The sequence below is a fragment of the Actinacidiphila cocklensis genome, from assembly GCF_907177275.1.
GTDB classification, from domain to species: domain Bacteria; phylum Actinomycetota; class Actinomycetes; order Streptomycetales; family Streptomycetaceae; genus Actinacidiphila; species Actinacidiphila cocklensis.
This window is the reverse complement of the sequence record NZ_CAJSLV010000077.1, coordinates 1-52,320: the sequence shown is the minus strand read 5'-3', so window position 1 is coordinate 52,320 and position 52,320 is coordinate 1. Positions and strand designations below refer to the sequence as shown.

The following is a 52,320-nucleotide window of genomic DNA, read 5'->3' as shown; positions in this document are numbered from 1 at the left end:
TCCGAACCCGGAAGCTAAGCCTTTCAGCGCCGATGGTACTGCAGGGGGGACCCTGTGGGAGAGTAGGACGCCGCCGAACAATTATTAGAAGAAGCCCCGCCCCGAGATTTTCTCGGGGCGGGGCTTCTTTGCGTTTCCGTTCCGGACCCGGACTCTCAGAGCTCGTCACACGATCTTGTAACAGCGTCCTTCAAGGTTGGAGGGCGCCTTTGCGGGAGAGGACGGGGGGTCCTGGCGGTTGGGGTTGCTGTCGTATCCCTTGTCGCCAAGCAGGGTGTCGGGGCGTCTGAGCGGTCTTCCTGCGCGGCCGGCTGCGGGTGAGATGCCGTTGCCATCGCAGATCAGGTGGTGTTTGCTGCCCCGTTTTGCCTCGATCGATCGGCGACCGGCCAGTCGCTTCGCCCCTTTTTTCGCCTTCACGTGGGAGGCGTCCATACAGGCACGAGTCCAGTCGATGCGTCTAGCCGCGTTCAACTTGGCCAGCAGCATCCGATGCGCGATTCGAAACACCGGCTTCGTGCCACCGGCCGAGCCGTCGCCAGCAGGTCTGCCCCGAGCCGAAGCGCAGCTCCAGCGGAAGTTGCTGCCAGGTGATGCCGGTGCAGAGCACGAACAGGATGTCCTGCAGACACAGCCGATCGTCCACAGGCCGCGGTCCCGGCGACCTCTCCGGCCACTGCGGCAGCAGCGGCTCGACCAACGCCCACAACGCATCGTCCACGATCCACGGCCTGTTGCTCACGCACATACAAACGGCGAATGATCACACCGGGTGCACCCACCAGCCAGGATTCACAAGATCGTGTTACGGGCTCTCAGCGCTCGGCGCCCACCGTGGCGGGAGCCTCGTATCCGGGGACCTTTGCCGCGCGGCCGAGGTCGACGTCGAGGGCCTCGCGGCGGATGCGCTGGTCGACGTACAGGAGAGAGACCGCGCCCGCGCTGATCGGCAGGGTCAGAGTCGAGCTGATCACGCCGCCGATGGCGAGGATGATGATCGTGGTCCAGCTGCTGTCGGTGCTCGCGGAGAAGAGGCTGCTCCCGCTGTCACCGCCGACCGCGTCGGCGATCAGCGCGAAAGGCACCTGGATGACGAGCGACGCGACAGCCGCGATGAGCAGCATGAGCAGCTGCACGCCCAGGACGCGCCACCACGAGCCGTTGACGAGCTTCATCGAGCGCTTCAGCGCTGCCTGAAGGCCCTGCTTTTCGAGCATGAGGGCCGGGGCGGTGAGGCTCCACAGATTCCACTGCCAGATCGAGACGACGACTCCGCAGATCAGGCCGAGTGAGGCGAGTGACGCGCCACCGCTCTCACCGCCTGCCAGCGCGATCAGCAGACCGGGGGCTGCGGGCACCGCGATGATCGCGCACAGCCCGAGCGGCAGCAGCAGCGCGAGGCCGATGAGCTGTCCCAGCCGGGGGCGGACGTCCTGCCAGACGGACCGGACGGTGGTGGGCCGGCCGAGGACGGCACGGCTGATGACGACGGTCAGCAGGCCGGCCGTGAGGATCACGCCGATCATGCTCGTGAGGATGACCAGGACCGACGCCCCGACCGAGCCGCTGAGCGCGTGCAGGATGTCGTGGACGCTCGGGTCGGATTCGCGGTTCAGGTCATCAATTCGTGTGTCATCAATGAGGAGGCCGCTGATCAGCGCGTTGACGCTCTCGGTCAGCAGGCCGACGACGAAGGCCAGCAGCATCGCGGCCCGCCAGTGCAGCCGAAGGGTGGACACGGCGCCCTGGAGGATCTCTCCCGCGTCCAGCGGACGCAGCGGGATCACGCCGGGCTGCGGCGCGGCCGGCTTGGTGGCGTACGGCGGCTGTGCGGCCCCGTAACCGGCCGCCGTCGGACCCCAGCGCGGGCCGCCGTGCTGCGGCGACGCGGGGGGTGCCGGCGGAGCCCACTGCTGCCCCCAGCCGCCGCTGTGTCCCGTGGCCGGGGGCGTCGGCGCGGGTGCCTCGGTCGGCACGGTCCCGGCGGACGGAGAGCGGTCGTCGGACGGGGCGGGAGCGGGCGGCGTGGGCGCGTCGTCGCCCTCGGGGGCCGGGGCGGGCGCGTCAGAGGGCTCGGAGGGCCTTGCGGCGGCCTGCGGACCGACGCCCGACGGAGTGTGCTGCCACGGGCCGGGCGGGGGCTGGCGCTGCGACCAGACGCCGCTCACCGGCGGGACCGGCGGAGCGTCGTCCTGCGCGGCAGGCGCACTGTGCCCGCTGTCTGTGGCGCCGTCCTCGTCCGCGGGGGCCGTGGAGGCGTTTGAGGGGGTGTCTTGGGGGCTGTCGCCGCCGTCCGGCTCCTGCGAGTCGGAGGATCCGGGCGAGGCCCAGCCCGGAGTGTTGGTCATCGGAGGCTGCCCTTTCGTATGTCCTGTCGGTACTGGTCGCCATCGTGCCACGGGCTGCCGCAGGTCGGGCCTGGCAGGGCAGACTGGACGGATGGGTGATCACCTCGCGAAATCCGGTAATGGAACGGTTCCTGCGCTGCGCTGGGAGGAGCCGCCGGACGGTCCCGTCCTGGTGCTGCTCGACCAGACGCGGCTGCCGCAGGAGGAGGTGGAGCTGGTCTGCACCGACGTACCGGTGCTCGTCCAGGCGATACGTTCCCTGGCCGTCCGCGGTGCGCCCCTGCTCGGACTGGCCGGGGCGTACGGGATCGCGCTGGCGGCGGCTCGGGGTTACGACGTGGAAGACGCGGCGGGTGTGCTGGCGCACGCTCGGCCGACGGCGGTGAACCTCGAGTACGGCGTAGGGCGGGCTCTGGCGGCGTTCCGCGCGGCAGGTCCCGGTCAGGGGGCGGCGGCCGCGCTTGCCGAGGCGCGGCGGCTGCACGCCGAGGACGCCGCGGCCAGTACGGCGATGGCGGCGCACGGCATGCAGCTGCTGGCGGAGCTGGCGCCCGGCGGCGGGTATCGGATGCTGACGCACTGCAACACCGGTGCGCTGGTGTCGGGCGGTGAGGGGACCGCGCTGGGTGTGGCCATGGCCGCGCACCGGGCCGGGGAGCTGCGGCGGCTGTGGGTGGACGAGACCCGCCCGCTACTGCAGGGCGCGCGGTTGACGGCGTGGGAAGCCGCACGGGCGGGGATGCCGTACACGCTGCTCGCCGACAACGCCGCCGGGTCGCTGTTCACCGCGGGCGAGGTGGACGCGGTGCTGATCGGGGCGGACCGGATCGCGGCCGACGGGTCGACGGCGAACAAGGTGGGCAGCTATCCGCTGGCGGTGCTCGCCCGCTACCACCGGGTGCCGTTCATCGTTGTCGCGCCGACGACGACGGTCGATCTGGCCACGGTGAACGGCGCGGCGATCGAGGTGGAGCAGCGGCCGGGGAGCGAGGTGACGGATCTGGCGCCGTCACCGCTCGGCACGCAGGCCTATAATCCGGCATTCGATGTCACACCGCCGGAGCTGATCACTGCGATCGTCACGGAGAACGGTGTGGTGTCACCCGTGACTGCCGAGAGCCTTGCGGCGGTGTGTGCACAGCAGGACACTCGGTGACGCTCCGTGGAGCGCCGGGTGCGGACTGGTCCACAAGTTATCCACAGGCTGCAACTGGGGGGCAGCGCAACCGCGTACAACCAGGGACAATAGTCGCATAACGTGACCTTGATCACGAAAGGTCACCGGTATCGATATGCAAATGGGATGATGGTCGGTATGAAGGGACGTGTCCTGGTCGTCGACGACGACAACGCGCTGTCAGAGATGCTTGGCATCGTGCTGCGCGGAGAAGGTTTCGAGCCGTCGTTCTGCGCCGACGGTGACAAGGCGCTTGCCGCTTTTCGGGAGGCGAAGCCGGACCTGGTACTGCTCGATCTGATGCTGCCCGGGCGGGACGGTATCGACGTCTGCCGGCAGATCAGGGCGGAATCAGGCGTGCCGATCGTGATGCTCACAGCCAAGAGCGACACCGTGGACGTGGTCGTCGGCCTGGAGTCGGGCGCGGACGATTACGTCATCAAGCCGTTCAAGCCCAAGGAACTGGTGGCGCGGGTGCGGGCGCGGCTGCGCCGGGCCGAGGAGCCCACGCCGGAGCAGCTGACCATAGGCGATCTGGTGATCGACGTGGCCGGCCACTCGGTGAAGCGCGACGGTCAGCCGATCGCGCTCACGCCGCTGGAGTTCGACCTGCTGGTCGCGCTCGCCCGTAAGCCGTGGCAGGTCTTCACCCGTGAGGTGCTGCTGGAGCAGGTGTGGGGCTACCGGCACGCCGCGGACACCCGGCTGGTGAACGTGCATGTGCAGCGCCTGCGCTCCAAGGTCGAGCAGGACCCCGAGCGCCCGGAGATCGTCGTGACCGTCCGCGGTGTCGGTTACAAGGCGGGACCGGGCTGAGATGAGCGCGTCGTACGAGCGTGAGCGGCTGGAGAGCCGGCTTGCGGACCCGATGCGCGGTCTGCTGCCGGTGATCCGCTCGTGCGTGCGCTGGGCACGGCGTCCGCTGCAGCCGGCATCCCGGCTGTGGCGGCGCAATCTCCAGCTGCGAGTGGTGGCCTTCACCCTGCTGATGTCCGCCGGTGTGGTGCTGCTGCTCGGTTTCGTCGTCATCGGGCAGGTGAAGAACGGCCTGCTCGACGCGAAGGAGAAGGCCGCGGAGAACCAGGCCACCGGCGGCTTCTCCATCGCGTCGAGCATGGCGACCCAGGGCAGCCAGGCTCAGGACGGCCCGGCTTCCGGTTCCGCGCCCGCGCCGGTGGACTCGGGGGCCTGGCTCAACGACCTGGCGGCCCAGTTCCAGAGCGGCGGCAAGGGCGTGTACTACATCGCCACGCTCAGCCCGGGCGCGGACGCCGGCGCGGGTCCCGGCGAGGGCAGCACCAACGCCCGGGGAGCGCGCGGTACGAACCACGTGGACCCTAGCGCCACCATTCCCAAGTCGCTCAGTGACGCCGTCGAGACGCACGTAGGCGCGCTCAAGCAGTACACAGTGCTCAGGTTGACCGACGGCAGCCCCCCGCGGCCCGCCCTCGCGGTCGGCAAACGCCTCACCGACCCCAATGGCAACGCTTACCAGCTGTACTACCTGTTCCCCTTCGACCAGGAGGAGAAGACCCTCGGCCTGGTCAAGGGGACCTTGGCGACAGCCGGCATCTTCGTGGTGGTGCTGCTCGGCGCCATCGCGTGGCTGGTGACTCGCCAGGTGGTAACGCCGGTGCGGATGGCCGCCGGGATCGCCGAACGGCTCGCGGCGGGCCGGCTGCAGGAACGTATGCAGGTCACCGGTGAGGACGACATCGCACGGCTCGGTGAGTCCTTCAACAAGATGGCGCAGAATCTGCAGGTCAAGATCCAGCAGATGGAGGACCTGTCGAGGATGCAGCGCCGCTTCGTCTCCGACGTGTCGCACGAGCTGCGGACCCCGCTGACGACGGTGCGGATGGCCGCGGACGTCATCCATGACGGACGCGGTGACTTCGATCCGGTGACGGCGCGTTCCGCGGAACTGCTGCAGAACCAGCTGGACCGCTTCGAGTCGCTGCTCTCCGACCTGCTGGAGATCAGCAGGTTCGACGCGGGCGCGGCCGAGCTGTCGGCGGAGCCGATAGACCTGCGCGACGTCGTACGGCACGTGGTCGACGCCGCGGAGCCGCTGGCCGAGCGCAAGGGCAGCCGGGTGGTGATACGCGGCGACGCCCTGCCGGTCATCGCCGAGGCCGACCCGCGCAGGGTCGAGCGGGTGCTGCGCAACCTGGTGGTCAACGCGATCGAGCACGGTGAGGGCCGGGACGTGGTCGTGCGGCTGGCGACGGCCGACGGCGCCGTCGCGGTCGCGGTCCGGGACTACGGTGTCGGGCTCAAGCCGGGTGAGGCGACCCGGGTGTTCAATAGGTTCTGGCGGGCAGATCCGGCCCGGGCGCGCACCACGGGCGGTACAGGCCTCGGGCTGTCGATCGCGGTGGAGGACGCGCGGCTGCACGGCGGCTGGCTCCAGGCATGGGGCGAGCCCGGTGGCGGTTCCCAGTTCCGCATGACACTGCCGCGCACCGCTGGTGACAGCCTGCGCGGGTCGCCGATCGCGCTGGAGCCCGACGACTCCCGCCGCAACCGCGCTCTGCTCACCTCGGGACGTCCGGCCGCGACGGCACCGACCGTGCCCGTACCGCGGGCCGGGGCGGCGAGCGACGCCGTCACCACGATGGGCAACGGGCACGGGCAGGACGGCGGGCGGCCGCCCCGTATACCGCCGATGCCCAGCGTCGCCCCGGCACGCTGGGCGAAGGCCGATCCGGCGGCGCTGCCGGGCAACGGGGCGCGAGTGGTGGAGCGCAGGGAAGCGGCTCGGGAGGACGACGTCTGATGCGGGTGATGGGGGGCCGGGCGCTGCGGGTGCTCAGGGGCGGTGCGCTTCCGCTGGGGGCTGTGCTGGTGCTGGCCGGATGCGCGTCCATGCCGAGCAGCGGCGAGGTCCGCAAGGTCGACAAGGGGCAGCTGGCGGACGCCGACGCGCAGGTGCGGGTGTTCGGTATCCCGCCGCACGTCGGCGAGACACCCGCCGAGATCGTCAGCGGCTTCCTCGAGGCCACCACCAGTGGCGAACCCGACTTCGCGACCGCCAAGAAGTACCTGACCAAATCCCTCCAGGAGCAGTGGGACCCCCTGGCCGGGATCACCGTGCTGAACAACGGCCCGCAGAGCCCCGACAGCACGGACGTCGGCACCGGGTCCAAGGCGGTTGCCACGATCGCGGTGTCGGGGGCCAAGGCCGCGCTGGTGGACGCCAAGCACGCCTACCAGCCCGACGACGGCCCGTTCCGCACCACCGTCCACCTGGTCAAGGAGGGCAAGGAGTGGCGGATCAGCAAGCTGGACGACGGCCTGATCCTCTCCAAGTCGGACTTCCAGCGGATCTACTACCCCGTGAACATGTACTACTTCGCCGAACTGGGCTCTGACGCGCAGCGGTCAGGCACTCGGCAGCAGGCACTGGTCGCCGATCCGGTGTGGCTGCGCAAGCAGCAGCCCGATCCGCTGGCCGCCACGGTGTCCGCGCTGCTCGGCGGTCCCACGGACTGGCTTGCCCCTGCCGTGGCCCCGGCGGCACCCGCCGGTGTCCGGACGTACGGCAAGGGGCCGGGCCAGGGCGTCACGTGGGACGACCCCCAGCACCTCAAGGTGCGGCTGAACAGGGCGGCCGACGGGTTGGGGCACGACCAGTGCGTGCGGCTGGCGTCGCAGCTCTTCGCCACCGTGCAGGACCAGCTGACGGGGAAACTGGCGTCCGTGGAGGTGCAGCGCGACGACGGCGCCACGATCTGCACGCTGCCCAGCAGCCAGGTGTTCGCTCCGACTGCTCTGATCGGGTCCGCGACCGGGCGGTACTTCATCGGGTCCGAGCAGCACCAGCTGTACGAGCTGTCGGGGGACGGCACCGCGGCTCCGGTGCCCGGGCCGTTCGGCGCGGCGAAGGCGGACCTGGCGTCGGTCGCGGTGCGGCGCGACGGGGCGATGGCTGCCGGGGTCAAGACCGACGGGCGCCACCTGGTGGTCGGCTCGCTGGCGGACGGCGCGACCCTCCAGCCGTCGCAGCTGACCAGTTCCGCGCAGAACCCGAAGAACGGGCTGAGCGCGCCGAGCTGGGACGGCTTCGGCGACTTGTGGGTGGCCGACCGCAACCCGGCGGCCTCCCGGCTGTACGTGCTGCGGAACGGCATCGGGGCGGCTGCCCAGGTGGACGTGCCGGAGCTGGACGGGCGGGTCGAGTCACTGCGGGTCGCCTCCGACGGGGTGCGGATCGCCCTGGTGGTGGACGAGGACGGAGTCAAGACGCTGAAGCTCGGCCGGATCGAGCGAGGTGGCTCGTTCGAGAAGCCGCAGTTCAGCGTGGCGGACCTGCGCGACCTCACGCCGGCGGGGGAGACCGTCGGCTCGGTGTCCTGGGCGGGCGGCAGCAAGCTGGTGTTGCTGGGCAGCGAGGTCGGCGGTGGCGGGCAGCAGATCCAGTACGTGAGCACCGACGGTTCCCCCGCGGCGCTCGCGTTGGAGAGCATCGGCGAGGCGGTGGCGGTGGCGGCCTCTGAGGACATGAGCAGGCCGCTGCTGGCTTCCTACAACGGCAGCGTCTACTGGCTGCCCGACGACTCGAACTGGAAGCAGGTCCGCCCGAAGGGCGGCAGCCCGGTCTACCCCGGCTGACCGCGGGGCGGCCGGGCGGCCGGGTGGCCGGGCTGATGACCGCCCGGTCACCGGGTTGGCGGGCCGCTGACCAGCGGGTCCGGCGGGCTTGTCAGGTGCCTGATCCGAGTTGTCCACAGCCCCCGAACGAGTGACTGGCAGCCGGTGGACCGCAGCGGTCACAGTGGAGGAATGCAGGGCTGGTGGCGGGAGATCGCCGGGCTGGTGCTGCCGGTGGACTGCGCGGGCTGCGGGCGTCCGCGTACGGAGTTGTGCGAGCGGTGCCGAGGGCTGCTGGGCGGGGCGTCCTCGGTGCGGAGGGTGCGTCCGGCAGCGGAGCCGGCGGGGCTGCCACCGGTCTACGCGGCGGGGCGGTACGGCGACGAGGTGCGGGCCGTGCTCTTGGCGCACAAGGAAAGGGGTGCGCTGGGCCTGGCCCGGCCGCTGGGAAGCGCCCTTGCCGCGGCTGTACGGCCGCTGGGCGTCGCGGGGACGGTGCTGCTGGTACCAGTGCCCTCCGCACGGCGGGCAGTGGCGAGACGGGGCCATGACGCGACGGCACGGATGGCCCGTGCCGCGGCAGCGGTACTGCGCCGGCAGGGGACACCGGCCAGGGCGGTGACTTTACTGCGGCAGCGGCGGGTGGTCGCCGACCAGGCCGGGCTGGACGCGGCCGGGCGGCTGGAGAACCTGTCCGGTGCGGTCGAGGCGGTCGGCGGCTCCGCGGCGCTGCTGGCGGCGGCACCGGTCGTCCTGGTGGACGATCTGATGACGACCGGGACATCACTGAGCGTGGCGGCGCGAGCCGTCACCGTAGCAGGAGGGAGGGTGGTAGGAGCGGCGGTGGTGGCTGGGCCGGATGGCCCCGAAACCCACTCCGGTGCCTATCGCCGCAGGTGACAACGGACGGGATTCATCCGAACGGAGGTCGCGCGGCGCTGGGGATGCCGACTTCCGCACTCCGGGACTATGTTCGGGGGAGAGGGAAGCGAACACCGTGGGGTGTTGATCTTCCCAGTGGGGCAGGAGGAGGTGAAAGCCGCGGCTTCGCGGTTCCCGGTGAGCCCGGGGGGCGGAGCGGCAGCCAACGCAGCGCCGGACGGGACTGGCACCCGGGCCGGCCTCAGCAAAAGGGATCGCGGCGGTCACCCGGCGCGATCCGGGAACGGAGTTCTGCGTGGACATCGTCGTCAAGGGCCGCAAGACCGAGGTGCCTGAGCGGTTCCGGAAGCACGTGGCCGAGAAGCTGGACAAGATCCAGAAGCTCGACGGCAAGGTGATCAGCCTCGACGTCGAGGTGTCCAAGGAGCTCAACCCGCGGCAGGCGGAGCGTTCCGACCGGGTGGAGATCACGCTCAACACCCGTGGTCCGGTGGTCCGGGCAGAAGCGGCGGCCGCCGACCCGTATGCCGCGCTGGACGTCGCGGTGACCAAGCTGGAGGCGCGGCTGCGCAAGGCCGCGAGCAAGCGGCACACCCGCCGGGGGAATGGCCGGATCCCGGCTGCGGACGTCGCCTCCGCGGTGCCGGACGCGGCCTACATGAACGCCGAGGGAGAGCCGGTCGGCGGTGACCCGACGGCCGACGGCGTGCCGACCAAGCGGATCGGCACGATGGAGGTACGCGGCGACGGCCCGCTGGTCGTCAGGGAGAAGACGCACGCGGCGGCACCGATGGCACTCGACCAGGCGCTCTACGAGATGGAGCTGGTCGGGCACGACTTCTATCTGTTCGTCGATGTCGACACCAAGCAGCCGAGCGTGGTCTACCGGCGGCACGGCTACGACTACGGCGTGATCCATCTCAACGCGGACGAGGCGGGATCGGAGGCCCCGGCCGGAGCCGGTGGGGCGCTGCACCGCTGAACGGGGTCGCTGCACGGTAGGGCGGGCGCCGCGGTGCCCCGGGTTCGTCCTGGGGCACCACCGTGCCGGGACGTGAAATGCTGGACCGGAAGTGGTGAACTCTGGTCTGAGGGGGAGGGTTTGATGCCGGACTTCGCGCACCGGGCTGCCGGCGGGAGCGGACCTGGCCCTGACGAAGGACCGGATGATCCGGCCGGGCCGACGCCGGCCGAGCCGATCCGGGTGCTGGTGGTCGACGACCACGCGCTGTTCCGGCGGGGCCTGGAGATCGTGCTCGCGCAGGAGGAGGACATCCAGGTCGTCGGCGAGGCGGGGGACGGCGCCGAGGCGGTGGACAAGGCGGCCGACCTGCTGCCGGACATCGTGCTGATGGATGTGCGGATGCCGCGCCGCGGCGGTATCGAGGCCTGCACCTCCATCAAGGAGGTGGCACCCAGCGCCAAGATCATCATGTTGACCATAAGCGATGAGGAAGCCGACCTCTACGAGGCGATCAAGGCCGGGGCGACCGGTTACCTGCTCAAGGAGATCTCCACCGACGAGGTGGCCACCGCGATCCGCGCGGTCGCGGACGGGCAGTCGCAGATCAGCCCGTCGATGGCGTCCAAGCTGCTGACCGAGTTCAAGTCGATGATCCAGCGCACCGACGAGCGGCGGCTGCTGCCCGCGCCCAAGCTCACCGACCGGGAGCTTGAGGTCCTCAAGCTGGTGGCCACCGGGCTCAACAACCGGGACATAGCCAAACAGCTCTTCATCAGCGAGAACACGGTGAAGAACCACGTCCGCAACATCCTGGAGAAGCTGCAGCTGCACTCCAGGATGGAGGCCGTGGTCTACGCGATGCGGGAGAAGATCCTGGAGATCCGCTGAGGCCCGCCCCGCGGCAGGTCCTAGCGGCGGTCGTGGCTGCGCTTGACCGCGGTGACCAGCGGCTCGCGCAGGGTCTCCGGGAGCACCCGCTCCACCCGGGCCTCCACGCAGCCGACCCAGCCGGCGGCCTCCGCGATGGCGTCCGCGGCGGGCTGCACCGCCTTGTGGTCGTCCAGCGTCACCTGCCGGGCGACCAGTGTCGTGCCCTCACGTGCCGGGTCGACGCGGCCGACGAGCCGGCCGCCGGCCAGCAGCGGCATCGCGAAGTAGCCGTGGACCCGCTTGGGCTTGGGCGTGTACGCCTCCAGGCGGTGGGTGAAGCCGAAGATCCGCTCGGTGCGCGGCCGGTCCCAGACCAGCGAGTCGAAGGGCGACAGCAGCGTCGTACGGTGCCGGCCGCGCGGCTCGCTCGCCAGCGCCGCCGGGTCGGCCCACGCCGGCTTGCCCCAGCCCTCGACCTCGACCGGGACCAGGCCCGTGTCGGCGACCACGGCACTGACCTGCTCGCCCTTGAGCCGGTGGTAGTCCGCCAGGTCGGCGCGGGTGGCGACGCCCATGGCCGCGCCGGCCTGGGCGACCAGCCGCCGCATGCACTCGGCGTCGTCGATGTCGTCGTGCAGCAGCGCAACGGGGACGGCGCGCTCCGCCAGGTCGTAGACCCGCTTCCAGCCGCGCCGCCGGGTGCAGACCACGTCACCGGTGTCCAGCAGCCACTCGACGGCGATCTTCGTCTCGGACCAGTCCCACCACGGTCCGCCCTTCTTAGCGCCGCCCAGCTCGGTGGACGTCAGCGGCCCGCCGGTCCGCAGCCGGTCGAGCACGGCGGCGCAGGACCGCTCGGCGTCGGCCAGCACGTGCCAGCGGTGGCCGCGTGCCCGCCGTGCCCGGCGGCGGAAGGCGAAGTGCGGCCACTCCTCGATGGGCAGGATGCAGGCGGCGTGCGACCAGTACTCGAAGGCGTGGTCACCCGACCAGTACGCCTGCTCCACCGCTTCCCTGCCCACCGCGCCCAGCCGGGCGTAGGGGATCAGCTCGTGCGAGCGGGCCAGCACCGAGATCGTGTCCAGCTGCACCGCGCCCAGCGAGCGCAGTACTCCCCGGGTGCCGCCCCGCCGGTCGGGGGCGCCGAGGAAGCCCTGGGCGCGCAGGGCGATCCTGCGGGCCTGGTCGGCGGACAGGGAGAGCTGGGGCGGCGGCAGCGCTGTCATGGCCGCAAGCGTAGGACGCCCCTCTGACAATCGGTGCTGGCCTGCGAAGACCGCCGTTCGGGCGGGATCACGTCGACGGCTTCCCCGGGTCGTGGGGCAGATACGCGGTCGCCGAATCCCGGCCCCAGTCCGAGGGCAGCAGGGCCGCGCTCCAGGTGTCGCGCCGGGTCCCGCGCTGCACGGTCTTCGACCGCAGGGTGCCCTCCATCACGAAGCCGATACGGAGCGCCACCGCCCGTGAGGCGACGTTGCCGGCCTCCGCGAACCATTCCAGGCGCTCCACGCCCAGCGCGGAGAAGGCCCAGTCGCACACCGCCCGGCCCGCCTCCGCCGTGTAGCCCTGGCCGCGCTGCTCCTTCACCGTCCAGTAGCCCAGCTCGGCCTGCCGGCCGGGCGCGGGCAGCTGCGCCAGCCTCACCAGCCCCATGGAGCTGACCAGGGCGCCGCTCTCCCGGGTGAAGACGCCGAAGTTGTAGAGGGTGTCGTCGCGCCAGCCCTCCGGCGATATCCGCTCGACGAAATCCACCGCGTGTTCGTGCGTGTACGGCGAGGGGACGGTCGTCCAGCGCGGGATCTCCGGGTCCTGGCACGCGGCCAGCACCGCGTCGACGTCGGAGGGCTCCAGCGGGCGCAAGGTCAGGCGCGAGGTGGTCAAAGTGACGGGTTCCATGGCTCGGCACACCTTCCGCAAGGGGGAACACAAGGGGAACAGCGGGGGCGAAGCCCCCCGGGGGCCGAGTATTGCGGAGCTCCCATACCCGCGGAAAACCGTTTTGCCGCCGCCGGGCCTCCCGGCCCATAGGTCTCCTCGCTTACGATGGCCGTTGCAGCAGGGCCGAGGCAGACAGAAAACCCCGCTGTGCCCCGCGCGGCAACCGCGCCAGGCCCGACCGGCAAGGAGCCAGCCTACGTGTCCGTCATCAACAAGCTCATGCGTGCAGGCGAAGGCAAGATCCTGCGCAAGCTGCACCGCATCGCGGACCAGGTCAATTCCATCGAAGAGGACTTCGAGAGCCTTTCCGATGCCGAGCTGCGGGCGCTCACCGACGAGTACAAAGAGCGGTACGAGAACGGTGAGACCCTCGACGACCTGCTGCCCGAGGCGTTCGCGACGGTCCGGGAGGGGGCCAGGCGCGTCCTGGGGCAGCGGCACTACGACGTCCAGTTGATGGGCGGCGCCGCCCTGCACCTGGGATATGTCGCCGAGATGCGCACCGGTGAGGGCAAGACGCTCGTCGGCACGCTGCCCGCGTACCTGAACGCGCTGTCCGGCAAGGGCGTGCACCTGATCACGGTCAACGACTACCTCGCCGAGCGCGACTCGGAGTGGATGGGCCGGGTGCACAAATTCCTCGGCCTCGAAGTCGGCTGCATCCTGGCCAACATGTCGCCGGCCGAGCGCCGGGTGCAGTACGCGTGCGACATCACGTACGGCACCAACAACGAGTTCGGCTTCGACTACCTGCGCGACAACATGGCGTGGTCCAAGGACGAGTTGGTCCAGCGCGGCCACAACTTCGCGATCGTCGACGAGGTCGACTCGATCCTGGTGGACGAGGCGCGTACGCCGCTGATCATCTCCGGTCCCGCCGACCAGGCCACGAAGTGGTACAGCGACTTCGCACGGCTGGTGCGCCGGCTCAACCGCGGTGAGGCGGGCGGTCTCGGTAAGGAGGAGACCGGCGACTACGACGTGGACGAGAAGAAGCGCACGGTCGCGATCCACGAGTCCGGCGTCAGCAAGGTCGAGGACTGGCTGGGCATCGACAACCTCTACGAGTCGGTCAACACCCCGCTCGTCGGTTATCTGAACAACGCCATCAAGGCCAAGGAGCTGTACAAGAACGACAAGGACTACGTCGTCATGGACGGCGAAGTCATGATCGTCGACGAGCACACCGGCCGTATCCTCGCCGGCCGCCGCTACAACGAGGGCATGCACCAGGCGATCGAGGCGAAGGAAGGGGTGGACATCAAGGACGAGAACCAGACCCTTGCCACGATCACCCTGCAGAACTTCTTCCGCCTGTACGACAAGCTCTCCGGCATGACCGGTACGGCCATGACCGAGGCCGCGGAGTTCCACCAGATCTACAAGCTCGGCGTCGTCCCGATCCCGACCAACCGGCCGCTGGCCCGTATGGACAAGCCGGACCTGATCTACCGCACGGAAGAGGCGAAGTTCGCGGCCGTGGTCGAGGACATCGTCGAGAAGCACGAGAAGGGCCAGCCGGTGCTGGTCGGCACCGTGTCGGTGGAGAAGTCCGAGTACCTGTCGGCGCAGCTGTCCAAGCGCGGTGTGCCGCACGAGGTGCTGAACGCCAAGCAGCACGACCGTGAGGCGTCGATCGTCGCGCAGGCCGGGCGCAAGGGCGCGGTCACCGTGGCGACGAACATGGCGGGCCGCGGTACGGACATCAAGCTGGGCGGGAATCCCGACGACCTCGCCGAGGCGGAACTGCGGCAGCGCGGTCTGGACCCGCTGGAGCACGTCGAGGAGTGGGCCGCGGCCCTTCCCGCGGCTCTGGAGCGTGCCGAGGAGGCGGTCAAGGCCGAGCACGAGGAGGTCGTGGACCTCGGCGGCCTGTACGTGCTGGGCACCGAGCGGCACGAGTCCCGCCGGATCGACAACCAGCTGCGCGGCCGTTCCGGCCGGCAGGGCGACCCGGGCGAGTCCCGCTTCTACCTGTCCCTGGGCGACGACCTGATGCGGCTGTTCAAGGCGCAGATGGTCGAGCGCGTGATGTCGATGGCCAACGTGCCCGACGACGTGCCGATCGAGAACAAGATGGTCACCCGCGCCATCGCCTCGGCCCAGTCGCAGGTCGAGCAGCAGAACTTCGAGATCCGCAAGAACGTCCTGAAGTACGACGAGGTGCTCAACCGGCAGCGCGAGGTCATCTACGGCGAGCGCCGCCGCGTCCTGGAGGGCGAGGACCTGCACGAGCAGGTGCAGCACTTCATGGACGACACCATCGATGCGTACATCGACGCGGAGACCCGCGAGGGCTTCGCCGAGGACTGGGACCTGGACCGGCTGTGGGGCGCGTTCAAGCAGCTCTACCCGGCCAAGGCGACCATTGAGGAGCTGGAGGACGAGGCGGGCGACCGCGCCGGAATCACCGCCGAGTTCATCGCGGAGACCGTCAAGGACGACATCCACGAGCAGTACGCGGAGCGCGAGAAGCAGCTCACCGAGGACATCATGCGCGAGCTGGAGCGGCGCGTGGTGCTGTCGGTGCTGGACCGCAAGTGGCGTGAGCACCTCTACGAGATGGACTACCTCCAGGAGGGCATCGGGCTGCGGGCGATGGCGCAGCGCGACCCGCTGGTCGAGTACCAGCGCGAGGGCTTCGACATGTTCACGGCCATGATGGACGGCATCAAGGAGGAGTCCGTCGGCTACCTGTTCAACCTGGAGGTCCAGGTCGAGCAGCAGGTCGAGGAGGTGCCGGTGGCGGCCGACGCCGACGTCGAGGACGCGGTGCCGTCGCTGGTCAAGGACCGCCCCGAGATCCGCGCCAAGGGCCTGGACGCTCCCAAGCGGGCCGACCGGCTGCACTTCTCCGCGCCGTCGGTGGACGGCGAGGGCGGCGTCGTCGAGGGTGACTTCGCCGGTGCGCCGGTGGACTCCGCCGTCGAGGACGAAGAGGTCGGCCAGACCCGCGCCGAGCGCCGCAAGGCCGCCAAGGGCGGCCGCCGCCGCAAGAAGTAGCGACGCCGCCGCCCGCGTCAGGGCGGCATGAACACCGGCCGGGGGCCGGACCGGAAGCGGTCCGGCCCCCGGCCGCGTCATGCCGCGGTGCGCGAATCCCGCCGCATATTGCCGCGGGTTCCGCAGCCGCACGGCCTGGGGTCACCTGGCGGCGACCGCGGTGCAGTGCCAGCGTTCGGGGCCGTACCCGGAGGTCGCCCGCGCGCCGCCGGACTCCAGGCGGAAGGCCAGCGCACGGAAGACGTCCCGGTCCAGGCACACCACAGCGCACACTTCGAGCGCTCCGCGGTAGGTCCGGTAGGCGTGGCAGCGGTACACGAAAGGGGTACGCCCGCGGCTGCCGCGCGGGCGCCAGTCGGCCCGCTGCGCGTGCAGCTCCCACAGCTGCTGGTACGCCTCGTCCCTGACCTTGCCGGCCAGCATCGTCAGCGGCTGCCGGCCGGTCAGCACGTCGAGCAGCCGGCCGGCGAACCAGTCGTGCGCCGACATCGGCAGGCCGGGACGGGCCGGCGGACGGGCACCCTGCGGCCGCCCCGCGGGACGGCGGGTGTCCCGGCGTCCGGACGGCGCCGACCCCGCGCCGCCGGACCTGCGCGGCGGCACGGGCGCGGACGGCGGTACGCGCCCGGGAACGCGCTTGCGCCGCGGGTCGGGGGTGGCGCCCGAGGGGGCTGCGGCGGGTGGCTGCGGTGGCTGCACGAGTGGCTCCCCAAGATTGTTACTGGCTGGTAGTCCGGTTCTAGGGGTCGCCGTGTCCGGCAGGCAAACCTGCGGGGCGCTGTTCGAAGGCGCCGTGGAATTCACCTATCCGGATGGTTGCGCACGTATGCTTCACGCTATGCGCGTCTATATTCCGACGACCCTGGCGGGACTGGCCGAGGCGTACAAGGCGGGCGAGGTGGGTCCTGTACCGCTCGACGCCTTCGCGGTCACGCCGAGCCTGCGCGAGTGGTATGTCTCCGACGACATAGAGGAACTCGAGTACGCGGCGCTGAACCGGGCCGCTCAGGCGTCGCTCCGGCTGCTCGCGGTTCACCCGGATGTGGCACGCCGCCGCACGGTCATCGCGGTGGACGTGCCCGACGCCGAGGTCCGCTTCGACCCCGACCGCGCGCTCGACCCCGCCGCGCTCGGCGAGGTCCGGCTGACGCGGCAGGTGCTGCTGGCCGACGCCGCCGCGGTCCACCTGGACGCCGACGACGCCGAGCGGGACGTCGCGGCCGCGGCGGCCGCGCTGGGCGCGGCGGACGCCGGCGACGACGACGCGCAGTTCACGGTGGACGGCGCCGAGGACCACGAACTGCTCTGGTTCGCCACCCAGGAGATCCCCAATCTGATCGGCTGATCGAACGCCCGGCCGATCAGCGTACGGTCACACCGGGACCCGAGTTATCCACAGGCCGCAGAACGTCTTGACCCCCCGCCCGAGTACGGTTCTTTCCATGAGCACGCATCTCGTATGGGACTGGAACGGCACCCTTTTCCACGACATCGACGCAGTGATCGAGGCGACGAACGCCTCCTTCGCCGAACTCGGCCTGCCCCCGATCACCCTCGACCGCTACCGCGAGCTGTACTGCGTGCCCGTGCCCAGGTTCTACGAGCGGCTGATCGGCCGGCTGCCCTCGGACGCCGAGTGGGAGGTCATGGATGCGACCTTCCACCGCTACTACTGGGCGCTCGCGGACAACTGCCGGCTGGCCGAGGGTGCCGCCGACCTGCTGGCCACCCGCCGGGCCGCCGGGCTGACCCAGTCGCTGTGCTCGCTCGCCCCGCACGAGCAGCTGGTGCCGATCGTGGCATCGCACGGCATCACCGAGCACTTCGTGCGGGTCGACGGCCGCACCGGGAACTCGGCCGCGGGCAAGGCCGCCCAGATGGTCCGCCACCTGGAGTCGCTCGGCCCCCTCGACCCGCGTGAGGTCGTGGTGATCGGCGACGCCCTGGACGACGCGGCCGCCGCCGCGCACGTGGGTGCGCATGCCGTGCTCTACACCGGGGGATCGCACAGCAGGGCCGCCCTGGAGTCCGCCGGGGTGCCGGTGGTGGACAGTCTCGCCGAGGCCGTCGAGCAGGCCGAGCGAATAGTTTCCTGACGGATCGCCGCCGCGTTCCGCACGCGTTCCCGGCCGGTTTCTGTCCATTCGGGCCAAAGGTGTCTGGCGCATTTGTACGAAGACGTCTCCTGACAGCCACCCCGGACGGAGCGATAGCCTGGACGCCGTGATCAACGTTGATCCGTTCTCCCGGGGCAGGTTCGTGCCGACGGGTACGGCGAACCCCTTTTCCGGCATAACGTCGTCCTGCAGCGGAAACCCCGCGTCGCGGTACGTCGTGCCACCCACCGACGTCACGCAATGGCGCGCGACAGGAGTCAGAGGACATGCAGACCAAGCTGGACGAAACCAAGGCCGAGCGGCTGGAACAGGCAGCGCGGGTCGGTGAGAACAGCCAGAAGGGGAAACTGCCGGGGCAGGGCCTCGACGCAGCGGCGATGACCGCGTTTCTCCAGCGGTACTACCTGCACAGCGCGCCGGAAGACGTGGTCGACCGTGATCCGGACGACATCTTCGGTGCCGCGCTGTCCCACTACCGGCTCGCCGAGGTACGCCCGCAGGGCACCGCGAATGTACGGGTGCACACCCCGACCGTCGAGGAGAACGGCTGGCAGTGCAGCCACACCGTCGTCGAGGTGGTCACCGACGACATGCCCTTCCTCGTGGACTCGGTGACCAACGCGCTGACCCAGGCCAACCGGGCGATCCACGTGGTGGTCCACCCGCAGTTCACGGTCCGCCGCGACGTCACGGGCAAGCTGCTGGAGGTCATGGCCACCGTCCCCGAGGACGCGGACGGCACCCTCCCGCACGACATGCTGGTCGAGTCCTGGATCCACGTCGAGATCGACCGGGAGACCGACCGGGCCGACCTCGGGGAGATCACCGCCGACCTGCGCCGGGTCCTGTCCGACGTGCGGGAGTCCGTCGAGGACTGGGCGAAGATGCGGCAGGCCGCTCAGTCCATCGCCGACGAGCTGGCCGCCGCCCCGCCGCCGCTGCCCGAGCAGGAGACCGGCGAGGCCCTGGAGCTGCTGCGCTGGCTCGACGGCGACCACTTCACCTACCTCGGCTACCGCGAGTACGAGCTGACCACCGACACCGCGGAGAACGGCGGCTCGGAGGACGTGCTGGTCGCCGTGCCGGGCACCGGGCTGGGCATCCTGCGCTCCGACCCGCAGCACCCGCACGCCGACAGCACCCACCCGGGGCACCCCAACTCCGCGTCGTTCAGCCGGCTGCCCGCCGACGCCCGTGCCAAGGCCAGGGAGCACAAGCTGCTGATCCTGACCAAGGCCAACAGCCGCTCCACCGTCCACCGGCCGTCGTATCTGGACTACGTCGGGGTGAAGAAGTTCGACGCCGACGGCAACGTGATCGGGGAGCGGCGCTTCCTCGGGCTCTTCTCCTCGGCCGCGTACACCGAGTCGGTCCGCCGGGTGCCGGTGGTCCGCCGCAAGGTCGAGGAGGTGCTGGAGGGCGCCGGCTTCTCCGCCGACAGCCACGACGGCCGCGACCTGCTGCAGATCCTGGAGACCTACCCGCGCGACGAGCTGTTCCAGACCCCGGCTGACGAGCTGCGGTCCATCGCCACCAGCGTGCTCTACCTCCAGGAGCGGCGCAAACTGCGGCTGTTCCTGCGCCAGGACGAGTACGGCCGCTACTTCTCCGCCCTGGTGTACCTCCCGCGGGACCGCTACACCACTGCGGTGCGGCTGCGGCTGACCACCATCCTGCAGGACGAACTGGGCGGCCACAGCGTCGACTTCACCGCGTGGAACACCGAGTCGGTGCTGTCCAGGCTGCACTTCGTGATCCGCATCGACCCGGGCGGCTCGCTGCGGGAGCTGGACGACGCCGACGTCGAGCGCATCGAGGCGCGGCTGTCGGACGCCACGCGCTCCTGGGCCGACGGCTTCGCCGAGGCGCTCACCGCGGAATGCGGCGAGGAGCGCTCCGCCGAGCTGGTCCGCCGCTACGGGCAGGCCTTCCCCGACGGCTACCGGGCCGACTTCCCGCCGCGGGTGGCGGTCGCCGACCTCCAGCACTTCGAGGAGCTGGGCGCGGACGACTTCACCCTCAGCCTCTACGAGCCGGTCGGGGCCGCGCCCGAGGAGCGGCGGTTCAAGATCTACCGCACCGGGGCGCCGGTCTCGCTGTCCGCGGTGCTGCCGGTGCTGCAGCGGCTCGGCGTCGAGGTGGTGGACGAACGGCCCTACGAGCTGCACCGCGCCGACCAGTCCAGGGTCTGGGTCTACGACTTCGGGCTGCGGCTCGACCCGGCGCTCGGCGACCTCGGTGACGACGCGCGGGAGCGGTTCCAGGAGGCCTTCTCCGCCACCTGGACCGACCGGGCGGAGAACGACGGCTTCAACTCCCTGGTGCTGCGGGCCGGTCTGGACTGGCGGCAGGCGATGGTGCTGCGGGCGTACGCCAAATACCTGCGGCAGGCCGGGTCGACCTTCAGCCAGGACTACATGGAGGACACCCTCAGGACGAACGTCCACACCACCCGGCTGCTGGTCAACCTCTTCCAGGCGCGGTTCTCGCCCGACCACCAGCGGGCCGGCAGCGAGCTGACCGACGGCATCCTGGAGGAGCTGGACGGGGCGCTCGACCAGGTCGCGAGCCTGGACGAGGACCGCATCCTGCGGTCCTTCCTCAGCCTGATCAAGGCCACCCTGCGCACCAACTACTTCCAGCGCGCGGAGGACGGGCAGCCGCACCGCTACCTGTCGGTGAAGTTCGACCCGCAGGCCATCCCCGAACTGCCCGCGCCCCGGCCGGCCTACGAGATCTGGGTGTACTCGCCGCGGGTCGAGGGCGTGCACCTGCGGTTCGGCAAGGTCGCCCGCGGCGGGCTGCGCTGGTCCGACCGCAGGGAGGACTTCCGCACCGAGGTGCTCGGCCTGGTCAAGGCCCAGATGGTGAAGAACACGGTGATCGTGCCGGTCGGCGCGAAGGGCGGCTTCGTCGGCAAGCGGCTGCCCGACCCCGCGGCCGACCGCGACGCCTGGCTCGCCGAGGGCATCGCCTGCTACAAGACCTTCATCTCCGGGCTGCTCGACATCACCGACAACCTGGTGGCCGGCGAGGTCGTCCCGCCGCGCGACGTGGTCAGGCACGACGGGGACGACACGTACCTGGTGGTCGCCGCGGACAAGGGCACCGCGTCCTTCTCCGACATCGCCAACGAGGTGGCCGTCTCCTACGGCTTCTGGCTCGGCGACGCGTTCGCCTCGGGCGGCTCGGTCGGCTATGACCACAAGAAGATGGCCATCACCTCCTCCGGCGCCTGGGAGTCGGTGAAACGGCACTTCCGCGAGATGGGCCACAACACCCAGGAAGAGGACTTCACCGTCGTCGGCATCGGCGACATGTCCGGTGACGTCTTCGGCAACGGGATGCTGCTGTCGGAGCACATCCGGCTGGTGGCCGCCTTCGACCACCGGCACATCTTCCTCGACCCGAAGCCGGACGCGGCGACCTCCTACGCCGAGCGGCGGCGGCTGTTCGAGCTGCCGCGCAGCAGCTGGGCCGACTACGACACCTCGGTGATCTCCCCCGGCGGCGGGATCTACCCCAGGACCGCCAAGTCGATCCCGGTCAACGCGCACGTGCGGGCGGCCCTCGGCATCGCACCGGGCGCGGCCAAGATCACCCCGGCCGAGCTGATGAAGGCCATCCTTCAGGCGCAGGTCGACCTGCTGTGGAACGGCGGCATCGGCACCTACGTCAAGGCGTCGACCGAGTCGAACGTGGACGTCGGCGACAAGGCCAACGACGCGATCCGCATCGACGGCTCCGAGCTGCGGGTCAAGGTGGTGGGTGAGGGCGGCAACCTGGGCTTCACCCAGCTGGGCCGGATCGAGTTCGCCCGGTCGGGCGGCCCGGAGGGCGAAGGCGGCAGGATCAACACCGACGCCATCGACAACAGCGCGGGGGTGGACGCCTCCGACCACGAGGTCAACATCAAGATCCTGCTCAACAGCGTTGTGGCCGAGGGCGATCTGACGGTCAAGCAGCGCAACACGCTGCTGGCCGAGATGACCCATGAGGTCGGCAATCTGGTGCTGCGGAACAACTACGCCCAGAACGTCGCGCTCGGCAACAGCATGGCGCAGGCCAACAGCCTGCTGCACGCCCACCAGCGGTTCATCCGCCGGCTGGTGCGCGACGGGCACCTGGACCGGGCACTGGAGTTCCTGCCCACCGACCGGCAGATCCGCGAACGGCTGAACGCAGGACAGGGCCTCAGCCAGCCGGAGATGGCCGTGATCCTCGCCTACGCCAAGATCACCACGGCCGAGGAGCTGATCCACACCGGGCTGCCCGACGACCCCTACCTGCTCGGGCTGCTGCACGCGTACTTCCCCGTGCCGCTGCGGGAACGCTTCGCCCCGCAGATCAACACCCACGCGCTGCACCGCGAGATCGTCACGACCGTACTGGTCAACGACACGATCAACACCGGCGGCAGCACCTTCCTGCACCGCTTCAGGGAGGAGATCGGCGCGACGACCGAGGAGATCGTCAGGGCGCACACCGCGGCGCGCGCGATCTTCGGCCTCGGCCCGATCTGGGACGAGGTCGAGTCGCTGGACAACACCGTCGACGCCGCCGTGCAGACCCGCATCCGGCTGCACTCGCGGCGGCTGGTCGAGCGCGCCACCCGCTGGCTGCTCAACAACCGCATGCAGCCGCTGCAGATCGCCGAGACCATCGACGACTTCGCCGCGGGTGTCGCCGCGGTCTGGTCGCAGCTGCCGAAGCTGCTGCGGGGCGCGGACGCGGAGTGGTACGAGACGCTGCACGACGAGCTGATCGGCGGCGGGGTGCCGGAGGAGCTGGCCATCCGGGTCGCCGGATTCTCCTCGGCCTTCCCGGCGCTCGACATCGTGGAGGTCGCCCACCGCAGCGGGAAGGAGCCGCTCGACGTCGCCGCGATCTACTTCGACCTCGCCGACCGGCTGCAGATCACCCAGCTGCTCGACCGGATCATCCTGCTGCCGCGGGCCGACCGGTGGCAGTCGATGGCCAGGGCCGCGATCCGCGAGGACCTCTTCGCGGCGCACGCGGCACTGACGGCGGACGTGCTGGCGGCCGGCGACGACCTGGCCACACCGGAGCAGCGCTACCAGGCGTGGGAGGAGCAGAACTCCGGGCTGATCGGCCGGGCGCGGACGACGCTGGAGGAGATCCAGGGAGCGGAGGAGTTCGACCTGGCGAGCCTGTCGGTGGCGATGCGGACGTTCAGGACGCTGCTGCGCACCCACCGCTGAGCCCGCCGGCCGGCGGTACCGCGGTACGCTGCGGTGCCGCCGGCCCGGGGAGGTTCAGGAAGTGCTGCCCGGAATCTTCCAGAGCGTCAGTGTTCCGATGAAGACCGGGGTCTTGTAGAAGTTCTGGGAGGGCTCGGTCTGGGTGATCGTCCACATGGCGAGGTTGCCGGAGGTGGTCACCGTGCACAGCCGGTCGCCCACCTTGAGCTCGGCGTTGGTGCCGACCAGGTCCTTGGCGTCGACCTGGGTCGGCAGCGGGGTGGACTCTGCCGAGGCCTTGCAGTCGGCGGGGTCGGCGGTGGGGGACTTGCCTGCCGGGGTGTCGAAGCTCAGGTAGTCGTCGCTGTAGCTGAACTCGACCTCCCCGCCTTCGAGGCTGTGCTGCGGGTCGACCTTCGGCTGGTCCAGGTCCACGTCGGGGCCGGAGTCCAGGCTGTTCGGCGGCCGGACGGTGAGCGGGTGGTCCTGGAAGATCACCTGGTAGTCGCCCGAGGCGGCGCCGCCCGTGTCCGAGCTCGGAGTGCCGCTGCCCGAGGGGTCGGTGGCGGTGGGCTGCTGGGGTGTCGGGGTCGGCGAGACGGGGGTCGTGGGGTTGCTGGAGGCGGGGTTCTTCGCGGCGGCGTCGTCCCCGCCGCTGTTCCGGGTGAAGGTGTAGGTCAGCGTCACCGCGAGGACCAGCACGAGGACGCCGCCGCCTATGAGCAGGACCTTCCGCATCCGCCCGCCCGGCCGTCCGGCGCTGGGGGCAGGCGCGGGCTGCTGCGGGCCGCCGGGCGGCTGCCAGGAGGTGGGCGGTCCTGCCGGGTAGGCGGACGTCAGAGGCGTGGTGGCCTGAGGGCCGGGAGTCTGAGGGCCGGCCTGTTGCGGGGCGGGCGCCCCGAAGGCCCCGGTAGGCGCGACCTCGGGCATTGTCACCGGTACGCTCCCGGCGGCAGGAGCAGGCGGCACCACCGGCCGGGGCGGCATCGCGGGCGGCATCGCGGGCGGCGCCGCGGGCGGCACCGCCGACGGCGCCGACTCCGGCTCGGGCGGCAGCTTGGCCGCCGCCTCGCGCCGTACGATCTCGGCGGCCACCGGCTCCGGAAGCCAGCCCGCGACGTCCCGCAGCGCGCGGCCGGCCGCCGCGGCACAGGACTCGGCCAGCTCCTGCGGCGAGGGCCGGGCGTCGGGGTCCGCGGTCAGGCAGCGCTCCAGCAGCCCGCGCAACGGCTCGGGATACGGGCTCAGGTCCGGCGGCCTGATCGCGGTGTTGGCGATCTGCGCGGCCAGCGTGATCGCGCCCGCCTCACCGTACGGATGCCGCCCGGTGGCGGCGACCGCCGCGATCAGGCCGAGCGAGAAGACGTCGGTGGCGGGGGTGAGGGTGAGGCCGTTGGCGTGCTCGGGCGACATGAACTGCGGGGTGCCGATCAGTCCGCCGCTGCGGGTCAGCGCGGTGGAGTCGGCGGCGCGGGCGATGCCGAAGTCGATGACCGAGGGGCCGGCGGCACCGAGCAGGATGTTGCTCGGCTTGAGGTCGCGGTGGATCACTCCGGCCGCGTGCACCGCCCGCAGCGCCTCGGCGGCGCAGCCCATCAGCTGGAGCACGCTCGGCAGCGGCAGGGCGCCGTAGCGGGCCAGCGCCTCGTCCAACGGCAGGCCGGGGACGTAGGCGGTGGCCAGCCAGGGCTGGTTGCCGGTGGTGTCGTGGTCCAGGACCGGCACGACGTAGTAGCCCTGTACGCGCCGGGCCGCCTGCACCTCCTGCTGGAAGCGGCGGCGGAACTCCTCGTCCTGGGCGTATTCGCGCCGGATCACCTTCAGCGCGAGCGGCTGGCCGCCGCGGGTGTGGCTGAGGTAGACGCTGCCCATGCCGCCCTCGCCGATCCGGGCGCGAAGCCGGTAGCCGGCCACCTCGCGAGGGTCCTGCGGCTGGAGCGGGCTGAGCGGGCTTCTCGTTTGGCCTGCGATTTTGGGCACCCCCCGGGTCGTCGAGCCGATGCTACTTTCTTCGGCGGCCGAGGGGGTGCCACTTGCTGTGGCGTTGCTTGCTTCCCGTCGTGCGGGGTTGGGCGCGCAGTTCCTCGCGCCCCTGAGGGACTGCCCCTTGCGGTGGTTGCCTGTCTGCCGCGCTGTGCAGGGCTTGTCGCGCAGTTCCTCGCGCCCCTTTCGGCCTGCGTCCTCCTCGGCACAGGGGTCTGCCCCTGGCGGGGGCTTGCCCTTGGGGAAGAGGGTGAGCGTTCTTCAGAGGCGCGGGGAACTGCGCGACAAGCCGCGGGCGGTGAGAAGCAGGCAATGCCGCAGCAAGTGGCAGTCGCCTAGAGCCGGGCCAGGCGGAAGAGTTGCTCGCCCGTGCGGGGGGAGGTGGCCGTCAGGGTGGCCGGGGTCGGGGGGAGGTGGCCCGAGGGGAGGAGGAGCCAGGTGGCGTCGTAGCGGTGGGCGATGGCGGCGCGGCGGGCCGGTGCCGTGGCCGGGGCGAAGTACGCGGTCGTGTCGGACCAGCGGCGGTCCCGGTCGGCGGCCGGGGTGGAGGGGTCGGGCCAGGTCGGGGCGACGAGGTAGAGGCCGTACGCGGGCAGCACGTGCATCGGGATCGGCGCGTCGGTCAGGACGACCGCGCCGACCGGGACCCGGTCGGCGACCCAGCGGTAGTCCGGCCACCGGGCGGGGTGCCGCGTCGCCACCGGCAGCCAGCTCTGCGGCACCACCGAGCCGATCTGCGCGGCCAGCGCGAAGCACAGCGCGACCGCGGCGAGCGGTGCGAGGGCGGCACGCAGCCGGGTCCACGGCGGCGCCGCGGCCAGCTCCACGGCCAGCGAGAACTGCAGCGGCACCAGCAGCAGCGCGAAGACCCGCCCGTAGGTGTAGTGGCCGCTGAACCACCCGTACGCGGCAACGGCGACGTCCGCCGCGAACATCAGCACCAGCGGGTCCCGCAGCCGCCGCCGCGCCCGCCAGGCCAGTGCGGGCAGTCCGGCGAGCGCGAGGCCGTACCACTGCCAGGGGTGGGCGTAGAGCCGGCGGTGCACCTGGTCGACGGTGGTGTCGCCGGCCAGCGCGAAGACGTCGAAGTACGGCCAGGCAGCGGCGACGGCCAGCGCCGCGACGCAGGTCACCGCCCACAGCGAGGCGACCTGCCGGGACCAGCCGCGCTGCCGGCCCGTGACCGTCGCGGCGATGCCGACGGCCGCCGCCAGCGCGGTGATCGGGTGGATGAGCAGCAGCACCCCGGCCGCGCCGCCGAGCCCCGCGTACTCCCACGCCGTGCCGCCGCGCCGGGCCAGCCGGTCGGTCCAGGCCCACAGCAGGAAGGTCAGCCCCACCGCGAAGGCACTCGGATACGACGCCCCCCGGGTCAGCGACCACACCCCGCAGAAGCCGCTCCACTCCTTGCCGTCGACGCCCCACAGCAGGGTGAAGGCCAGCAGCGCGTAGACCGGTGCGGCCCGCCGACGGCTCAGCGTCCTGGCGTAGGCGCCGACGCCGGCGACCAGCACAGCCAGGTTCAGCGGCCCGCACCAGCGCACCATCTGCCAGCCGGCGGCGCCGGTCAGCCGGGCGGCCAGGCCGAGGGCGACGATGTAGGGGGAGTAGTACGGGCTGTTCGTGCCCGGCTCCTTCAGCAGCGGGTTCGTCGGGTGCCACGGGTGGTCCCTGACGCGCTGCACCGCCGAGGCGTGCTGGCCGAAGTCCGAGGCGATGGGGGTGTGCCAGGCGACGACGGCGAGCAGCAGCCAGAAGGCGGTGCCGACGACGGCGTACGGCGTCGGCCGCCGGGTCACCAGCGCGCGGGTCCCGGCGCGCAGGGCGACCCCGGTCATGCCGCGGCGCCGGAACGCGGCGGCTGCGGGCGCTCCGCCCGGCGCGCGGGCCGGCGAGGAGGCTCACCGCCCGGCGGCCGGTCGGCGGGGTGGGCCGCGGTCAGCAGCGGCACCGTGAGGAAGCCGAGCAGCACCGGCGCCGCCATGTAGCGGAACAGCCCGGCAGGGGTGGCGACCAGCACCGCGACCTGCAGCCCGGTCGTGGTCGCCGCCAGGGCGAGCGCGGCCCGCAGCGGCCGGCGCCGCACCAGCCGCAGCACGATCAGGTACGTGGCCCAGCACCACAGCGAGCCGGTCCACAGGAACCAGGTCAGCTCCCGCGTGCGGGCCGCGGTGTACGCCCACACGCCCGCGCGGTGCAGCGAGGCGGACGGCGGGTCGGTGCGCAGGGCCGGCAGGAAGCGGCTGTGCTCCATCAGGCCGCCGGGCCGGGAGTAGCCGAAGCGGTCGGCGGGAATGACCGGCGGCTGCACGAAGATGTCGGTGTCGTTGCTGGGCAGCGCCCATGCGATCCTGCCCCGGCACAGGTGGGCCGACAGCATCAGGTCGGGGCGTTCGGCCAGCACGTGGCCCCAGACGTCGAGCAGCCTGCCGTTGAGGCGCTCGGCCGCCGGGCGGTCGAAGGGCGCGGCCATCAGCGGGTCGACCCAGGCGCAGTTCGTGCCGCCGGCCGACCAGTGGCTCAGCGGTGCGACCTGCGACATCACGGCGAGGTCGGAGCGGCGGAAGTCGTGCGGGGCGCGGTGGTAGGCGACCGCGATGTCGGCGTAGTTGAAGGCGTAGTAGGAGCTGGTGCGCGGCTCCTGGATGCCGATCGCCGGGTAGACGCCGAAGTTGAGGCCGAGCGCCAGCGCCGTCGGGATCAGGGTGGCGGCGGCGGTCCTGCGCCAGTGCCGCGGCATCGCGACCAGCAGCACCACCCCGGCGGTGACCACGGCCGGGTAGGTGTTGTTGCGGAAGGCCGACAGGCCGAGCATCCCGGCGGCCAGCAGCCACCAGTGCAGGACGGGCCGCTGCCGGGCGGCCAGGTGGGCGCAGGCGCCGAAGGCCAGCACGGCGGCGATGGCGTAGGCGCTGTCCTTCCACACGAAGACGCCGAAGGCGCCGGTGGACGGGATCAGCACGACGGCCAGCGGCCCGGCGGCCGCCCACCGGCCGCGGACGCCGAGCGCGCGCAGCCCGTGGCACACGTAGCCGAGGCAGCCGGCCAGCGCCACGGTCTGCAGGAAGGTCAGCGCCGCCAGGCCGCCGGTGATCTGCAGCGACAGCCACACCAGGACGTCGTAGGCGACCGCGTGGTCGCTGCGCCAGTGGCCGGTGGTCACCTGCCAGACGTAGGTGACCGAGTCGAAGCTCATCAGCCCGGGGTAGAAGGCCAGCCACCACATCAGCAGGACGGCCTCGCAGGCCAGGGCCACCCCGAACGGCAGCCGCGCCCGTTCTGGCACCCGTGCCGCGGCGCGGCGCAGCGCCTGGACCGGCGGAAGGGAACGGGCGCCGGTGAAACGGCCGATGGTGGTCACCGGACTCCAACGCAGAAGGCGCGCGAAGGTTTCGCCCCGCCCCGCCGACGGCCCCCGCAAACCACCCGTTCGGCGGATCGACAGGGTCCGCGCGGTGACCCGCACCCGGCAGACCGCGTTGGAAACCCGAGCACCCGAGCACCCGGCCCCCGAGCGCCCGCAAGCCGGAACCCCGAACACTCCGACCCGGAAGGCATCCTCATGCGCGAGACCCGCATCCCCGGGGCCTGGGTCCATGAACCCGCCGTCTTCCCCGACGAGCGCGGGCGCTTCCACGAGTGGTTCAGGGGAGCCGACTTCGCCGAGGCCAACGACCACCCGCTCGGCCTGGCGCAGGCCAACTGCTCGGTGTCACGGCGCGGCACGTTGCGCGGGGTGCACTTCGCCGACGTGCCGCCCGGGCAGGCGAAGTACGTCACGTGCGTGCGAGGCGCGGTGCTCGACGTCGTGGTGGACGTGCGGACCGGCTCGCCCGCGTACGGGGCGCACGAGGCGGTCCTGCTGGACGACCGCGCGCACCGGGCGGTCTACCTGGCAGAAGGCCTCGGGCACGCCTTCCTCGCGCTGACCGACGACGCCACCGTCGTCTACCTGTGCTCGCAGGGCTACGCGCCGGGCCGCGAGCACGGGGTGCACCCGCTGGACCCGGCGCTGGGCATCGGATGGCCCGCGGACTGCCCGCCGCTGCTGTCCGCGAAGGACGCCGCGGCCCCGACGCTCGCCGAGGCGGAGCGGTCGGGGCTGCTGCCGAGGTACGACGAATGCGCCGCCTACTACGAGCAGTTGCGCAGCGCGGGGAAGGCCGCGGCCAGCGCCTGACGCCAGTCACGGATGGGCTCGACGCCCGCCGCCGCCCAACCGCCGTGGTCCAGCACGCTGGAGGCCGGCCGGGGCGCGGGCCGCGGCACCGCGGAGGTCGGCACCCGGCGGACCCGGTCGGGGTCGGCGCCGAGCAGCCGGAAGACCTCGCGGGCCAGGTCGTACCAGCTGGCCGCGCCCGCGCTGGTGCCGTGGTAGATCCCGGCGGGGGCGTCGCCCGACCCGAGCGCGACGAGGCGCTCGGCGAGGTCCGCGGTCCAGGTCGGCTGGCCGTACTGGTCGCCGACCACGTCGACGGTGTCGCGCTCCCGCTCCAGGCGGATCATCGTCCGGACGAAGTTCGGCCCCTCCGCCCCGTAAAGCCACGCGGTCCGCACGACGTACCCGTCGCCGGGCAGCAGGTCGAGGACCGCGTGCTCGCCCGCGAGCTTGGTGCGGCCGTAGGCGGTGCGCGGCGCCGGGCGGTCGGTCTCGCGGTACGGGGCCGAGGAGTCGCCGGCGAAGACGTAGTCGGTGGACACCTGCAGCAGCCGGGCGCCGTGCTTCGCGGCCAGCACCGCGAGGTGCCGCGGCCCCTCGCCGTTGACCCGCAGCGCGTCCGGCTCCGCCGTCTCCGCCGCGTCGACCCCGGTCCAGGCCGCGCAGTTGACCACGACGGCCGGCCGGTGGTCGTCGAAGACCGTGCGCACCGCGTCCTCGTCGGTGATGTCCAGCGCCGCCCGGTCCACCCCGACGGCCGCCTCGCCGCCCTCGGCGAGCCGCAGCAGCAGGTCGTGGGCCAGCATCCCGCCGGCCCCTGTCACCAGCCACGTCATCGCGGACCCACCACCCCGGCCGTCGCGGTCAGCAGCGGCTCCCACCAGTCGCGGTGCCGCCGGTACCAGTCCACCGTCGCGGCCAGGCCGGCCGCGAAGCCGACCCGCGGGGCGTAGCCCAGCTCGGCGCGGATCTTGCCGCAGTCCACCGAGTAGCGCAGGTCGTGGCCCTTGCGGTCGGGCACCTCGCGGACCAGGTCCCAGCCGGCGCCGCACGCCTCCAGCAGCATCCCGGTCAGCTCGCGGTTGGACAGCTCGGTGCCGCCGCCGATGTTGTAGACCTCGCCGGCCCTGCCGCCGCGCCTGACCAGCTCGATGCCGCGGACGTGGTCGCTGACGTGCAGCCAGTCGCGTACGTGCCGGCCGTCGCCGTACAGCGGCACCGGGCGGCCCTCCATCAGCCGGGTCACGAACAGCGGGATCAGCTTCTCGGGGAACTGCCGCGGCCCGTAGTTGTTGGAGCAGCGGGTGATCCGCACGTCCAGGCCGTGGGTGCGGTGCTGGGCCAGCGCCAGCAGGTCGGCGGACGCCTTCGAGGCCGCGTAGGGGGAGTTGGGGCGCAGCGGGTCGGTCTCCGGCCAGGAGCCGGTCTCGATCGACCCGTAGACCTCGTCGGTGGAGACCTGCACGAACACCGCGACGCGGTGCCTGACGGCCGCGTCCAGCAGGGTGTGGGTGCCGACCACGTTGGTGGTGACGAAGTCGGCGGCGCCCGCGATGGAGCGGTCCACGTGGGTCTCGGCGGCCAGGTGCACGACCTGTTCGTGCCCGGCCAGCAGCCGGTCGACCAGGGCGGTGTCCCGGATGTCGCCGTGCACGAAGGTGAAGCGCGGGTCGCGGCGCACCGGGTCGAGGTTCTCCGGGCGCCCGGCGTAGGTGAGCGCGTCCAGCACGGTCACCTCGACCGCCGCCGCGCTGGAGGACAGCAGGGCCTGCACGTAGTGCGAGCCGATGAAGCCGGCGCCGCCGGTCACCAGGATGCGAGTGGTCATGAGGAGATCTGCACCTTGCTGTGGTCGCCGAGTACGAGCCGGTGGGCGGCGGGGGTCCGCGGTCCTGGGGTCACCTCGACCTTGCGGCCGATCAGCGACGCCTCGATGCGGCGCACCCCGAGGATGGACGAGCCGGGCAGCACGATGGAGAACTCGATCTCGCTGTCGCGCAGCACGCAGTCCGCGCCGATCGAGGTGAACGGGCCGACGTAGCAGCCCTCCACGACCGTGCCGGGGCCGATCATCACCGGGCCGACGATGCGCGAGCCGGTGATCCTGGCGCCCGCGCCGACGCTGACCCGGCCGACCAGCTCGCTGGCGGCGTCGACCTCGCCGTGCACCCCGCGCTCGACGGTCTCCAGCACCGAGCGGTTGACCTCCAGCATGTCGGTGACGTTGCCGGTGTCCTTCCAGTAGCCGTCGATCACCGTGGACCTGACGTCGCTGCCGCGGTCGATGAGCCACTGGATGGCGTCGGTGATCTCCAGCTCGCCGCGCCCCGACGGCTTGATCGCGCGGACCGCCTCGTGGACGGCTGCCGAGAAGAGGTACACGCCGACCAGCACCAGGTCGCCGCGCGGCACCGCCGGCTTCTCCTGCAGGCCCACCACCCGGCCCTGCGCGTCCAGTTCCGCCACGCCGAACTCCGAAGGGTTCGGCACGCGGGTCAGCAGCAGCTGGGCGGCCGGGCGGTGCGCGCGGAAGGCGGCGACGTGGTCGCCGATGCCGCCGACGATGAAGTTGTCGCCCAGGTACATCACGAAGTCGTCGTCGTCGAGGAAGTCCCGGGCGATCAGCACCGCGTGCGCCAGGCCGAGCGGCTGCTCCTGCCGGATGTACGTGACGCGCACGCCGTGCGCGGAGCCGTCGCCGACCGCGGCCATGATCTCGGCGGCGGTGTCGCCGACGATGATGCCGACGTCCTCGATGCCGCAGTCGGCGATGGCTTCGAGGCCGTAGAAGAGGACCGGCTTGTTCGCGACCGGCACGAGCTGCTTGGCGGAGGTGTGGGTGATCGGGCGCAGCCGGGTGCCGTGGCCGCCGGCCAGGACGAGGGCCTTCACGCCCGCCGCCCGGGGGCGGTGGAGACCAGCACGAACTCGTTGTGCCGGAAGAGCCGTCCGGCCGCGCGTGGCAGCGGGAAGGAGTACGCCCTGCGGACGTTCAGGCCCGCGGCCCGCGCCTCCTCCTCCAGCTCGGCGAAGCCGACGAAGCGCACGTGGGTGGCGTCGCTGGCGAAGCCCGCCTCCTGCGGGGTGATCAGGACGGCCCGGCCGCCGGGCCGCACGTACGGCAGGTACGTCGCCAGCAGCGCGGCGGCCTTCGCCGCGTCCAGGTGCTCCAGGACGTGCGCGCACAGCAGGCTGTCGAAGGAGCCGGGCACGCAGTCGGTGGCGGCGAACTCCTCCGGGGTGTACGCGGTCAGGCCGCGGGCGCGGGCCGCCGCGACCGAGTGCGCGTTGTGGTCGACGCCGACGCTGCCCGGGGCGCAGTGCCGCAGGTTGCGGCCCACCCCGCAGCCGACGTCCAGCACCCTGCCGAGCCGCAGTCTGCGCAGGTTCCAGCGGTAGGGCGCCTGCGTCGGGAGCAGCCGCCTGGCCAGCAGCCGGGTGGTGTAGTCGGGGGAGGCGGTGTCGGCCATCGGGGCGCCTTTCACGGGTGTGTCGACTCTGAGCGTACGGATCAGGCGGGCGGCGAGCAGGGCGGCGGCGGTCCACGAGCCGAGTGCGTAGGCCGCCTCGACGCGCGGGCCCGGCGGGCAGGGCAGGGCGAGCGCCGCGGCGGTGACGGCCGCGCCCGCCGCCCAGGCCAGTGCCTGCGGGCGGTGGCCGCCGGTGGCGAGGGTGCCGTTGCCGAGCAGGTACGCCACCAGGTAGCCGGTGGTGCCCAGGCCCAGCGCGGCGAAGTCCAGATGTCCCAGGACCGGGGGCGCCGCGAGCAGCCGCTCGGTCACCCACGGCCCGGCGAGCGCGGCCGGCACCGTGCACACCACGCCGAGCGCCGCCATCCCCCCGGCGCTGCGCCGCACCCCGCGGGCGACGCCCGCCCGGTCGCCGCGCTGCTGCCGTACGGTCAGCTCCCGCAGCAGGCCCGCCTGCAGCGCGCCGACCGCGAACTGCGGCACCCGCACCAGGGTCAGCGCGCACAGCAGCGCGGTGACCAGCGCCGCGTCACCCGGCGCCAGGCCCTTCGCCCCGAGTACGGGGGCGTTGGCCAGCGCCTGCGCGAACACGGCCCCGCCGACCAGCGCCACCAGCCCCCGCCCGATCTCCCCGGGGCCGGGCTTCGCGCTGCCCGGTGCGGTGCGTTCCGTGCGCGGCGGCTCGCCCAGCGGCCCTCGGGCGGCCGGCGTGGCGCTGCGCGGTCCCCGGGCGGGCGAGGGCACGGTCGGCGCCGCGGCGGTGAGCGGGCGCGCGGCCGTGCGGAGGGCGGTGGGCAGGACGGGGAGGCAGGCGAGGAGCGGGGAGGTGGTCAGGACCAGCGCGAAGGCGGTGGGGGAGTGGCTGCCCGTCAGGAGCAGGGCGGCCGCGGAGGCGAGCCGGAGGGCGCCGTCGAGGGCGAGCTGCCAGGCGTACGCGGCGAACCGGGCGTGTCCCGCCAGCAGTCCGCGCAGCGTGTGGGCGGCGGCGAGCGCGGACAGGGCGCCGGCCAGCGGCCACAGCAGGGCGGCGTCGCCGTCGAAGGCGAGCCGGGCCAGCGGGCGGTGGGCCGCGGCGAGCAGCAGCACGACGCCGGCGAGCAGTCCCGCGGCCACCGTCGCCCCCCGCCGCAGCAGCGGCCCGGTGGCGGCGCCGCCCGCGACCCGGGCGGCCACCGTACGGGTCAGCTCCTGCTCCAGCGGGAAGAACAGCCCGATCCCCACGGAGAAGGCCACCGCCCACACCACGGACAGCCCGGCCATCCCCGCGGTGCCCAGGCCGCGCCCGGCCAGCGCCAAGTGCGCGTACGCACCGGCGGCGTTGACCACCATCCCCACCCCGACGAGCCCCGTCCCCCGCGGCACCACCCCGCCCGCTCTCACCCGCGGCTCTCCGGCCTGCTGCCGGCGCCCGCGGGAGTCGGCCCCGCGGTGGCGGCGCGGGCCGGCCTTGGGAGGCGGTGGGCGGTGAAGGCGTGGGTCAGGAGGGTCGCCGTGGGGTGCGGGGCGGGGGCCGCGGCGGGCAGCAGGGTGAGGGCGTGCAGGCGGGACGACCAGTGGTGGTGGGCGGCGCGGGCGGCGCGGGGCCAGCCATGGGCGGTGAGGCGGGCCGCGGTGGTGAGGAAGAAGCGGCGGGCCTCGTCGAACCGGGCGCCGGTCACCGCCTGCGCGGCGGACGCGCTGACCGCGTGCCGCCGGTAGCGGAAGCAGACCTCGGGGTCGGTGGCCAACCGGCCGCCGTCGAGCAGCAGGTCGACGACCACCGCCAGGTCCTGGATGACGCCGAGGTCCGCGCGGAAGGGGTGCCGCCGCAGCGCCTCGGTGTGCCAGCACACCGAAGGGAAGTACAGCCAGTTGCCGCGCAGCAGGCTGACCGCGAGGTCCTCGCCGCCCAGCAGCGCGGGCGCCGAGCGGATGCCCGCGGGCGCGTAGACCCACCGCTTGGCCGCGTCCACCAGCGACGAGCACGGCCGCCCCGCCGCGTCCACGACCTGCACCCCGGGCTGCACCATGGCCGCGCCGGGGCTGCGCCGCAGCGCCCGCCGCACGGTGCGCAGGTAGCCGGGCAGCATCAGGTCGTCGCAGCCCATGAGCACCACGTGCGGCGCCCGCGCCAGCTCCACGCAGCGGTTGAAGTTGCCGGTCACCCCCAGGTTGCGCGGGTTGCGCAGATAGCTCACCCGGGGGTCGCCGAGCGCCGCGAACCACTCGGGCACCCCCGGCTCGCGCCCGTCGTCCACCACCGTCAGGTGCCAGTCGTCGCCGTCCTGCGCCTGCACGCTGCGCACCGCGGCCCGCAGCAGCGGCACGTCGCCGTAGTACGGGATCATCACGTCGAAGGCCGGCGCGCTCACCTGGCGACCCCCGCGGCTTCCGCGGGCTCCGGCACCCGGGCGGCGGCCTCGGCCCGCTGCGGCGCCGGGACCCGGCGGGTCAGGGCGAGCAGCAGCACCAGCGCGGTCCTGGCCAGGTAGACCAGCGCCCGGGCCGGCGACTGGCTGGGCGCACCGGTGGTGCGCGGCCGCATCGCCACCGCCACCTGCCGCACCTGGTAGCCGCGGCGCAGCGCGCCGACCATGCTCTCGACGGTGTCGCCCAGGTACTCCGCGGGATACCAGCGGGCGAAGAAGGCGATCATGTCGCGGTTGCAGGCGCGGAAGCCGGAGGTCGAGTCGGTCAGCCGGGTGCCGGCCATCCCGGACAGCACCAGCGACAGCAGCCGCATCGACCAGCGGCGCGGCCCGCGCACCCGGTAGTCGCCCACGCCCGCGAACCGCGCGCCGACCACCAGGTCGGCCGTCTCCAGCGCGGCCAGCAGCGCGGGCACGTAGCCCGGGTCGTGCTGGCCGTCGGCGTCGACCTGCACGGCGGCGTCGTAGCCCTGGTCCAGGGCGTAGCGGTAGCCGGTGCGCATGGCGCCGCCGACGCCGAGGTTGTACGGCAGCCGGGCCACCAGGGCGCCGGCCGCGCGGGCGGTCTGCGCGGTGCGGTCGGTGGAGCCGTCGTCGACCACCAGGACGTCGGCGGCCGGTACCGCGGCCCGCAGCTCGGCCAGCACCGCGGCCAGGCCCTCCGCCTCGTTCCAGGCGGGCACGATCACCAGGACCCGCCGCCTGCCCGTATCCGCGCCCGCGTCAGGACCCGGCGTCATCCGGCGCCGCCCTCCGCGCGGCGGGCCGCCGCCACCGCGGCCGGCCGGTTCTGTTCGTCCAGCGCCGCCCTGATCAGCGCGATCTCCTCGGCGAGCGTCCTCGTCTCCTCCTCCAGACGGCTGGACTCCCAGCTCAGGTGGAGGCACACCAGGAGCAGCAGCACGATGCCGGCGAAGAGCACCAGGCTGGCGCCCGACATGATGCCCAGGCCGCGGGCCAGCGAGTCGAGCATCTGCGGGAACAGCCCGAGCGGCACCACCGCGGAGCCCACCGCGAGCCACAGCGCCGCGTACTTCTCGCGCAGCTGGTGCCGGCGCAGCAGCTCCAGAATGCAGCCCAGCAGGGCCAGTCCGGTGAGCGAGGTGATCACGGACAGGTGCACGGTGGAGGCCTCCTGGGGGTCCTGCGGGTCGTTCCGGCTTTCCGTTGGTCTCGTTCTCGTTCTTGTTCTTGTTCCGCTGCCGGGGGGCCGGCAGTGCGCGGGCCGCCCTGCCGGCCCCGTTTCATCAGATGCGCGGTCCGCGCAGAATCAGGTCCGCCACGCGGGAGGCGGCTCGGCCGTCGTCCAGATGGCAGAAGGCGGCCCTGAACGCGTCATATGCCGCGCCGTGCGGCGAGGCCGCCGCGGCGGGGTCGCGCAGCGCCGCCGCCAGCTCCTGCGTGGTCGCCAGCAGCGGCCCCGGCGCCTGCGCCTCGAAGTCGAAGGCGAAGCCGCGCAGGGTGTCCCGCATGTGGGCGAGGTCGGGGGTGTGCAGCAGGATCGGGCGGCCGGTGACGGCGAAGTCGGCGAGCAGCGAGGAGTAGTCGGTGACCAGGACGTCGGCGGCGAGCAGCAGTTCCGCCAGATCCGGGTGGCCCGACACGTCCCGTACGAAGCCGCCGTCCGCGGGCACGGTGTCGGCGACCAGCGGGTGCGCGCGCACCAGCAGCACATGGGTGGCCCCGAGTTCCGCCTCCAGCGCGGCCAGGTCGGCGGCCAGGTGCAGCCGCTGGTGGGCGGCGTCGTAGGCCTCGTCGTCGCGGACGGTCGGCGCGTACAGCACCACCGTGCGCCCGGGCGGCAGGCCGAGCCGGGCGCGTACGTCCTCGGCGACCTTGTCGCGGTCCTCGCCGCTGAGCAGGTCGGTGCGCGGCAGCCCGGTCTCGGCGACCTCGCCGTCGAAGGCCAGGGCGCTGCGCAGCACCGGGGTGCTCTGCGCGCTGGGCGACAGCAGGACGGTCCACTGGCCGCCGAGCCGCGGCTGCGGCCACATGTGGGTGAGGTCGGCGCACAGGGTGCCCGCCAGGTCCTGGCCGAAGCGCTTGACGGGGGTGCCGTGCCAGGTCTGCACGACGTGCTGGCCGACCCGGCGCCGGAAGAAGGCGGGCAGGTGGGTGTTGGTGACGATGTGCCGGCTGCGGGCCAGCGCCTCGTACCAGGCGTGGCTGCCGAGCACCACGGGCCGGGCGGCGGCCGGTACCGGCGTCGTACGGTCGGCGACCACCCACACGTGGTCCAGCGCCGTACCGCGCCGCACCAGTTCCTCGTGCACGGCACGCGGCGAGTCGTCGCAGCGGCGGCCGTCGAAGCTGCTGTAGAGGACGGTGCCGGTCAGCTCGCGGCGGGCCAGCACGGGGTAGCGCCGCTCGCGCAGCATCCGCTGCCGGTACGGGCCGCGGTCCGCGGCGGGGACGGCGGAGCCGGCGGCCACGAACAGGTGGTCGTGGAAGCGGCGGTCCAGTTGCAGCGGCCGGGACCCCTCGCTGACCGCCGCTTCGAGCGGCAGCGCGGCCATCGCCTTCGGCGCGACCCGTACGGGGGTGTCCGTGCCGCCGGCCCGCAGGTGCAGGTACCAGCGCCCGGCGTGCGGCAGCGCCCCGACGTCCACGGCAGCGGAGAACCGCCCGCGGTCCTCCGCGGCGACGACCTCGGCGCCGGTCTCGGCCGCGTACGTGCCGTGCCGCAGCACCAGCCGCACGCCCGGGGCGGCCGCGGCGGCCGGGGGGAGTTCGCCGGAGACGAGGAGGTTCCCGTCGGGGGTGAAGGAGAGGGCGTCGGCGACGGCCTGCGGCGTGCGGTCGCGCAGGACGAGGTTGCCGGCCGCGGTGCCCTCGACGGACAGCTCGCGGGGGCGCGGCTCGCCGAGGCGCTCGTCGGGCGGCAGGGCGTAGCGGCCAGGGGGCAGGTCGCGGTCCAGGCTGAAGCGGGCGGTGCCGCCGTCGGGGAAGACGGCCTCCGCGGTCCAGGTCGCCGTCGTCTCCGGGGCGACCTCCTTCGGCAGCCCGGACATCGGGGGCCGCGCCCCGCCCAGGTCGGCGAGCACCAAGCCGGCGGACAGCGACGTCCAGCCCGCGCTGCCGCCGGAGCCCTCAGCCGGGGTCAGCGGGTAGTCGAGGACGGCGCCGGTCGCCTGCTGGGTGAGCCGCGCGGCCACCGGCAGGGTGCGGTCGCGGACCGCGAGGTCGAGGTGCAGCAGGCCGTCGTCGGACGGGCGGTGGGCGGTCAGCCGGCGGGTGACCGGCTCGACCGACAGGTGCAGGCGGCCGTCCTTGTACCAGGGCACCAGCCGGGTGTCGTCGTCCAGCGGGAAGGGCACCGGCGAGGAGCCCGCACCCGCCTCCGCGGCGCGCAGCGCGGCCGGGCGGACCGCGGCACCGCCCGCCACCACGATGCCGATCCGCCACTGCGCCGGCTTCCAGCCGCCGTCGGTGCGCAGCCGCGCCGGGTCGACGGTGATCTCGAATCCCGACCAGTCGTAGCAGTGGCGCTCCTGCGCCTGCTCGTCGGTGACGTCGGCGGCCCGCACCGTGCGCACCGGCAGCAGCAGCCTGCGCCGCCCGCAGGTGGCGACCGCGGTCTTGAGCGAGGAGCGCCGGGTGCGGGCGTCGACGTTGCGGATGTAGGCGTAGCCCTTGAGCACCAGCTTGCCGTCCCGCCACTCCAGGTCCCGCAGCCGCGCGACGACCGGCAGGTCGGTGGCGCCGGTCGCGGTCGCCGCCCGGGACAGCGGCACCGGCGACCCGTCGGGGCGTACGACGACGGCCCGCTTGCGCAGCGGCAGCCCGGCGAGGTCGAAGACCGTTCGGCCGCCCTGCCGTTCGTGGCCGAGCACCGTCAGCAGGTCGTCGAGCCGGCCCTCCCTGATCAGCTCCCAGCGCAGCCGCAGCTCCACCGGCAGCCCCGGGTAGAGCGCGGGGTCGACGCGGCTGAGGTAGTCGCCCGCGCGGTCCATGAAGACCCGGTGGTATTCGGGTCCCGCCATCGGCAGGGCCTCGATGAAGTACAGCAGGTCGTCGGTGAGCACCGACCGGTCGTAGTCCCGCTTGTGGCCGCTCCAGCGGGTGTTGGCCGGGTCGGCGAGGAAGCGCGAGACCCCGTCGACGGCCGCGATCCGGTCGCGTACGCCCTTGACGTCGGTGCGCCGCCGGGTGATCGAGCCCTCCCTGATCCGCCAGTAGTACACGTGCTCGTGGAGGACGTCGACGGCGTCGGCGAGGAAGTGCGCCGGGATCGTCAGCGGCGTGTCCTCGTACAGCACCCCTTCGGGGAAGGCGAGGCCGTGCTTGTCCCAGAAGGCGCGGCGGAAGACCTTGTTCCAGGCCACCCGGTCGGACAGCAGGCCCAGGTCGCGGGTGATGTGGGTGCGGCTGACGGTTCTCGTCATGCCGCGGTGCTGCCAGGCCTGGCTGCGTCCCGCCGTCGTCAGCCGGTAGACGTTCCCGGTGGCGAAGTCCGAGCCGGACCGGTCGAGCAGGCCGGTCAGCTGCTCGTACGCGCGCGGCGGCAGCACGTCGTCGCTGTCGGCGAACGTCAGGTACGGCGTCGCGGGATCGGCGTTGCGCGCACCGGTGTTGCGGGCGTGGCCGAGGCCGCCGTTGTCCTGGGCGACCAGCCGGAAGCGCGGGTCGCGGGCGGCGAACGCCTGCGCGATGTCCGCGCTGGTGTCCGTCGAACCGTCGTCCACCATGACCACGTCGAGCTCGGCCAGTGTCTGCGCTGCGATCGACCGCAGGCACTCCTCCAGGTACTGCTCGACGTTGTAGACGGGGACGACGACGGTCAGGCGGGGCGTCATGGGGGGACAACGCTCCTTTCGGGACGGCGGTGGCAGACCATGCCGTGTGTTCAACTCGCCGCGCCCGCAGCGGTCACCGAAGGTAGGCCGAACGAGCGACACGACCCCGCGGATCGACACAGCGTGCGCGGCCAATTACCCTCGGACGTTATCCCTGCCGGTAACCACCGATCTGTCCAGGATGGTCATGCCACGTTTCAGCGTCGTCGTTCCCGCCTACCGCGCGCAGGGCTTCCTGCGCCCCTGCCTGGAGTCCGTGCTCGACCAGTCGGGACTCGACCGGTCCGGCGGCGACGTCGAGGTGATCGTTGTGGACGACGCCTCACCCGACGCGTGCGGCGCGATCATCGCCGACCTCGCGGCCGCCGACCCCCGGGTCGTCCCGGTGCGCCTGGACCGCACCGGCGGCACCGGGAAGGCCAGGGACGCAGGCGCCGCCCGCGCCACCGGCGACTACCTGCTCTTCCTGGACGCCGACGACCTCATGGCGCCCGGCACGCTCGCCGCCCTCGACACCAGGCTCGGCCGCACCGGCGACCCCGACGTGCTGCTCTTCGACCACGAGCGCTTCACCGTGTGGGAGAACGTCCAGGAGAGCGGCGACGGCGACTTCCTGGCCGCCGCGGGAGAGCGCGTCTTCACCGCCGCTGACCTCCCCGACTGCCTGGCCTGCTACCCGGCCGCCTGGAACCGCGCGGTGCGCAGGGACTTCTGGACCTCCCACGGCTTCGCGTTCGGCGACGCCCCCTACGCCGACGTCGCCGTCGCCACCCGGCTGCTCACCGCGGCGGGGCGCGTCGCCTGCCTCGACCGGGTGTGCGTGCGCTGGCGCAAGCGCCGCTCCGGCAGCCTCACCACCACCCGCGGCGCCCACCACCTGGCCGTACTCGACCGCTACGCCGAGCTGTTCGCCGACCCCGACCTGCCGGGGGAGGCCGCGCGGGCCGCGCTGTACGGGCAGATGGCCGCGGTGCTGATGGCCGTCGGCGAGGACCGGCTCAGCCCGGACGCCGCACCCGGCTTCGTCCGCGGGGCCGGCCGGCTGCTCACCGACCACCGCCCGGCCGGCTGGACCGCGCCCGAGCCGAAGGAGGCCCGCTGGGTCAGGGCCGCGGGCACCGGCTCCTACGGCCGCTACCGGGCGGCGCTGGGCGCGCGGGCACTGGCCGTGCGGATCGCCAAGAACGCCAGGGCACGCAGGAACGGCCTGGCCCGCGCGCTCTACCAGCGCTACTACCGGATGCGGCTGCGCCGGCCCGTCGACCCGAACCTGGTCCTCTACGCCGCCTACTGGAACCGCGGGGTGTCCTGCAACCCGGCCGCGATCTACCGCAAGGCGGCGGAGATCGCACCGCACCTGCACGGCGTGTGGGTCGTCAACAGGCGCGACCGGGACGCGCTGCCGCCCGGCGTCGACCACGTCGTCGTCAACTCCCGGCGCTACTGGGACGTCCTGGCCAGGGCCGGCCACCTGGTCAACAACGCGAACTTCACCGGGAACGTCACCAAGCGGCCCGAGCAGACGTACACGCAGACGCACCACGGCACGCCGCTCAAGCACATGGGCATGGACCTGCGGGCCAGGCCCGCGGTCGGCAAGGGGATGAGCTTCGGCCGGCTGCTCGACCACGCCGACCAGTGGGACTACTCGCTCGTCGCCAACCAGCACTCGGCGGAGGTCTTCGACCGGGTCTACCCCAGCGGCTACCGCACGCTGCCCAGCGGCTACCCGCGCAACGACGTCTTCTACACCTCGGGACCCGACGACGTCCGCCGCGCCCGCCAGGCGCTGGGGCTCGCACCCGGCACGACGGCGATCCTCTACGCGCCCACCCACCGTGACTACGAGCGGGAGTTCGTCCTCCCGCTGGACCTGGAACGCCTCGCGGGCGAGCTGGGACCCGGCTACACGCTGCTGGTGCGGGCGCACTACTTCTACGGGCAGAGCCCGCAGCTCGAAGCGCTGCATCTGGCCGGGGCGGTCGTGGACGTGTCCTCGCACCCGTGCGTGGAGGAGCTGTGCCTCGCCTCCGACGCGCTGGTCACCGACTTCTCGTCGCTGATGTTCGACTACGCCAACCTCGACCGGCCGATCGTCGTCCACGCGGCGGACTGGGCGGCCTACCGGGCCGCCCGCGGGGTCTACTTCGACCTGCTGTCGGGGCGGGCCGGCGAGACGCCGGGGGCCGTCGCCCACGACGAGGCGTCCCTGGCCGAGGTCTTCCGCGGCGGTGCGTGGGAGGGCGCCCCGGCCAGTGCGCTGCGCGCGGCTTTTCGGGAGAGGTTCTGCTCTTACGACGACGGGCTCGCCGCCGAGCGGGTCGTGCGGCGGGTGTTCCTCCACGAGGAGGGGCTCCTCCCGTACCGCCCCCTCCCGGACCGGTACCCCGCTCCTGCGCCTTCGGCCCTCGCCGACCCGTCCCCGGCCCCCGCGATGTGACTCCCGTCGGGGTGGGGGACCGCCCCTTGCGGTGCGTCGCCGGTCTGCGCGACCAGCCCGAACGGCGGGAAAGGCGCGGCGCCACCGCAAGGGGCACCCTCCTCAGGCGCCTCCCCAGGCGCCCCCTCGGGGGCCCCTCAGGGAAGAGGGCGCGCGGCCGGGCGGGTCGGGAGAGGGCGCGGCGGAGCCGTCGGGTGGCGGTCGGGGAGGGGGACGACGGCCGGCAACCCCCCGTCCTCCCGGAGGAAGACGCGGCGCACGACGCGCTCCGCCGCGTGCCCGTCGTCGTAGGGGCAGAAGCGGGCGCGGAAGGCGGCGCGGAGCTGGGCCGAGCGCGGGCCTGACCAGGAGCCGGTGGCGAGGATGTCGGTCAGCTCCTCCTGGGTGCGGGCGACGGGCCCCGGCGGGTGCGCGGTGACGTCGAAGTACACGCCCCGGGTGGCCCGGTAGGTGTCCCAGTCCGCGGTGTGCAGCACGATCGGCCGGTCGAGGCCCGCGTAGTCGAACATCAGGGACGAGTAGTCGGTGATGAGCCCGTCGGATGCCAGGCACAGCTCCTCCGCCGAGGGGTGCCCCGACACGTCGATGATCCGCGGGTGGGCTGTGCCCGCTGTGCCCGCCGTGCCCGCCGCGTCCCCGGGCGGGTAGAAGTAGTGCGTGCGCAGCAGCAGCACCACCCCCGGCCCCAACTCCTCCGCGAGCCGCGGCAGGTCGATCGCCGGCAGGAAACCGCTCTGGTAGTCGCGGTGGGTGGGCGCGTACAGCAGCGCCGTCGCGGTGCGGGGGATGCCGAGGCCGTCGCGCAGCGCGAGCACCTCCTCGGGGGTGGCCCGGTGGAAGACGTCGGTGCGCGGCTGGCCGTACTCCAGGCACGTGAAGGCGGCCGGGTAGGCGCGCTCCCAGACCAGGCTGGAGTGCCGGCTCGCCGAGACGCTGTAGTCCCAGCGGTCGACGTGCCGCAGCATCCGCTCGAAGTCCAAGCCGTGTGCGGCGGCGGGGTGTTGGAGCAGGTCGACGCCCATGTGCTTGAGCGGGGTGCCGTGGTGGGTCTGCACGTTGGTCTGTCCTGGCCGCTTGGCGTAGCGGTGGTGGAAGTTGACGTTGCTGACCAGGTACGACGCCCGGGCCATGGCCTTCCAGTAGGCGGCCGAGCCGGGTTGCAGCCGGGTGACACCGGGCGGCAGGGTGTGCGCGTACTCCTCGGTGGTGACCCACGCGGTGCGCATGTGCGGGGCGATCTCGCGCAGCGTGCCCTCGACGGCGGCCGGGTTGCAGGCGTAACCGCGGTCCCAGTAGGCGGAGAAGACCGCGAGGTCGGGGTCCAGCGGCCGGCGCCGCTGCGCCAGGTAGTACGCGTGCAGGACCCCGGCCCGCAGCCGCCCGCCCGCCGCCCTGGCCCGCTGCGCCGTGCGCAGCCGCAGCCGGTGGAGGGCGCCGAGCGCCTGGAAGGTGCGCCGGGCGCCGAGCGCGACCAGCAGGTAGCGCACCCCGCTGCGCCGGCTCAGCGCGAAGTCGAAGCCCTCGGGCCGCAGTTTGCGGTACTGGGCGCGGCAGCGCCTGAAGTACTCGGGGCGGGACGATCTGGGCAGCCGGTCGGGCAGGTTGAAGACCGTGGTCAGGTGGTCGAGCATCCGGCGGAAGAGCACCGTGCGCCAGCGCTCCAGGTCGGGGCGGCCGTCGAGGAAGGCGAAGAGCAGGTCGTACTGCTTGAAGATCTCGAAGTGCCGCCGGCTGGTGGTGTGCAGGATGCCTCTCTTGCGGCGCTGCCGGTAGTGCACGCACACCTGGTCGAGCAGCGCGATCGTCTCCGCGGCCATCAGCAGCGGGTACGTCCACGGGGTGTCCTCGTAGTAGCCGGCGGGGAAGGCCACCCCGACCTTGTCGAGGAAGTCCCGCCGGTAGGCCTTGTTCCAGGCGACCATGATCAGCCGCAGCAGGCCGGGGTGCTGGTCGAGCGAGAAGACCTGCGGGCCGGTCCGGGCCAGCAGCGCGCTGAACTGGTTGCGCTCCGCCTCGCCGTTCCAGTACGTGCGGTCGTAGTCGAAGATCAGCAGGTCGGGGCGGCCGGTCCGGTCGATCCTGGCCGCGATGGCCTGCAGTGCGCCCGGCGCGTAGGTGTCGTCGCTGTCCAGGAAGAGCACGTAGTCGCCGGTGGCCCGGGCGAGGCCGGCGTTGCGGGCCATGCCCAGGCCGACGTTGTCGGCGAGGTGCAGGACGCTCACCCGGCGGTCGCGGGCCGCGTAGGCGTCGGCGATCTCGCCGCTGCCGTCCGGCGAGCAGTCGTCCACCACGATCAGCTCGAAGTCGCCGAACGACTGGCCGAGCACGGAGTCCAGGCAGGCGTGCAGATAGGCCTGCACGTGGTAAACGGGCACGATGACGCTGAAGCGGGGCACAGCAGCACATCCAGGTTCGGCCGGGGACACGGGACACTACGACCACATACGCGGTGAATGCGGTATGTGATGCTATATATCCTGCGAACGCGCGGCCGCCCCGCTGGTTACGCCTCGTGGCGCAGCGCTGCACGAAGCCTTACGAAGCCTTTGGACACGAACGGCGGCAGCACGTTGAGCGCCAGCCGGCGCAGCGGCGAGCGCCGCCGGGGCGCGGGCGCGGGCTGCTCCGCCAGGGGGATCGGCGCGACCTCCTCGGCGACCTGCGGCTCCTCCCGGTGGTGCCGGGACCGCGGGTGGGCCGGCGGCACCGCGCTGGTGCCCTTGACCCGCACCAACCGGTCGCCGGCCACCTCCTCGACGCCGTGCCACATGTCGTCGCGCCCGGCCAGGAACTCCAGCAACTGCTCGCGCACCGGCGCCGGGTCGCCCCACGTGCCGTACAGCTTGGTGCCGGTCACGCACACCGGGTTCAGCCCGCCGGTGGCGACCGCCCCCCAGACCGCGGCGGCCACCCCCGGGCAGTGCTCGGAGCGGTAGTCGTCGAGCGCGACGATGCCGTGCGGGTGCAGCAGCGCCCTGGTGTCCTCGATGTCACCGCGTACGTGCTCGTAGAGGTGCGAGCCGTCGACGTGCGCGAAGCGGCAGCTTGCGGCCTGCACCCGGTCCCGTACGAGGGACGACAGGCCCTGGATCACCTGCGGCAGCTCGTCATGGAAGGACAGGTAATTGGACTCGAACGAGCGACGGGTGAGCGTCGAGTAGGAGTACCGCATCTCCGCGGAGTTCGCGTCGTCCTCCGCCGGGGAATCGAACAGGTCGCAGACCGTGAACGTGTCGCCGTCGCGCAGGTAGCCGCCCATGAAGATCGCGCTCTTGCCCATGTAGGCGCCGATCTCCAGCAGGTCGCCCGGCTCGGTCAGCTCGTTCTGGCGGGTCAGGAACCAGTCGAAGAGCACCTGGTCGGCCGGGAAGAACCAGCCCTTGACCTCGTCGAGCGAGGTGGGCTCGGGAAGCTGCTCGCCGGCGGGATCGGAGGCGGTGGGGGTGAGCGTCATGGGGTTCCGTTCGAAGGGCGGGAGCCCCTGGAACGGGCGGCTCCCGGCGGCGGGGGGCGTCAGTGTAAACGTCCCCCGCGGCCGGAATTGTCCGCCGCGTCACCGTGTCACCGGGTTGCCGCGGAAGACTCCCGCGCCACCCGGCGGCCGTGCCGCTACTTCACCGCGCCCGCCATCACGCCGGACACGAACTGCCGCTGGAAGGCGAAGAAGACCGCCAGCGGGATCACCATCGACACGAACGCGCCGGGCGCCAGGATGTCGATGTTGTTGCCGAACTGCCGGACCTGCTGCTGCAGCGCCACCGTGATCGGCTGCGAGTCGCTGTTCGCGAAGATCAGCGCGACCAGCATGTCGTTCCACACCCACAGGAACTGGAAGATGCCCAGCGACGCGATCGCCGGCCCGCCCAGCGGCATCACCACCCGCAGGAAGAGCCGCAGCTCGCCCGCACCGTCCAGCCGCGCGGCCTCCAGCAGCTCGCGGGGGATCTCCGCGAAGAAGTTCCGCAGCAGGAAGATCGCGAACGGCAGCCCGAAGGCGGTGTGGAAGAGCACCACCCCGGAGATGTCACCGAAGATCCCGATGTCGCCGAACAGCTTCGCCACCGGGATCAGCGCCACCTGCACCGGCACCACGAGCATCGCCACCACGGCGATGAACCACCAGTCCCGGCCGGGGAAGTCCATCCAGGCGAAGGCGTATCCGGCCAGCGCCCCGATCACCACCACGAGCAGCGTCGCGGGAACGGTGATCAGCGCCGTGTTCACCAGCGAGTCGGTGACGGCGTGGTTGTCCAGCAGGGTGCGGTAGTTGGTCACCGTCAGCTGCGACGGCGAGGTGAAGACCTTCCACCAGCCGCTCGTCGAGATGTCGGCCGGGGTCCGCAGGCTCGACAGCAGCAGGCCCAGCGTCGGCAGCAGCCAGAACAGGCCCACCACCAGCAGCACGACCCGTACCACCCCGCCGCCGGCGACGGCCGCCAGCCGGGAACCCAGGCTCTCCTTGGGCCGAACCGCCGCCGGCCGCTCCGCGGTCTTCAGGGGCATCGCCGGCCCCGCGCTCGCGTCCGCGCTCATCGCCGTCCCTCCCTGCGCAGCCGCCGGATGTTGAAGATCATGACCGGCAGCACCAGCAGCAGCAGGATCACACCGATCGCACTGCCGACGCCCTGGTCGTCACCGCCGCCGAACGACGACAGGTACAGCTGCAGCGCCAGCACGTTGGCGTTCTGCTGGGAGCTGCCGGGCGCGATGATGTAGACGAGGTCGAAGATCTTCAGCACGTTGATCATCAGCGTGACGGCGACCACCACCAGTACCGGTGCCAGCAGCGGCACGGTGATCCGGCGGAAGACCTGCCACTCGTTGGCCCCGTCCACCCGGGCCTGCTCCATCAGCTCCCGCGGCACCCCGGCCAGGCCCGCCGCGATCAGCACCATCGCGAAGCCGGCCCACATCCAGATGTAGGACGCGATGATCGACGGTGTGACCAGGCTCGGGCCGAGCCAGTTGATGCCCTCGTACTTCCCGGAGAAGTTCGAGGCGGGCAGCCGCAGCCGGGCGCCGACCGCCGCGGCCGGCAGCTTGTAGGTGCCGTCCTTGCCGGACTTCGCCGACGCGATGACCTTGCCGTCCTTGACGGCCTGCACCTTCACCCCGGCCAGCGCCTTCTCGCCGGGGTCGATCACCCCCGGCTTACCGGTGCCGCCCGGCCGGAAGTCCAGCCACACGGTGCCGGTCACCGCGCCCGGCTGCGGGGGCGCGGGCCTGGCGTCCCGCGCGCCCGCCGGCACCTTGTTCTGCGGGATGCCGACCAGCGGCAGGTCCGCGGGGGTGCCTGCGCTCGCGGTGGACTTCGAGGTGAAGGAGCCGCCCGCGGTCGGCGCCAGATCGCTGTTCGGGCGCGGTCTGGCCCCCGGGTAGGCCGCGTTGTCGGTGAAGGTGTCGTGCACCGCCACCACCACCGCGTTCGCCACGCCCTGCGAGGGGTCCTGCTCGTAGACCAGCCGGAAGATGATCCCGGCGGCCAGCATCGAGATCGCCATCGGCATGAAGACGATCAGCTTGAACGCCGTTCCCCAGCGCACCCTTTCGGTGAGTACCGCGAACACCAGGCCGAGCGCGGTCGCCACGGCCGGCGCGACCACCACCCAGACCACGTTGTTGCGGACCGCGGTGAGGATGCCGTGGTCGCTGAAGACCGTCCCGAAGTTCTTCAGCCCGATGAAGGCGCTGCCGTCCGCGTCGTACAGGCTGCGCTTGACGGTGTAGACGATCGGATACGCCACCAGCGCGCCCAGCAGCACCAGCGCGGGCAGCAGGAACACCGCGGCCACCCACGGCCGGGTGCCCATCACACTGCGACGGGGACCGGATCCCTTTCCGGGACCCGGCGGGGGCGGAGCGGCGGCGGCAGAACCGCCGCCCCCCGCCCCCGCGGTGGCACCAGCCACCTGTGCCGGGGCCACGTGCCTCAGCTCCCGTACGCCTTGGCGGCGTCCGCCTCCAGCTTCGCCTGCGCGCCCGCCACGTCGGACGGCTTGGCGAGGAAGTCCTGGAGGTCCTTCCACTCGCCCTCGCCCTTCGTGCCACCGAAGGCCGCCGGCGCCTGGTCCGACATGTCGAACCTGAAGTCGTCGCCCGCGGCGATCAGCGACTTGGCGATGTTGCGCTGCACGTCGTCCGGATAGGCCGCCATGTCAAGCGACTTGTTCGGCGAGAGGTAACCGCCGCCCTGCGCCCAGATCTTGGCGGCGTCCGTCGAGGCGATGAACGTCAGCAGCGCCTGCGCGCCGGGGCCGTCCTTGAGCGCCACGCCCACGTCACCGCCGCTGACCACCGGCGCCTTGCCGGTGCCGACCGCGGGGAACGCGAACTCCTTGGCGTCCGTGCCGACCTTCGCCTTGGTGTTGGCCGAGATGAACGCCGAGACGAAGTCGCCCTCGTAGACCATCGCGGCGGCCGGCGTACCGCCGAAGGTCTGCGTGACCGACTTCGGGAAGTCGGTGCCCAGGGCGCCCTTGGCGCCGCCCGCGATCAGGTCCTTGGCGCCGAACAGCTGGCCCAGCGTGGTCAGCGCGTCCTTCACCGACGGGTCGGTCCACTTGATCTTGTGCGCGGCCAGCTGGTCGTACTTCTCGGGACCGGCCTGCGAGAGGTAGATGTTCTCGAACCAGTCGGTCAGGGTCCAGCCGTCCGCACCGCCGATCGACACCGGGGGGGTGCCCGACTCGAAGACGGTCTCCGCGGTCTTCAGGAAGTCCGCCCAGGTCTTCGGCTCCGTCGCGCCCGCGTTGCTGAAGGCTGCGGCGTTGTACCAGATCAGCGACTTGTTGGAGACCTTGGCGTAGATGCCGTACTGCTTGCCCTTCCACGCGCCGAGCTGCTGCCAGCCGGGGGAGAAGTTCTTGCTCAACTGGGCCTGGGCCTCGGCTCCCAGCGGCTTGAGCCAGCCCTTGTCGGCGAACTGGTGCAGGACGCCGTTCTGCGCCAGGAACGCCACGTCGGGCGGGGCGCCGCCCTGGATCTTCGTGCCCAGGAAGGTCGACTGGCTGTCACCGGTCGGCACGAACGTGGTCTTCGCGCCGGTGCGCTTGTCGAACTCGTCGAGCACCTTCTGGAAGTTCTTCTGCTCAGGTCCCGTCCACACCGCGGCCACTTCCAGCTTCTGGCCGTGCAGGTCGGGCAGTTGCAGGGCGTCACCGCCGCTGCCGCCGGCCGACGCCGACGTCGCCGGCGCGGTGCTCTTCTTGCCCCCGTCGTCACTGCCGCCCCCGCCGCAGGCCGCGGCGGTCAGCGCCAGGGCCGACGCCGATACGACGGCGAGCGCTATGCGCGTAGTCCGGCGCAATTCGCTGCCGCTCGGGGCGATGTGCGTCTTAGCCGTTAACGTGTGCATCTCGCATCCCCTCAGTCCCGTGGCGTCCTGTCCTACGCCCCGCGAACTCCCCCCGGCAAGGCCAAGCGCGCGGAGCCCCCCGCAATGTGACCCCTCCGTGATCTTGCCCCAAACCTGCTTCCGGAAGTGCGGTGAGCGTTTTCAGGGGCGCTGGGCGTACCCCCAGGCAAAGCTCTGGTGGGGGTATCCCCGGGCGAGGCTCTGGTGGGGGTACCCCCGGGTGAAGCTCTGGTGGGGGTACCCCCAGGCGAAGCTCTGGGGGAGGAACCGCGCGCGCAACCCGCTACCCGGGGAAAGGCAGCGCGCCACCGCGAGGGGCGGTCACCTGGGAGCCACCCGCCGGCCGGTGGTCCCGGGAGGACCGCAGGGGGCAGACGGGGGGACCCTCGGGGTCACCGCTGGGACGGCTCGGCCTCAGCGGCACGCTGCAACGCGCTGGCCAGCAGGGCGAGATCCGTGGGCCCGTTGCCGAGCTCACGGACCTGGCGCCGCGCCGGCGGATCCCCCATCCGCTCCCACTCCAGAGCCACAACCGTCGGCCGCAAGGTCGCCGTCCGCGGGATGCGCCCGCTGACCCGCCCGGCCTGGAAGGCCGTCACCGCCCCGCCGGGGCGCCGCAGATACCCGCGGCCGGGGACGGATTCGTCGAGCCCGGCCGGGTCCTCGACGTGCACGAGCAGCGCCGCGGACTCCGTGTCGGGCATCCGCAGCGCGACCCGCAGCGGCGCCCGCTCGTCCGCGTCGGTGCCCGCCGTCCGCTCCGGACGGCCGGTCGAGGCGACGAGGTGCACGCCGAGCCGCTCGCCGTCCCGCGCGATCGCCTCGATCGCCCGCACGACGCTGCCGGCCGCGGGCCGCCCCGACGCGCCGAGCGCGGGCGCCACGAGCGCGTCGAAGTCGTCGACGAGCACGACAAGACGCGGCAGCGGGGGCGCCTGGGGGGCGTCCGGCGCGTCCGGGGCGCCCGCCGGGCGGCCGCCCTGATGCGACACGGTCGCGGCGAGGAGCCGGTCGGCGTGCCAGGCGGCGAACGCCTTCCCGCCGAGCACCGCCTCGCGCCGCTTCAGCTCCGCGCTGAGCGCCTGCGCGAACTCCCGCATGCGGACGGGGTCGGAGGCCACCAGATGCGTGCTGACGTGCGGCAGGTCGGCGCATGCCGCGAGGCCTTCGCCGCGGTCCTGCCCTGCGCCGTCCAGCAGGATCAGCGCGAGCCGCTCGGGCCGCTCGCCGGCGGCCAGCGCCGCCGCGAACGACCGCAGCAGCTCGGTCTTGCCCGCGCCCGGCGCCCCGCCGACGATCAGGTGCGGCCCCTCGGCCACCAGGTCGACGGCCACCCGGCCGCCCGGGCTCCCGCCCGCCCCTGCGCCGAGCACCGCCACCGCCGACGGCACCGCGGCAGGCGCGGCCGCCCAGCGCGCGGCGATCTTCGCGGGGGTGGCCAGCGCGAGGTCCAGCTCGTCCAGCAGCCGCACGGACGACGGCAGCGCATGCCGCGAACCGGCCCCCGCCGTGTCCGCGTCCACCTCCCGCAGCGGTGCCAGCGCCCGGGCGAAGTGCTCGGCCCAGGCGGCGGACACCGCGTCCAGCACGATCTCGTCGGCGCCGCCCGCATCCGCCGCGGCCGGCTGCCCCGCGGGCTCGACCCGCAGCGTCGTGGCGACGTCACCCGACAGCCGGGCGACGACCCCGTCGTCCACGGCGGGCCGCTCGCCGGGCTCGGTCAGGCACAGCACATGGATGCCGACGGAGGGACCCGCCGCGGCTATACGTGCGACGGTGCCGCGCAGCGCCGCGGAACCGGGGTCGCCGTCGACCACCAGCAGCGAATACGGCCCCTGGTGCCCGCCGTCCGCGGGACCCTCCTCGATCCTGCGGGCCAGTTCCGCCGTACGGGCCAGCGCCTGGTCGTGGTCGAAGGCCAGCAGCAGCCGGCAGTCCTGGCCGCGGGACGGGCGCACGTGCGGCAGCCAGTTCAGCCACGACCACTCCTCGGCCCGCTGGTCCGCGGGCCTGGCGCGGTCCGCGCTGAGCAGGACGACCTCAAGGGTGCTGGGGGAGTGCAGGGCGCACAGCTGGGCGAGCACCGCACGGGCGAGGCCGGCCAGCCGCGGCCGCGGCCCGGCCAGCGTCAGGGCGGAGGTGTGCGGCCCGCGCAGGTCCACGGTGAAGGGCACCCCGGCCAGCCGCCGGGTGCCGTGCTCCGACGGCAGGTCGGCGGTGCCGAGCCGTACGGCCAGCGCGTCCGGGTGCTCCGGGGCGCGCTCCCACAGCCGCCTGCCGGGACCCAGCGCCGTCAGCAGGACGGCCGCCGGGTCGGGCCAGCGCTCGCGCAGCGCCTCGGCCTCACCGCCGGCGTACGCCTCCTCGCCCTCGCCGCGCCCCGCGCCGCCCAGCCGCCGCCTGGCCCAGGCTCCTATCGATCCGACGACGCCGTTGCGCCCGCCGGGACCCGCTCCCGGCCGCCGCGCCTGGCCCGTGTCGCGCCGCCCGCCCGAGCCGTCCGCCGGGGCGGTCCCGCGGCCGGGGCCGGGGTGCCCGGCGGCACCCGGGGTGTCGTCCTGCGGCGCCGGGTACCCGGGCTCGGCCGGCGTGCCGGCCCTGCCGTGCGCTTCAGGCC

Annotated in this window: 36 protein-coding genes and 1 rRNA gene; 14 read left to right on the top strand and 23 right to left on the bottom strand. The window is 72.7% G+C overall.

Translation table 11 applies throughout. From position 1 onward, the window contains the following. Positions 1-79: ribosomal RNA gene (gene rrf, locus NFU81_RS28340) — 5S ribosomal RNA — on the top strand; the annotation flags it as partial. 86 nt (positions 80-165) lie between these two features. On the opposite strand, the gene NFU81_RS28335 is transcribed toward rrf, so the two are convergent. The 3 genes from NFU81_RS28335 to NFU81_RS40860 form a co-directional block, all read right to left on the bottom strand. Then, positions 166-489 (bottom strand): hypothetical protein, encoded by a 324-nt coding sequence (locus tag NFU81_RS28335; protein WP_251495773.1) that lies wholly within the window; start codon positions 487-489, stop codon positions 166-168. Beyond that, positions 461-721, bottom strand: a complete 261-nt coding sequence (locus tag NFU81_RS28330) for a transposase (RefSeq protein WP_251495771.1) — start codon at positions 719-721, stop codon at positions 461-463. The genes NFU81_RS28335 and NFU81_RS28330 overlap by 29 nt, the downstream gene beginning before the upstream one ends. Before the next feature lie 94 nt (positions 722-815). Then, positions 816-2,348 (bottom strand): hypothetical protein, encoded by a 1,533-nt coding sequence (locus NFU81_RS40860; RefSeq protein ID WP_274037348.1) that lies wholly within the window; start codon positions 2,346-2,348, stop codon positions 816-818. 91 nt (positions 2,349-2,439) lie between these two features. On the opposite strand from NFU81_RS40860, the gene mtnA reads away from it, so the two are divergent. From mtnA to NFU81_RS28290, 7 genes are all read left to right on the top strand, one after another. Continuing rightward, positions 2,440-3,504 carry an S-methyl-5-thioribose-1-phosphate isomerase gene (mtnA, locus tag NFU81_RS28320; protein ID WP_251495768.1) on the top strand — a complete coding sequence of 355 codons (1,065 nt, stop codon included), beginning with the start codon at positions 2,440-2,442 and terminating at the stop codon, positions 3,502-3,504. Between the two features lie 147 nt (positions 3,505-3,651). Further along, complete coding sequence (gene mtrA / locus NFU81_RS28315; protein ID WP_274037345.1) at positions 3,652-4,341, top strand: MtrAB system response regulator MtrA; 690 nt, start codon at positions 3,652-3,654, stop codon at positions 4,339-4,341. 52 nt (positions 4,342-4,393) lie between these two features. After that, positions 4,394-6,304 carry an MtrAB system histidine kinase MtrB gene (gene mtrB, locus NFU81_RS28310; RefSeq protein WP_251495791.1) on the top strand — a complete coding sequence of 637 codons (1,911 nt, stop codon included), beginning with the start codon at positions 4,394-4,396 and terminating at the stop codon, positions 6,302-6,304. Further along, positions 6,304-8,139, top strand: coding sequence for an LpqB family beta-propeller domain-containing protein (locus NFU81_RS28305; protein ID WP_251495751.1), 1,836 nt, complete (start codon positions 6,304-6,306; stop codon positions 8,137-8,139). The genes mtrB and NFU81_RS28305 overlap by 1 nt, the downstream gene beginning before the upstream one ends. A 171-nt stretch (positions 8,140-8,310) precedes the next feature. Then, entirely contained in the window at positions 8,311-9,018 is a 708-nt protein-coding gene (locus tag NFU81_RS28300; RefSeq protein ID WP_251495749.1) for a ComF family protein, read from the top strand. Positions 9,019-9,295: 277 nt separating this feature from the next. Further along, a complete protein-coding gene (gene hpf, locus NFU81_RS28295; RefSeq protein WP_251495746.1) occupies positions 9,296-9,982 on the top strand; it encodes a ribosome hibernation-promoting factor, HPF/YfiA family in 687 nt (228 codons plus the stop codon). A gap of 123 nt (positions 9,983-10,105) precedes the next feature. Further along, positions 10,106-10,852, top strand: a complete 747-nt coding sequence (locus tag NFU81_RS28290; protein WP_251495743.1) for a response regulator — start codon at positions 10,106-10,108, stop codon at positions 10,850-10,852. A 20-nt stretch (positions 10,853-10,872) separates the two neighbouring features. On the opposite strand, the gene NFU81_RS28285 is transcribed toward NFU81_RS28290, so the two are convergent. Continuing rightward, a complete protein-coding gene (locus tag NFU81_RS28285; protein ID WP_251495740.1) occupies positions 10,873-12,060 on the bottom strand; it encodes a winged helix-turn-helix domain-containing protein in 1,188 nt (395 codons plus the stop codon). 67 nt (positions 12,061-12,127) lie between these two features. After that, positions 12,128-12,730 carry a GNAT family N-acetyltransferase gene (locus tag NFU81_RS28280; RefSeq protein WP_251495738.1) on the bottom strand — a complete coding sequence of 201 codons (603 nt, stop codon included), beginning with the start codon at positions 12,728-12,730 and terminating at the stop codon, positions 12,128-12,130. Between the two features lie 240 nt (positions 12,731-12,970). Here NFU81_RS28280 and secA point away from each other — a divergent pair, with 240 nt between their 5' ends. Further along, on the top strand, positions 12,971-15,775 hold the full coding sequence (gene secA / locus NFU81_RS28275) for a preprotein translocase subunit SecA (protein ID WP_251495737.1): 2,805 nt from the start codon (positions 12,971-12,973) through the stop codon (positions 15,773-15,775). 141 nt (positions 15,776-15,916) lie between these two features. Here the strand turns inward: secA and NFU81_RS28270 are convergent, their stop codons facing one another. Then, positions 15,917-16,474, bottom strand: coding sequence for an Rv3235 family protein (locus tag NFU81_RS28270; RefSeq protein ID WP_251495735.1), 558 nt, complete (start codon positions 16,472-16,474; stop codon positions 15,917-15,919). 139 nt (positions 16,475-16,613) lie between these two features. Between NFU81_RS28270 and NFU81_RS28265 the strand changes: the two genes are divergently transcribed. The 3 genes from NFU81_RS28265 to NFU81_RS28255 all read left to right on the top strand — a co-directional run bounded on the left by NFU81_RS28265 (position 16,614) and on the right by NFU81_RS28255 (position 23,114). Beyond that, complete coding sequence (locus NFU81_RS28265) at positions 16,614-17,120, top strand: DUF6912 family protein (RefSeq protein ID WP_251495725.1); 507 nt, start codon at positions 16,614-16,616, stop codon at positions 17,118-17,120. 97 nt (positions 17,121-17,217) lie between these two features. Next, positions 17,218-17,871, top strand: coding sequence for an HAD family hydrolase (locus NFU81_RS28260; RefSeq protein ID WP_251495723.1), 654 nt, complete (start codon positions 17,218-17,220; stop codon positions 17,869-17,871). 287 nt (positions 17,872-18,158) lie between these two features. Continuing rightward, positions 18,159-23,114, top strand: a complete 4,956-nt coding sequence (locus NFU81_RS28255; RefSeq protein WP_251495720.1) for an NAD-glutamate dehydrogenase — start codon at positions 18,159-18,161, stop codon at positions 23,112-23,114. 54 nt (positions 23,115-23,168) lie between these two features. On the opposite strand, the gene NFU81_RS28250 is transcribed toward NFU81_RS28255, so the two are convergent. From NFU81_RS28250 to NFU81_RS28240, 3 genes are all read right to left on the bottom strand, one after another. Continuing rightward, a complete protein-coding gene (locus tag NFU81_RS28250) occupies positions 23,169-25,007 on the bottom strand; it encodes a serine/threonine-protein kinase (RefSeq protein ID WP_251495717.1) in 1,839 nt (612 codons plus the stop codon). 404 nt (positions 25,008-25,411) lie between these two features. Continuing rightward, positions 25,412-26,914 carry a hypothetical protein gene (locus NFU81_RS28245; protein WP_251495714.1) on the bottom strand — a complete coding sequence of 501 codons (1,503 nt, stop codon included), beginning with the start codon at positions 26,912-26,914 and terminating at the stop codon, positions 25,412-25,414. After that, positions 26,911-28,437 (bottom strand): DUF6020 family protein, encoded by a 1,527-nt coding sequence (locus NFU81_RS28240; protein WP_251495711.1) that lies wholly within the window; start codon positions 28,435-28,437, stop codon positions 26,911-26,913. The genes NFU81_RS28245 and NFU81_RS28240 overlap by 4 nt, the downstream gene beginning before the upstream one ends. A gap of 201 nt (positions 28,438-28,638) precedes the next feature. Between NFU81_RS28240 and NFU81_RS28235 the strand changes: the two genes are divergently transcribed. Next, positions 28,639-29,256, top strand: a complete 618-nt coding sequence (locus NFU81_RS28235; protein ID WP_251495696.1) for a dTDP-4-dehydrorhamnose 3,5-epimerase family protein — start codon at positions 28,639-28,641, stop codon at positions 29,254-29,256. Here the strand turns inward: NFU81_RS28235 and rfbD are convergent. The 8 genes from rfbD to NFU81_RS28195 all read right to left on the bottom strand — a co-directional run bounded on the left by rfbD (position 29,211) and on the right by NFU81_RS28195 (position 39,909). Next, positions 29,211-30,071: a dTDP-4-dehydrorhamnose reductase gene (rfbD, locus tag NFU81_RS28230; RefSeq protein ID WP_251495693.1), complete on the bottom strand. Its 861-nt coding sequence runs from the start codon at positions 30,069-30,071 to the stop codon at positions 29,211-29,213. The two genes, NFU81_RS28235 and rfbD, sit on opposite strands and share 46 nt — an antisense overlap. Beyond that, a complete protein-coding gene (rfbB, locus tag NFU81_RS28225; protein ID WP_251495688.1) occupies positions 30,068-31,063 on the bottom strand; it encodes a dTDP-glucose 4,6-dehydratase in 996 nt (331 codons plus the stop codon). The genes rfbD and rfbB overlap by 4 nt, the downstream gene beginning before the upstream one ends. Further along, positions 31,060-32,127, bottom strand: coding sequence for a glucose-1-phosphate thymidylyltransferase (locus NFU81_RS28220; RefSeq protein WP_251495685.1), 1,068 nt, complete (start codon positions 32,125-32,127; stop codon positions 31,060-31,062). The genes rfbB and NFU81_RS28220 overlap by 4 nt, the downstream gene beginning before the upstream one ends. Further along, entirely contained in the window at positions 32,124-34,085 is a 1,962-nt protein-coding gene (locus tag NFU81_RS28215) for a methyltransferase domain-containing protein (protein ID WP_251495682.1), read from the bottom strand. The genes NFU81_RS28220 and NFU81_RS28215 overlap by 4 nt, the downstream gene beginning before the upstream one ends. Further along, entirely contained in the window at positions 34,082-35,056 is a 975-nt protein-coding gene (locus tag NFU81_RS28210; RefSeq protein ID WP_251495677.1) for a glycosyltransferase family 2 protein, read from the bottom strand. The genes NFU81_RS28215 and NFU81_RS28210 overlap by 4 nt, the downstream gene beginning before the upstream one ends. After that, on the bottom strand, positions 35,053-35,853 hold the full coding sequence (locus NFU81_RS28205; RefSeq protein WP_251495674.1) for a glycosyltransferase family 2 protein: 801 nt from the start codon (positions 35,851-35,853) through the stop codon (positions 35,053-35,055). The genes NFU81_RS28210 and NFU81_RS28205 overlap by 4 nt, the downstream gene beginning before the upstream one ends. Next, positions 35,850-36,236 carry a DUF2304 domain-containing protein gene (locus tag NFU81_RS28200; RefSeq protein WP_251495671.1) on the bottom strand — a complete coding sequence of 129 codons (387 nt, stop codon included), beginning with the start codon at positions 36,234-36,236 and terminating at the stop codon, positions 35,850-35,852. The genes NFU81_RS28205 and NFU81_RS28200 overlap by 4 nt, the downstream gene beginning before the upstream one ends. A gap of 124 nt (positions 36,237-36,360) precedes the next feature. Continuing rightward, positions 36,361-39,909: a CDP-glycerol glycerophosphotransferase family protein gene (locus NFU81_RS28195; RefSeq protein ID WP_251495668.1), complete on the bottom strand. Its 3,549-nt coding sequence runs from the start codon at positions 39,907-39,909 to the stop codon at positions 36,361-36,363. Between the two features lie 187 nt (positions 39,910-40,096). Here NFU81_RS28195 and NFU81_RS28190 point away from each other — a divergent pair, with 187 nt between their 5' ends. Next, positions 40,097-42,349 (top strand): bifunctional glycosyltransferase/CDP-glycerol:glycerophosphate glycerophosphotransferase, encoded by a 2,253-nt coding sequence (locus NFU81_RS28190; protein WP_251495665.1) that lies wholly within the window; start codon positions 40,097-40,099, stop codon positions 42,347-42,349. 137 nt (positions 42,350-42,486) lie between these two features. Here NFU81_RS28190 and NFU81_RS28185 read toward each other — a convergent pair whose 3' ends face one another. The 6 genes from NFU81_RS28185 to NFU81_RS28160 form a co-directional block, all read right to left on the bottom strand. Further along, positions 42,487-44,745: a bifunctional glycosyltransferase/CDP-glycerol:glycerophosphate glycerophosphotransferase gene (locus tag NFU81_RS28185; RefSeq protein ID WP_251495662.1), complete on the bottom strand. Its 2,259-nt coding sequence runs from the start codon at positions 44,743-44,745 to the stop codon at positions 42,487-42,489. A gap of 107 nt (positions 44,746-44,852) precedes the next feature. Next, the gene (locus NFU81_RS28180) at positions 44,853-45,803 is read right to left on the bottom strand and encodes a class I SAM-dependent methyltransferase (RefSeq protein WP_251495659.1); all 951 of its coding nucleotides are present in this window, start codon (positions 45,801-45,803) and stop codon (positions 44,853-44,855) included. Positions 45,804-45,958: 155 nt separating this feature from the next. Beyond that, a complete protein-coding gene (locus NFU81_RS28175) occupies positions 45,959-46,852 on the bottom strand; it encodes a carbohydrate ABC transporter permease (RefSeq protein WP_251495776.1) in 894 nt (297 codons plus the stop codon). Between the two features lie 26 nt (positions 46,853-46,878). Continuing rightward, positions 46,879-48,159 carry a carbohydrate ABC transporter permease gene (locus NFU81_RS28170; protein WP_251495656.1) on the bottom strand — a complete coding sequence of 427 codons (1,281 nt, stop codon included), beginning with the start codon at positions 48,157-48,159 and terminating at the stop codon, positions 46,879-46,881. A 119-nt stretch (positions 48,160-48,278) separates the two neighbouring features. Further along, the gene (locus NFU81_RS28165; protein WP_251495654.1) at positions 48,279-49,703 is read right to left on the bottom strand and encodes an ABC transporter substrate-binding protein; all 1,425 of its coding nucleotides are present in this window, start codon (positions 49,701-49,703) and stop codon (positions 48,279-48,281) included. A gap of 392 nt (positions 49,704-50,095) precedes the next feature. Then, on the bottom strand, positions 50,096-52,320 hold a 2,225-nt coding region (locus NFU81_RS28160; RefSeq protein ID WP_251495651.1), incomplete at its 5' end, for an FtsK/SpoIIIE domain-containing protein.

Excerpts from the sequence above, each read along its gene's own strand:
- NFU81_RS28335 (WP_251495773.1), bottom strand. The coding sequence starts at position 489 with ATGCTGCTGGCCAAGTTGAACGCGGCTAGACGCATCGACTGGACTCGT.
- NFU81_RS40860 (WP_274037348.1), bottom strand. The coding sequence starts at position 2,348 with ATGACCAACACTCCGGGCTGGGCCTCGCCCGGATCCTCCGACTCGCAG.
- mtnA (WP_251495768.1), top strand. The coding sequence starts at position 2,440 with ATGGGTGATCACCTCGCGAAATCCGGTAATGGAACGGTTCCTGCGCTG.
- mtrA (WP_274037345.1), top strand. The coding sequence starts at position 3,652 with ATGATGGTCGGTATGAAGGGACGTGTCCTGGTCGTCGACGACGACAAC.
- mtrB (WP_251495791.1), top strand. The coding sequence starts at position 4,394 with ATGCGCGGTCTGCTGCCGGTGATCCGCTCGTGCGTGCGCTGGGCACGG.
- NFU81_RS28305 (WP_251495751.1), top strand. The coding sequence starts at position 6,304 with ATGCGGGTGATGGGGGGCCGGGCGCTGCGGGTGCTCAGGGGCGGTGCG.
- NFU81_RS28300 (WP_251495749.1), top strand. The coding sequence starts at position 8,311 with ATGCAGGGCTGGTGGCGGGAGATCGCCGGGCTGGTGCTGCCGGTGGAC.
- NFU81_RS28290 (WP_251495743.1), top strand. The coding sequence starts at position 10,106 with ATGCCGGACTTCGCGCACCGGGCTGCCGGCGGGAGCGGACCTGGCCCT.
- NFU81_RS28285 (WP_251495740.1), bottom strand. The coding sequence starts at position 12,060 with ATGACAGCGCTGCCGCCGCCCCAGCTCTCCCTGTCCGCCGACCAGGCC.
- NFU81_RS28280 (WP_251495738.1), bottom strand. The coding sequence starts at position 12,730 with ATGGAACCCGTCACTTTGACCACCTCGCGCCTGACCTTGCGCCCGCTG.
- NFU81_RS28265 (WP_251495725.1), top strand. The coding sequence starts at position 16,614 with ATGCGCGTCTATATTCCGACGACCCTGGCGGGACTGGCCGAGGCGTAC.
- NFU81_RS28260 (WP_251495723.1), top strand. The coding sequence starts at position 17,218 with ATGAGCACGCATCTCGTATGGGACTGGAACGGCACCCTTTTCCACGAC.
- NFU81_RS28255 (WP_251495720.1), top strand. The coding sequence starts at position 18,159 with ATGCAGACCAAGCTGGACGAAACCAAGGCCGAGCGGCTGGAACAGGCA.
- NFU81_RS28245 (WP_251495714.1), bottom strand. The coding sequence starts at position 26,914 with ATGACCGGGGTCGCCCTGCGCGCCGGGACCCGCGCGCTGGTGACCCGG.
- NFU81_RS28235 (WP_251495696.1), top strand. The coding sequence starts at position 28,639 with ATGCGCGAGACCCGCATCCCCGGGGCCTGGGTCCATGAACCCGCCGTC.
- rfbD (WP_251495693.1), bottom strand. The coding sequence starts at position 30,071 with ATGACGTGGCTGGTGACAGGGGCCGGCGGGATGCTGGCCCACGACCTG.
- rfbB (WP_251495688.1), bottom strand. The coding sequence starts at position 31,063 with ATGACCACTCGCATCCTGGTGACCGGCGGCGCCGGCTTCATCGGCTCG.
- NFU81_RS28205 (WP_251495674.1), bottom strand. The coding sequence starts at position 35,853 with ATGACGCCGGGTCCTGACGCGGGCGCGGATACGGGCAGGCGGCGGGTC.
- NFU81_RS28195 (WP_251495668.1), bottom strand. The coding sequence starts at position 39,909 with ATGACGCCCCGCCTGACCGTCGTCGTCCCCGTCTACAACGTCGAGCAG.
- NFU81_RS28190 (WP_251495665.1), top strand. The coding sequence starts at position 40,097 with ATGCCACGTTTCAGCGTCGTCGTTCCCGCCTACCGCGCGCAGGGCTTC.
- NFU81_RS28180 (WP_251495659.1), bottom strand. The coding sequence starts at position 45,803 with ATGACGCTCACCCCCACCGCCTCCGATCCCGCCGGCGAGCAGCTTCCC.
- NFU81_RS28175 (WP_251495776.1), bottom strand. The coding sequence starts at position 46,852 with ATGCCCCTGAAGACCGCGGAGCGGCCGGCGGCGGTTCGGCCCAAGGAG.
- NFU81_RS28170 (WP_251495656.1), bottom strand. The coding sequence starts at position 48,159 with ATGGGCACCCGGCCGTGGGTGGCCGCGGTGTTCCTGCTGCCCGCGCTG.
- NFU81_RS28165 (WP_251495654.1), bottom strand. The coding sequence starts at position 49,703 with ATGCACACGTTAACGGCTAAGACGCACATCGCCCCGAGCGGCAGCGAA.